The 50,400-nt window shown below is 72.1% G+C and carries 34 protein-coding genes, 1 pseudogene and 1 riboswitch; of the genes and pseudogenes, 19 read left to right on the plus strand and 16 right to left on the minus strand.

Annotated elements, in window-relative coordinates:
• Positions 1-169 precede the first annotated feature (169 nt).
• Positions 170-1,405: a glycosyltransferase family 4 protein gene (locus tag AB0O40_RS22065; RefSeq protein ID WP_365044200.1), complete on the minus strand. Its 1,236-nt coding sequence runs from the start codon at positions 1,403-1,405 to the stop codon at positions 170-172.
• A 143-nt stretch (positions 1,406-1,548) separates the two neighbouring features.
• Between AB0O40_RS22065 and AB0O40_RS22070 the strand changes: the two genes are divergently transcribed.
• Positions 1,549-2,037: an adenylyltransferase/cytidyltransferase family protein gene (locus AB0O40_RS22070; protein WP_365044203.1), complete on the plus strand. Its 489-nt coding sequence runs from the start codon at positions 1,549-1,551 to the stop codon at positions 2,035-2,037.
• Here AB0O40_RS22070 and AB0O40_RS22075 read toward each other — a convergent pair.
• From AB0O40_RS22075 to AB0O40_RS22090, 4 genes are all read right to left on the minus strand, one after another.
• The gene (locus tag AB0O40_RS22075; RefSeq protein ID WP_365044206.1) at positions 2,018-2,749 is read right to left on the minus strand and encodes a CDP-alcohol phosphatidyltransferase family protein; all 732 of its coding nucleotides are present in this window, start codon (positions 2,747-2,749) and stop codon (positions 2,018-2,020) included. The genes AB0O40_RS22070 and AB0O40_RS22075 overlap by 20 nt on opposite strands.
• Positions 2,750-2,895: 146 nt before the next feature.
• Positions 2,896-3,951 (minus strand): hypothetical protein, encoded by a 1,056-nt coding sequence (locus AB0O40_RS22080; RefSeq protein WP_365044209.1) that lies wholly within the window; start codon positions 3,949-3,951, stop codon positions 2,896-2,898.
• Between the two features lie 417 nt (positions 3,952-4,368).
• A complete protein-coding gene (locus AB0O40_RS22085; protein ID WP_365044212.1) occupies positions 4,369-6,177 on the minus strand; it encodes an ABC transporter ATP-binding protein in 1,809 nt (602 codons plus the stop codon).
• Positions 6,174-8,000 carry an ABC transporter ATP-binding protein gene (locus tag AB0O40_RS22090; RefSeq protein WP_365044215.1) on the minus strand — a complete coding sequence of 609 codons (1,827 nt, stop codon included), beginning with the start codon at positions 7,998-8,000 and terminating at the stop codon, positions 6,174-6,176. Before AB0O40_RS22090 ends, AB0O40_RS22085 begins: the two co-directional genes overlap by 4 nt.
• Before the next feature lie 69 nt (positions 8,001-8,069).
• On the opposite strand from AB0O40_RS22090, the gene AB0O40_RS22095 reads away from it, so the two are divergent.
• Positions 8,070-9,380 (plus strand): hypothetical protein, encoded by a 1,311-nt coding sequence (locus AB0O40_RS22095; protein WP_365044218.1) that lies wholly within the window; start codon positions 8,070-8,072, stop codon positions 9,378-9,380.
• Positions 9,381-9,419: 39 nt separating this feature from the next.
• On the opposite strand, the gene AB0O40_RS22100 is transcribed toward AB0O40_RS22095, so the two are convergent.
• Positions 9,420-10,406, minus strand: coding sequence for a helix-turn-helix transcriptional regulator (locus tag AB0O40_RS22100; RefSeq protein WP_365044221.1), 987 nt, complete (start codon positions 10,404-10,406; stop codon positions 9,420-9,422).
• A 299-nt stretch (positions 10,407-10,705) separates the two neighbouring features.
• Between AB0O40_RS22100 and AB0O40_RS22105 the strand changes: the two genes are divergently transcribed.
• The 5 genes from AB0O40_RS22105 to AB0O40_RS22125 all read left to right on the plus strand — a co-directional run bounded on the left by AB0O40_RS22105 (position 10,706) and on the right by AB0O40_RS22125 (position 15,790).
• Positions 10,706-10,909: a hypothetical protein gene (locus AB0O40_RS22105; protein ID WP_365044224.1), complete on the plus strand. Its 204-nt coding sequence runs from the start codon at positions 10,706-10,708 to the stop codon at positions 10,907-10,909.
• Positions 10,910-10,913: 4 nt separating this feature from the next.
• Complete coding sequence (locus AB0O40_RS22110) at positions 10,914-11,222, plus strand: hypothetical protein (RefSeq protein ID WP_365044227.1); 309 nt, start codon at positions 10,914-10,916, stop codon at positions 11,220-11,222.
• Between the two features lie 265 nt (positions 11,223-11,487).
• Positions 11,488-12,840 (plus strand): VCBS repeat-containing protein, encoded by a 1,353-nt coding sequence (locus AB0O40_RS22115; RefSeq protein WP_365044230.1) that lies wholly within the window; start codon positions 11,488-11,490, stop codon positions 12,838-12,840.
• 98 nt (positions 12,841-12,938) lie between these two features.
• A complete protein-coding gene (locus AB0O40_RS22120) occupies positions 12,939-14,132 on the plus strand; it encodes a transglycosylase family protein (protein WP_365044233.1) in 1,194 nt (397 codons plus the stop codon).
• A complete protein-coding gene (locus AB0O40_RS22125; protein WP_365044235.1) occupies positions 14,129-15,790 on the plus strand; it encodes an FG-GAP-like repeat-containing protein in 1,662 nt (553 codons plus the stop codon). The genes AB0O40_RS22120 and AB0O40_RS22125 overlap by 4 nt, the downstream gene beginning before the upstream one ends.
• Positions 15,791-15,882: 92 nt before the next feature.
• Here AB0O40_RS22125 and AB0O40_RS22130 read toward each other — a convergent pair whose 3' ends face one another.
• Entirely contained in the window at positions 15,883-16,275 is a 393-nt protein-coding gene (locus AB0O40_RS22130) for a nuclear transport factor 2 family protein (RefSeq protein ID WP_365044290.1), read from the minus strand.
• 123 nt (positions 16,276-16,398) lie between these two features.
• Entirely contained in the window at positions 16,399-18,603 is a 2,205-nt protein-coding gene (gene glgX / locus AB0O40_RS22135) for a glycogen debranching protein GlgX (RefSeq protein ID WP_365044292.1), read from the minus strand.
• A 340-nt stretch (positions 18,604-18,943) separates the two neighbouring features.
• Here glgX and AB0O40_RS22140 point away from each other — a divergent pair, with 340 nt between their 5' ends.
• The 9 genes from AB0O40_RS22140 (at position 18,944) to AB0O40_RS22180 (ending at position 27,385) form a co-directional block, all read left to right on the plus strand.
• A complete protein-coding gene (locus AB0O40_RS22140) occupies positions 18,944-20,140 on the plus strand; it encodes an Ig-like domain-containing protein (RefSeq protein WP_365044238.1) in 1,197 nt (398 codons plus the stop codon).
• Between the two features lie 111 nt (positions 20,141-20,251).
• Positions 20,252-20,812, plus strand: a complete 561-nt coding sequence (locus tag AB0O40_RS22145; RefSeq protein WP_365044241.1) for a prealbumin-like fold domain-containing protein — start codon at positions 20,252-20,254, stop codon at positions 20,810-20,812.
• A 122-nt stretch (positions 20,813-20,934) separates the two neighbouring features.
• The gene (locus AB0O40_RS22150; RefSeq protein WP_365044295.1) at positions 20,935-21,633 is read left to right on the plus strand and encodes a L,D-transpeptidase family protein; all 699 of its coding nucleotides are present in this window, start codon (positions 20,935-20,937) and stop codon (positions 21,631-21,633) included.
• Positions 21,634-21,754: 121 nt separating this feature from the next.
• Positions 21,755-23,011 (plus strand): Ig-like domain-containing protein, encoded by a 1,257-nt coding sequence (locus AB0O40_RS22155; RefSeq protein WP_365044244.1) that lies wholly within the window; start codon positions 21,755-21,757, stop codon positions 23,009-23,011.
• Between the two features lie 50 nt (positions 23,012-23,061).
• Positions 23,062-23,829, plus strand: coding sequence for an enoyl-CoA hydratase-related protein (locus AB0O40_RS22160; protein WP_365044247.1), 768 nt, complete (start codon positions 23,062-23,064; stop codon positions 23,827-23,829).
• A gap of 215 nt (positions 23,830-24,044) precedes the next feature.
• The gene (locus AB0O40_RS22165; RefSeq protein WP_365044249.1) at positions 24,045-24,629 is read left to right on the plus strand and encodes an ATP-binding protein; all 585 of its coding nucleotides are present in this window, start codon (positions 24,045-24,047) and stop codon (positions 24,627-24,629) included.
• 404 nt (positions 24,630-25,033) lie between these two features.
• Positions 25,034-25,846, plus strand: coding sequence for a polysaccharide deacetylase family protein (locus AB0O40_RS22170; protein ID WP_365044251.1), 813 nt, complete (start codon positions 25,034-25,036; stop codon positions 25,844-25,846).
• On the plus strand, positions 25,843-27,024 hold the full coding sequence (locus tag AB0O40_RS22175) for a YncE family protein (RefSeq protein ID WP_365044254.1): 1,182 nt from the start codon (positions 25,843-25,845) through the stop codon (positions 27,022-27,024). Before AB0O40_RS22170 ends, AB0O40_RS22175 begins: the two co-directional genes overlap by 4 nt.
• A 148-nt stretch (positions 27,025-27,172) precedes the next feature.
• The gene (locus AB0O40_RS22180) at positions 27,173-27,385 is read left to right on the plus strand and encodes an EF-hand domain-containing protein (RefSeq protein ID WP_365044257.1); all 213 of its coding nucleotides are present in this window, start codon (positions 27,173-27,175) and stop codon (positions 27,383-27,385) included.
• 63 nt (positions 27,386-27,448) lie between these two features.
• Here the strand turns inward: AB0O40_RS22180 and AB0O40_RS22185 are convergent, their stop codons facing one another.
• The 3 genes from AB0O40_RS22185 to AB0O40_RS22195 form a co-directional block, all read right to left on the minus strand.
• Positions 27,449-28,003: a PadR family transcriptional regulator gene (locus AB0O40_RS22185; protein WP_365044260.1), complete on the minus strand. Its 555-nt coding sequence runs from the start codon at positions 28,001-28,003 to the stop codon at positions 27,449-27,451.
• Between the two features lie 76 nt (positions 28,004-28,079).
• Positions 28,080-28,637, minus strand: coding sequence for a hypothetical protein (locus tag AB0O40_RS22190; protein ID WP_365044263.1), 558 nt, complete (start codon positions 28,635-28,637; stop codon positions 28,080-28,082).
• 159 nt (positions 28,638-28,796) lie between these two features.
• Positions 28,797-33,197 carry a LamG-like jellyroll fold domain-containing protein gene (locus tag AB0O40_RS22195; RefSeq protein ID WP_365044266.1) on the minus strand — a complete coding sequence of 1,467 codons (4,401 nt, stop codon included), beginning with the start codon at positions 33,195-33,197 and terminating at the stop codon, positions 28,797-28,799.
• Positions 33,198-33,626: 429 nt separating this feature from the next.
• Between AB0O40_RS22195 and AB0O40_RS22200 the strand changes: the two genes are divergently transcribed.
• Together AB0O40_RS22200 and AB0O40_RS22205 are read left to right on the plus strand one after the other, a co-directional pair.
• Positions 33,627-42,089, plus strand: coding sequence for a ricin-type beta-trefoil lectin domain protein (locus AB0O40_RS22200; RefSeq protein ID WP_365044269.1), 8,463 nt, complete (start codon positions 33,627-33,629; stop codon positions 42,087-42,089).
• Positions 42,090-42,092: 3 nt separating this feature from the next.
• Positions 42,093-42,458 (plus strand): hypothetical protein, encoded by a 366-nt coding sequence (locus tag AB0O40_RS22205; protein ID WP_365044272.1) that lies wholly within the window; start codon positions 42,093-42,095, stop codon positions 42,456-42,458.
• A gap of 103 nt (positions 42,459-42,561) precedes the next feature.
• Here the strand turns inward: AB0O40_RS22205 and AB0O40_RS22210 are convergent, their stop codons facing one another.
• The 5 genes from AB0O40_RS22210 to gcvT all read right to left on the minus strand — a co-directional run bounded on the left by AB0O40_RS22210 (position 42,562) and on the right by gcvT (position 48,775).
• Entirely contained in the window at positions 42,562-43,944 is a 1,383-nt protein-coding gene (locus AB0O40_RS22210; protein ID WP_365044275.1) for an L-serine ammonia-lyase, read from the minus strand.
• Positions 43,945-44,068: 124 nt separating this feature from the next.
• The gene (locus AB0O40_RS22215) at positions 44,069-45,730 is read right to left on the minus strand and encodes an APC family permease (protein WP_365044278.1); all 1,662 of its coding nucleotides are present in this window, start codon (positions 45,728-45,730) and stop codon (positions 44,069-44,071) included.
• Positions 45,731-45,910: 180 nt separating this feature from the next.
• Positions 45,911-47,167, minus strand: coding sequence for a serine hydroxymethyltransferase (glyA, locus tag AB0O40_RS22220; RefSeq protein ID WP_365044281.1), 1,257 nt, complete (start codon positions 47,165-47,167; stop codon positions 45,911-45,913).
• 23 nt (positions 47,168-47,190) lie between these two features.
• Positions 47,191-47,568, minus strand: a complete 378-nt coding sequence (gene gcvH, locus AB0O40_RS22225; RefSeq protein ID WP_365044284.1) for a glycine cleavage system protein GcvH — start codon at positions 47,566-47,568, stop codon at positions 47,191-47,193.
• Between the two features lie 91 nt (positions 47,569-47,659).
• Entirely contained in the window at positions 47,660-48,775 is a 1,116-nt protein-coding gene (gcvT, locus tag AB0O40_RS22230; protein ID WP_365044287.1) for a glycine cleavage system aminomethyltransferase GcvT, read from the minus strand.
• Positions 48,776-48,956: 181 nt separating this feature from the next.
• A riboswitch (glycine riboswitch) is annotated at positions 48,957-49,065 on the minus strand.
• Positions 49,066-49,289: 224 nt separating this feature from the next.
• Between gcvT and AB0O40_RS22235 the strand changes: the two are divergent.
• A pseudogene (locus AB0O40_RS22235) lies at positions 49,290-49,868 on the plus strand (AAA family ATPase); the annotation flags it as partial.
• Between the last annotated feature and the right edge of the window lie 532 nt (positions 49,869-50,400).

Consider the following 50,400-nt stretch of genomic DNA (forward strand, 5'->3'; position numbering starts at 1 on the left):
TCCGAACTCGCCACATACGTGTCCGCCGAGGTGATCCCCAGCCACGCACCACCCAGCAGCCCGACACCCACACCACCGGCCAGGATCCGCCGGTACCGGGTCAACTGCCGGAACTGATCCCGCAAGAGATCCGGCTCGTCCTCACCGGCCGCAGGCCGGTTGGTCTCCGTCACGGCAGGGGTCCCCCAAGTGCTTCGTCTATCAGTGCGTCGATCCGCGCCAGGCCCGCGTCCCGGCTGAGATGGGCCGTGACGTGGCGGGGTCCCGCCGCGCCCAGCGCATCGGCCGCGGCCGGGTCCTCCGCCAGCGACCGTACGGCCTTGAGCAGGGCGTGCGGGTCCTCCGGCGGCACGAGCACGCCGGCACCCGAGCGTTCGACCTCCTGGGCCGTGCCCCCCTCGGCCGCGACCGAGGCGACCACCGGGCGTCCGGCGGCGAAGTAGGAGGTCAGCTTCGAGGGCACGCTCATGTCCAGGACGGCCGCGTGCTGGGTGACGGCGAGTACGTCCGCCGCCGCGAGGATATCGGGGAACTTCCCGTCCTCGGCAGGGGGGATGATGTCCAGGTTCGGGACATCCGCGGACAGTTCGGCCAAAGCGGAACGCTGGCTTCCGTCCCCCATGAGGACGAACCGGACCTTCGGGTCCAGCCGGGCCGCGCCCACCAGGACCTCCAGGCCCTGCTTGAGGCCCATGTTTCCGGAGTGCAGCACCACCGTCTCGTCGGGCATCCAGCCCAGGTGGCGGCGGGTCTCGCCGCGCGGCTGGGTGGGGACGGCGACGTGGGACCAGTTGGGCACCAGGCGGATCCGCCCCGGGTCCACGCCCATCGCGACGACCTTGTCCACGAACGTCTCGTGGATCACACCGACCAGGGTGGCCCGCTTGAGCGCGTACGCCTCCGCCCGGCCGGCCAGCGCCGCGGCCTTGTCGCCGCCGCTGATCCCGCTCTGCGCGGCGGCGGCACCCATCAGGTCCTGGACGACCGGGACGTACGGGACCTTCCAACGCGCCGCGAGCCGGGCGGCCAGCACGCCGCCGGCCAGGCTGGGCATCTGCGCGAGGACCGCGTCCGGCCGGGGCATCCGGGGCGGGGCGACCGCGCCGTGCAGCAGGATCGATCCTTCGAACGCCGCCCGCTTGACGGCGGTCTGGCGGGCCGGGACGGTGTGCGCGCGCCGGTGCAGGGTCACTCCCGCGCGCTGTTCCGTGCGCCGGAGCGCCCCCTTGTACTCCGGTTCGAGCGACCACGAAGGGTAATGAGGCATGCCCGTGAAGACATGCGTGTCATGGCCGAGTTCTGCCCAATGCTCGGCGATCTGTGTCGCATATGGCCCGATTCCGGCATGTTCGGGCGCGTAATTCGTGGACACAAGAAGCAGAGTTCTGCGACCGGATCTGGACACTGAGCGTCCCCTTCCCCCCAGGATGGTGCGCTCGCCACCCTATTCGTTCACCCGCACGGCTCGGAACGTGCACGCTATCGTCTGATAATCCGCCGCACTGGGGAGTGCGGTCATTTGGGGGGTAATCGATGACGGAGCGAGACATGTCCGAGACCGGTGTGCCGGGCCGCAAGCCGTACCGAGTGGGCTACGCGCCCGGCGCCTACGACCTGTTCCACATCGGACATCTCAACATCCTCCGGCACGCCCGCAGCCAGTGCGACTACCTGGTCGCCGGGGTGGTCTCCGACGAGATGGCCGAGCTGGCCAAGGGCCGCCGCCCGATGATCCCGCTGGTGGAGCGGTTGGAGATCGTGCGCAGCGTCAAGTACGTGGACGCCGCCTTCGTCGAGACGGTTCCGGACAAGCTGGAGACCTGGAAGCAGGTCCGCTTCGACGTGATCTTCAAGGGCGACGACTGGCGGGGCACCCCCAAGGGCGACCGGCTCGAGGCGGACTTCGCGACCGTGGGCGTGGACGTCGTCTACTTCCCGTACACGGTGCACACGTCCAGTACCCAGCTGCGCCGGGCCCTGGACGCGCTCACCGAGCCGCTGCCCGCCGAGCCGCAGCTCACCGCCGAACGGCGCTGAGCTCCCGGAACCACTTGGCGAGGAAGGCGACCAGGAAGAGCACGGCCACCGCGCCGAGCCCCGCGTACGCCCAGCGGAACACGTCCTTGCCGCCCAGCAGCAGGAACACCAGGCAGAAGACGCCGTAGTCCACCGGCAGCAGCGCCACCGCCCGCAGGGTCGAGGGCGCCGCCGCCGGGCTGCCCGGCGCGGGCTTCGGCTTCAGCTTCTCGGTCAGCAGCCCGCCGAAGAAGGTCACGATCGCGGCGAACTGGAAGCCCAGCGGCACCAGCAGCCAGCGGTCGGCGTGCGGGCCCGAGATGCCGTACTCCGCGGGGAAGCGGTAGAAGGCGATCAGCACGCAGGTGTGCAGGGCGGTGAGCTTGGCGCAGTCCACGACGTGGTCCAGCCACTCGCCCGCCGCGCTGCCGCTGCCGCGCAACCGGGCCAGCTGGCCGTCGGCCGAGTCGAAGGCGAAGCCCACGGCCAGCGCCGCCCAGACCGCGATGCCCAGCCCCCAGGAGGGGGCGGTCAGCGCGACGGCGGCCACGGCCGCGAAACTGAAGGCCGCGCTCACCAGGGTGACCTGGTTCGGGCTCAGCCCCAGGGCGTAGGAGCCCGCCGCCAGGTAGCGGCCGGCCGGGCGGTTCACGAACCGCGAGTAGAGCGAGACGCCCTTCGCCGACTTCTGTGCCCCGCGCAGCTCGCGCAGCGCGGTCCCTGCTCTGCCCATCCGCAGCAGATCCCTTCATCGAACGCGGGTCCGTCGCCCGCCGTGCCGGACATCATCGCAGCACCCGTGCCACGACTTCGGGGCCGCGGGCGCCGATGGCCGGAAACGGGAGCCGGCGCGGCCTGGGGGACGCACGGCGGCGCGGGTCAGCGGACGGCTTCGACGGTGAAGAGCTGGCCCGCCTTGCCGGTGCAGTGGCCCATCACGGCCTCCGTCCCGGCCGCCCGGGAGTCGCCCCGGATGCCGACGCAGCCCTGGCCGTCCACCCGGAAGACGTACCGGCCCGCCGCCCGCGGGCCGGAGGGCTCGACGTGGAAGCTGCTGCCGCGGGTGCAGTCGTCCATCGGTTCGAGCAGGCCGACGCCCTCCCTGTCCTGTTCCGAGCGGGCCCGCAGGCAGCCCTTGCCGTAGTCGGGGTGGTGCCACTGGATCTGGTACAGGTCCCCGCCCAGCGGGGCGAGCAGGGTGTTCTGCGGACCGATCGAGGCGCACGGCCGCTGGACGGCCACCAGCGGGGTGTACCGGCCGTCGCGCACCCGGCCGTCGCTCAGGCACAGGCCGGGGGAGTCCGCCGGATGCACCTGCACCCAGCCGGTGGGCAGGGCGGGTCCGGCCGGCGGACCGGCCGACCGGTCGTCGTCGCCGGTGGAGCGGCCGGAACTGGCGAACATCCCGGCCAGCACCAGCGCGAGCGCGGTGACCGCCGCCGCCGCGCCGGTCCGCCAGGTCAGCCGCCAGGGCACCCGCGGCACCGGGGCCCCGACGGGCCCGGGCCGGCCGGCCCCCGCCGTCGCGGCCGGGGGCGTGCTCGTGACGCCCGGGCCCGTGACGCCCGTATTCGAGACGCCCGTACCCGCGGCCCCGTCGGCGGGCGGGGCCTCGGCCGCCCGTCGGGGCGTGGGCCGGGGGCCGTAGGCCGGTTCGCCGGCCAGGCGGGACCAGGCCGTCACCCACTCGGCCATCCGGGCCTCGTCGCCGCCGGCCCGGACGAAGGCGGCGAGGAGTTCCGGCCGCGGCAGGGTCCGGCCGCCGAGCACGCTCGCCAGCGTGGACCGGGGCAGCACCTCGCCGCGCTCGGCGGCCCGCTCCTCCAACTGCCGGTAGGTGTAGCCCGATCGGTCCTTGAGCGCCCGCATCAGGTCGACGAACTCCGCTGCGTCGCCCGCCTCCTGGGGCGCGGGCTGCCGGTGGACTGGCTCCATACGGGTCATCCTGCCCCAGCACCCCCCGCGGACAAGGGCAGTTCGAGCCGAGCACGGGCCCCAGGCGGCGGCGTCCGGCATATCGGGACAGGCGCTGAGCAGGCAGGACAGTTGTCCGGTGTCCGGGACGGCCGGAACCCGTCGTGAAACCGCCACGGCCGTGCCAATGTCTGTTCCGCGACGAAAGCCGGGTACGGCCGGCCCCCCGGCCCCCGGCTGGATCCCGCTCCCCCCACGCGCCCCGGGGTGCCCGCCACACACGGGCACCGCGGTCCGTGGGGGGCTCGCGGAGGTCGTCGCCACCGTCGTGGCACGGGGGTCCGCGGCGGTGGACGTCGGGAACGGCCGCCGGGCGCGCACACCCGCGCGGCGCCCGGCGCCGGCCCCCGCCCCGCCCGCCGCCACCGGGCGGCGGCCTCACACCAGGCTGTCCCGCCAGGCCCGGTGGAGGGCGGCGAACCGGCCCTCGCCGCCGATGAGTCCGGCCGGAGTGCCGTCCTCGACGATGCGGCCCGCCTCCATCACGAGCACCCGGTCCGCGATCTCGACCGTGGAGAGCCGGTGGGCGATCACCACGGCGGTACGGCCCTGGAGGACCGTCGCCATCGCCCGCTGCACCGCCCGCTCGCCCGGCACGTCCAGCGAGCTGGTCGCCTCGTCCAGGATCAGCACGGCCGGATCGGCCAGCAGCGCCCGGGCGAAGGCCACCAACTGCCGCTGTCCGGCGGAGATCCGGCCGCCGCGCTTGCGGACGTCCGTGTCGTACCCGTCGGGCAGGGCGCTGATGAAGTCGTGCGCCCCGATGGCCTTCGCGGCCTGCTCGATCTCGTGCCGGCTCGCCTCCGGCCGGCCGACGGCGATGTTCTCCGCGACCGTCCCCGAGAACAGGAACGCCTCCTGCGTCACCATCACCACCCCGCGCCGCAGTTCGGCCCCGGACAGCTCGCGCAGGTCCACCCCGTCCAGCAGCACCCGGCCGGCGGACGGGTCGTAGAACCGGGCCAGCAGCTTGGCCAGGGTGGACTTGCCGGCGCCGGTCGAGCCCACCACCGCGACGGTCTGGCCGGCCGGCAGCGTCAGGCCGAAGGCCGGCAGCACCTCGCCGCCGGTGCGGTAGCCGAAGCTCACGTCCTCGAAGACCACGTCCCGGCCGGGCAGCGCCCCGGTCCGGGCCGGCAGCTCGCGCGGGGCGGCCGGCTCCGGCACCGAGGGCACCTGCGCCAGCAGCCCGGCGATCTTCGCCATCGAGGCCACCGCCGACTGCCAGGAGTTGAGGAACATCGCCAGCTGGTCGATCGGCTCGTACAACCGCCGCAGGTACAGCACGGACGCGGCCAGCACGCCCAGCTCGAGCGAGCCCTGGGCCACCCGGTAGCCGCCCCACAGCACGATCGCCGCGACCGTGACGTTGGCGGTGGTCCGGGAGCCGACCACGTACCGCGCCATCTCGTGCAGCGCGTCGCCGTTGGTGCGCTCCAGGCGGGCGTTGAGCTGCGCGAACTGCGCGTCGTTGGCCGCCTCCCGACGGAAGACCCGGACCGGCCGGATGCCGTTCAGCGTCTCGGTGAACTTCACGATCACCGAGGCGGTGGCCGTGGAGCGCTCCGCGTACACCGCCCCGGACCGGCGCCGGTAGCCGCGCACCAGCAGCCACAGCGGGCCGAAGCTCGCCACCGCCAGCGCGCCCAGCCCCAGGTCCAGCCAGAGCAGCATGCCGCCGATGAAGACGAAGGAGAGCAGCACCGAGACGAGTTCCTGCAGGCCCTCGCCCAGCAGCTCGCGCAGCGACTCCACGTCCGTGGTCGACCGGGCGATCAGCCGGCCCGAGGTGTAGCGCTCGTGGAAGTCCAGGCTCAGCGCCTGGGCGTGCCGGAAGATCCGGCCGCGCAGGTCGAGCAGTACGTCCTGGTTGACCCGGGCCGCCGCGCGGATGTAGCCGTACTCGAACAGCCCGGCGGCCAGCGCGCACAGCACGTAGCCCACGCCCACCGCGATCAGCGGGCCGTGATCGCCGTCCCGGACCGCCGGCACGCCCCGGTCGATCGCGTACGCCACCAGCAGCGGTCCGGCCTGCCGGGCGGCGGCCTGCAGCAGGAGCAGCAGCCCGGCCACCGCGGCGGCCCGCCGGCGCCGGCCCAGCAGGCTGCCCAGCAGTGCCCCGGTCGCCCCCGGCGGTACCACCAGCTCGTCGCGGTCGAAGGCCTCGCCCCCGTCGCCCGCGCTCATCGCTCGTCCCCCTCCGCCCCGAAGGGGCCCGTACCCGACATCAGCCAGGCGTACTCGGCGCTGCTGTGCAGCAGTTCGTCATGGGTGCCGACGGCCGTGATGCGGCCGCCGGACAGCAGGGCCACCCGGTCGGCCAGCTGGACCGTCGACGGGCGGTGCGCCACCACCAGCGCGGTGGTGTCCGCCAGCACCTGCCGCAGCGCGGCCTCGACCAGCGCCTCGGTGTGCACGTCCAGGGCCGAGAGCGGGTCGTCCAGGACCAGGAAGCGCGGGGTGCCGGCCACCGCACGGGCCAGCGCCAGCCGCTGCCGCTGCCCGCCGGACAGGCTCAGGCCCTGCTCGCCGACCTGGGTACCGGTGCCCTCCGGCAGCTCGCGGGCGAAGCCGGCCTGCGCGGTCTCCAGCGCCCGGTCCAGTTCGGGCCCGCCCATGGTGACGTTCTCGGCGATGGTCGCGGAGAAGAGGGTCGGTTCCTCGAAGGCCACCGACACCAGGGAGCGCAGCCGCTCCCGGGGCATGGCCGTGATGTCCTCGCCGTCCAGGGTGATCCGGCCGGCGTCGGTGTCGTGCAGCCGGGGCACCAGCGCGGTGAGGGTGGTCTTGCCCGAGCCGGTGGCACCCACCAGCGCCATCGTCTCGCCGGGGCGTATGTGCAGGTCTATGCCGTCCAGTACGGGGACCGAGTCCGGCCCGGCGTCGGGATAGCGGAAGCGCACCCCGTCGAACCGCAGCCCGCCGTCGGCCGGGTCCGTGCCGGCCGGGTTCTTGCCGGCCGGGTCCGCGGACGCCGTGCCCGGGGCGGTCTCCCCGGCCCCCTCGCGGGGCTCGTCCAGTGCCTCGAAGAAGCGCTCGGTGGCCGTCGCCGCCTCCTGGCTCATCGCCAGCAGGTAGCCCACCGACTCCACCGGCCAGCGCAGCGCCAGCGCGGTGGCGAGGAAGGCGACCAGGGTGCCCGCCGACAGGTCCCCGTCCGCCACCTGTACGCAGCCCAGCACCAGCGCCGTACCGATGGCCAGCTCCGGCAGGGTGGTCACGTACGCCGAGATCCCGGCCAGCTGCCGCGCCTTGGTCAGCTCGGTGCCGCGCAGGCCGTCCGAGAGCTCCCGGAAGGCGCGGGCCTGGCTGCGGTGCCGGCCGAAGCCCTTGATGATCCGGATGCCGAGGACGCTCTCCTCGACCACCGTGGTCAGGTCGCCCACCTGGTCCTGGGCCCGCCGCGCCGCCACCGAGTACCGGGCCTCGAAGACCCGGCAGAGCACCGTCAGCGGCACCACCGGGACGAGCAGCACCAGCCCCAGCGTCCACTGCTGCACCAGCAGGATCACCGCCCCGGCCAGCAGGGTCACGGCGTTGACGACCAGGAAGGTCAGCGGGAAGGCCAGGAAGAGCCGGACCAGCATCAGGTCGGTGGTGGCCCGGGAGAGCAACTGCCCCGAGGCCCACCGGTCGTGGAAGGCCACCGGCACCCGCTGGAGGTGGGCGTACAGATCGGCCCGCATCGCGGACTCCACCCGGGACAGCGGCCGGGCCACCAGCCACCGCCGCAGCCCGAAGAGCAGGGCCTCGGCCAGGCCCAGCAGCAACAGGTACAGTGCGCCCCACCACACGCCCGCGGTGTCCCCGTCCGCCACCGGGCCGTCCACCAGCCACTTGAGGACCAGCGGGATCACCAGTCCCACACAGGACGCGGCGATCGCGACGAACACGGCCGTCAGCCAGCGGGCCTTGACCGGGCGGACGTACGGCCACAGGCGCAGCAGGGAGCGGACCGCGGAGCGTTGCGGGGCGGCCGGCGGGGCGGGGGAGTCAGGCAATGAGGACATCAGGCGCGAGCATACGATTCGCTCCTGACATCGCACAGTGATTAAAGCGACGTGCAGCCGGGGGGAAGCATGACCAGATCAGTGCGTTCCGGACATCCGGATACCGGTCGGAGCGGCCGGAGACGTCCGGAATCCGGACGTCCGGCCAGTCGGCCCCGCCGGGCCCCGCTGCGCGCCGCGGCGCTCGCCGCGCTGCCGGTGCTGCTGGCCGCGACCGGCTGCTCGGTCACCTTCGGCGACGGCGGCGGCCAGGGCTCCGGGGTGTTCGGCAAGCCGCTCTCGCAGCAGTTCGCCGCGGCCGTCGAGGCCACCAGGGCGGCCGGTTCGCTGCGCTTCACCGCCACCGTCGAGTACGCGGGCCTGACCGCCACCGCCCGGTACGTCACCGAGGGCCGGGCCGACTTCGAGGACCGCACCGCCGAGGCCACGCTGACCCGGGACGTCCCGGAGGGCTTCGCCGACGCGGCCGACCTGGACGAGGGCGCGGCGGCCTACCCCCAGCGGTACGCGGTGGCCGGCGCCGAGGTCCGGGCCCGCACCGCCGACGGCGGCTGGCTGGGCTACTCCCCGGCCGCCCGCAAGGCCCTCGACCCCCGGGGCGCGGCGCCCGTCACCGCGCACGCACCCGGCGCGGTACTGCCCTTCGGCGGCACCGCGGCCGAACTGCTGGCGGCGGCCAAGCCGCACGCGACCCCCGTCTCCCGGCCCGACGGGGTGCGCGAGTACCGCACCACCGTCCCGATCGGCGAGGCCCAGAAGCTGCTGCCCCAGAAGCTGGCCTTCACCACCACCGCCCCGGGGGTGATGACCGAACCGGTGCCGCTGATCGTGCGACTGGACTCCCGCGGCCGGCTGGTGGGCGCCGAGGCCGACCTCGCCCTGCTCCTGGAGCGGATCCAGCACGGCCCCGGCGCCGACCACCTCAAGGGCGTGACCCGGCTGACCGCCACCTTCCTGGCCAGCGGCTTCGGCACGGCGTCGGACCTCGCCCCGGCGCCGGCCGCCGACGCCCGCCGGGCCACCGCGGTCGCCTTCGGCCTGGCCCGCGGCACCTGCGCGGTACCCGCGGCCGGCCTGGCCGACGCCACCCGGGTCCGGCCCACCCCCTGCGGCTCCCGGCACACCATGCGCTTCTTCGCCGCGGCCGGCACGAAGCACGCCGGCCGGACCACCCCGGTCCAGTACGTCCAGCGGACCTGCGACGGCCCCTTCCGGGACCTGCCGCAGGAGTGGCGGACCGGCACCGAGCCGGAGTACAAGAACATCTTCAGCGTGCACGGCAGTTCGTTCAGCTACCGCTTCGACGCCACCGGCAAGGCCATCGGCCCGCCCCCCGAACTCGCCCTGGACGTCGCCTGCTTCCTGGCGACCAAGGCCTGACCGGGCCGGCCGGGCCTTCGAGGCCCGACCGGCCGGGCGTCAGAGCCAGCCGCGCTGCGCGGCCTTGAGGCCCGCCTCGAAGCGGCTGCCGGCCTCCAGTCGCTCCATGAGGGCGGCCATCTGGCGGCGGACGGTGCGCAGCGAGACGCCGAGCCGCTTGCCGGCCGCCTCGTCGGTCAGCCCGCCGGCGAGCAGCTTGAGGAGCTCCAGCTCGCCCGGGGTGGGGCCGTCGCCCGGCTGGTGGGTACGCGCGTCGGCGCCCAGCGGGACCGCGGCCCCCCAGGCCTGCTCGAAGAGGGCGACCAACGAGGCGACGATCCCGGGTGTGGTGGTGCACAGGGCGCCGAGCTTGCTGTCCGTCGGGTCGATGGGGACCAGGGCGGTGGTCCGGTCGAAGACCAGCATCCGGTGCGGTACGACCGGGCTGGTGCGGATCTCGCCGCCCAGCTCGGAGATCCACTTGGCGTAGGCGCGGGTGGTCGGGTCGTTGCGGGCGCTGTCCTGGTGCAGCACCCGGAGGCTGACGCCGCGGGCCAGGGCGTCCTCGTCGAGCGGGCGGGAGGCGTCCAGACTCGCCTGCGACTGGGCGCCGGGCTGGATGGCCAGGCATTCCTCACGCAGGTCCCGGGCGAGCAGTTCCAGTCGGCGCTGGATGCTGTCGAGGCCCACCAGCCGCTCGGCGCCGTCGGTCTCGACACCGCTGCGCAGACCGGAGAAGCTGGCCACGGCGCGGGCCACCGCCTCCTTGCCGGCCGCCAGTTCCTGCTGCCGGCGCAGCAGTTCGGTCTCCTGGCGCCGCAGCACCAGCTCCAGGCCCACGTCCGGTGCGAGGGCCCGGAGCTGACCCGGTACGTCCCGTGAGGGTTGCAGCAGCTCCATGTCGATGAGCTGGTCCAGACCGGCCCGTACCTCCGTCTCCGACAGCCCCGTGAGCGCGCCCAGCCCGGCGACGTCGGCCCCCGGCCGCTCCAACAGCCCGCGGTACACGGACTCCGCAGTGATCCCCAACCCCAGTACTTCCAGCATGTGTTCCCCCACCCCTGGAATGCGTGCCGGACCCGCGTTCGGCGGGTCCGGCGGTCCTGCATGTGCACTCTGAACAGGAGTCATCGTCTGTTGATCTTCTGTCTGGCGCAAGGCGGACGGCTTGGTGAGGCACCTCGCTGCCAGGCCGGTTGGTGCCACCCGGAATGCCTTCCGCAGGCCTCGCGGCCCGGACAACATGGTGATCACACCGAGCGGGAAGCGGGGCCGGAAACGGCGCCGGGAACCTCCCGCAGTCCAGTCCGGCCGGCCTCAACGGCCGTTCACCACAGGGGGATCCGATGATCAAGCGCACCTGCACCGCCGCCGCTGCTACTGTCCTGCTCGCCTCGGCGGGCCTGGGCCTGGCGGCCGGGGTGATCGGCTGGGACACGGCCAAGCCGGCCGCGGTCGTGGCCGCGGGTCCGGTCATCGGCTGGGACGCGGTGCCGGCCGGGACCGCCGCGGCCCACGGCGTCGACCGGCGCGTCATCGGGTGGGACTGATCGCATGCACATGATCTCGGCGCTGCTGTTCGGAGCGCCGGACGCGCACGGCAGCCGTCGGCGCGCCGATCTGGTCCAGGACCTGCTCTGGGCGCACAGCGACCCCGAAGACGCCGTCCAGCACATCCGGGTGCGGCCGCACCCGGTCGGCTTGGAGGCGGTGCTGCTCCTCGGCGGACGGGCCGACGGCGCAGCGACCGCGGTGGTCGCACTGCTCGGCCGGTCCGCCGCACCCCTCTCCAGACAGGGCTACACCGCACTGCCCCCCGGTGCTCCCGTCCAGCCCCCGGTTCCTTCGGGCCCCGGCGACTGACCGGCCCGGACCGCCCCGCGGCCCCCGGCCGCGGTCGGCGCCGCGGGCGCCGGACCCTCCGGTGTGCCGCATCCCCTCTGGTGCGGCACTCCTCCTCGACTTTCTCACCCCTGAGCGCGCGTTGCGCGCCTTCCTCCCCCTGAGCGCCGGCCCGTAGGGCGGTCGTGCCCGCCTGCGCACCTGCCCGGCGCGGTCTGCGCCGCTCGGGGGACACCACTTCACTTCACCTCGCCCGCGTGGCGGACCCCATCAGGAGATTTCTGTCATGACCATGCCCAAGTCCACCCGTCGTATCGCTTCCGCCACCGCCGTCGCCGCCTCGGTCGGCGCCCTGGTCCTCGGTGGTCTGAGCCCCGCCCAGGCCGCGGCACCGCACGCCGTCAAGGCTCCGGCCGCCGTGGCGGCGGCCACGGCGACCTCCGTCGTCGGCGGCTCGGTCACCCGTCAGGAAATGCTCCAGCGGGCGCAGTTCTGGGTCGACCGGGACGTCCCGTACAACCAGGGCGACACCTACCCCGACCCGCAGGGCCGCTCGTACCGGACCGACTGCTCGGGCCTGGTCTCCATGGCCTGGCACCTCAACGCCGGCATCGGTGCGACGACCTGGACGCTGCCGGACTACTCCACCAAGCTCTCCGGCTACGACCAGCTGCTCCCGGGCGACGCCCTCAACAACGTCTCGTCGCACGTCGTGCTCTTCGACAAGTGGACGGACTCCTCCCACACCGAGATGTGGATCTACGAGCACGCCCGTCCGGGCACCAACGCCCGCCACGTCACCGTGACGAAGAGCTACATGCAGAGCCAGGGCATGACGGGCTACCGCTACAACAAGGTCGCGGACTCCCCGGTCGAGGTGCCCGACAAGGGCATGACCGACGTGACCGCGGTCGGTGACATCACAGGTGACGGTATCGGCGACGTGGTCGCCGTCGAGTCGGCCTCCGGCGACCTGTACCGCTACACCGGTCCGTCGTTCGGCGGTGGCAGCCGCGTCAAGATCGGTACCAACTGGGACTCCATGAGCAACCTCGTCGGCGTCGGGGACGTGACCGGTGACGGCAAGGGCGACATCATCGCCACCGAGAACTCCACGGGCGACCTGTACCGCTACTCCGGCCCGACCTACGCCGGCGGCTCCCGCGTGAAGATCGGCACCAACTGGGACTCGATGCACGGCATCGCGTCGGTCGGCGACATCACCGGCGACGGCAAGGGCGACATCATCGCGGTCGAGAACTCCACGGGCGACCTGTACCGCTACTCCGGCCCGACCTACGCCGGCGGCTCCCGCGTGAAGATCGGCACCGGCTGGAACATCTACACCACCATCGTCGGCGTCGGGAACATCACCGGCGACGGCAAGGGCGACATCGTCGCGGTCGAGAACTCCACGGGCGACCTGTACCGCTACTCCGGGCCGAACTACAACGGCGGCACCCGGGTCAAGATCGGCACCAACTGGGACACCATGATCAACCTGACCGGCCCCGGCGACCTCAACAAGGACGGCGTCCCGGACCTGCTCGCCGTCAACGCCTCCACCGGCAACCTGTACCGCTACTCCGGCCCCGGCTTCGCCGGCGGCAGCGCGGTCCAGATCGGCACCAAGTGGTAGTCCGCGCCGCCTGATCCGCAGGGCCGAGCGCCCCCAGGACACCACTTCCCGCACGGCGGGGCCCAGCCCCGGCCCCGCCGTGCCCCCACCGGGTCGCGATGACGACCCGCTCCCGCCGCCCCGACCCCAGAGGTGCCTTCGAGATGTCCGTGCTCACCCGCAAGAAGTCCGCGCTGTTCGCCCTCGTGGCCGCGCCGATCGCCGCGCTCACCCTCCCCCTCGCGACCGCCGCCCCCGCCTCGGCCGCCTCCGTCGCCACCTGGGACAAGGTCGCCCAGTGCGAGTCCAGTGGCAACTGGTCCATCAACACGGGCAACGGCTACTACGGCGGCCTGCAGTTCGCCGCCTCCACCTGGGAGGCGTTCGGTGGCACGCGCTACGCCCCGTACGCCCACCAGGCCACCAAGAAGGAGCAGATCCTCGTCGGCGAGAAGGTCCTCGCCGAGCAGGGCGTGGGCGCCTGGGGGAACTGCGGCCCGGCGGCCGGACTCGGCTCCGACCACGCCGAGCCGTACCCGGCCGAACCCGAGCTGCCCCAGGCCAAGATGAACAACCTGACCGGCGTCGGCGACCTGACCGGCGACGGCAAGGGCGAACTCGTCGCCGTGGAGGCCGCCACCGGCGACCTGTACCGCTACTCCGGCCCCTCGTACGGCGGCGGCTCCCGCGTCAAGATCGGCTTCGGCTGGAACGCGTACTCCGACGTCGTCGGCGTCGGGGACGTCACCGGCGACGGCAAGGGCGACCTGATCGCGGTCGACAAGAACAACGGCGACCTCTTCCGCTACTCCGGCCCCACGTACAACGGTGGCTCCCGCGTCAAGATCGGCTCCAACTGGGACTCGATGACGAACATAGCCGCCGTCGGCGACCTCACCGGCGACGGCAAGGGCGACATCGTCGCCGTCGAGAAGGGCACCGGCGACCTCTACCGCTACTCCGGCCCGACCTACGCCGGCGGCTCCCGCGTCAAGATCGGCACCGGCTGGGACGTCTACTCCACCCTCGTCGGCGTCGACGACGTCACCGGGGACGACAAGGCCGACCTGGTCGCCGTCGAGAAGGGCACCGGCGACCTCTACCGCTACTCCGGCCCGAACTACAACGGCGGCACCCGCGTCAAGGTCGGCTCCAACTGGGACACCATGCGCGGCCTGGCCGGCGTCGGCGACGTGACCGGCGACGGCAAGGGCGACCTGCTGGCCGTCAACGCCGCCACCGGCAATCTCTACCGCTACTCCGGCCCGTCCTTCACCGGCGGCGGCGCGACCCAGATCGGAACGAACTGGTGAACCGTCGACTCCGCGCCCACTCGCTTCGCGCCTCCCTCGGTTCGGTCACCCTGGCGCTCGCCGCGGCGCTCGTGCCCGCCGGCGCCGCCCAGGCCGACACCGTCTCCGCGAGCACGGCGCCGCCGCTGCGCTTCGTCAGCTACAACATCTGCGGCAACATGTGCACCGGCGCCGGATACGACAACGCCAAGCGGATCGACACCATCGCCGCCCAGGCCTCGGTCGGCACCTGGAACGCCGACCAGATCTTCCTCCAGGAGGTCTGCCGGCCCCAGTACGACGAACTCCTCGCCCGTCTCGCGCCCCTCGGCTTCGCCGGCCACTACACGCCCACCATCACCGGCAAGTCCTCGGTGTGCGGCGGGGCCGACTACGGCAACGCCGTCCTCGTCAAGGGACCCGTGACCGCCACCGCCGACCTGGACCTCACCGTCGGCGGCGAGGCCGAACCGATCAAGATCCCCTGCGTCCGGAACTGGGTGCAGAGCCGGCTCAACTGGGCCTGCTCCGTGCACCTCTACTGGGACAGCGGCACCCTGGCGGTCCCCGAGGCGCAGAAGCTCGCCGCCCAGGCCAAGACCTGGCAGGACCAGGGCATACCCGTGGTGCTCGGCGGGGACTTCAACCACTCGCCCCGCACCGCCACCCTGAACGCCTTCTACGACAAGGGCATCGGCGACAGCGCCGAGGGCGGCTTCCTCGAGGCCGACGAGACCGACGCCGACGCCTTCGACCCGGCGGCCTGCACCACCGGGACGCAGACCCGCTGCCGCTCCGGCGAGACCACCCGCGAGGACAAGAAGCTCGACTACGCCTTCTTCAGCCGGGCCCACTTCAAGACCCCCAAGGGCGACGTCCTGCCCGTCGACCCCGCCGTCTCCGACCACCGGATGCTGCGCGGTGCGGCCTCCTGGTCCGACTGCGGGACCTTCGCCCCCGCCACCGGAGCACTCTTCCGCCGGGACTCCTCGGGCGCCGTCTTCCGCTACACCGGCAAGGGCGACGGCACCCTGGCCGGCGCCTGCAAGACCGGCACCGGCTGGAACGCGGTCCGCCAGGTGGTCCGGGCGCCCCGCGCCACCACCCTGGCCGCGGTCGACGCGAGCGGCGTCCTGTGGCACTACCCGGCCGACGCGTCCGGCTCCTACTCCGGCGCCACCCGGGTCCAGGCCGGCACCGGCTGGGGCGGGTACGACCGGATCATCGCCCCCGGGGACTACACCGGGGACGGCCGCGCCGACCTGATCACCAGGGACACGGCGGGTGCCTTGTGGCTGCACGCGGGCACCGGCGCGAACACGTACGCCGCGCCCACCCGGATCGGCACGGGCTGGGGAGGCTACGACACCCTGCTGAGCCCCGGCGACTTCACCGGCGACGGGGAGCCCGACCTGCTGGCCGGTGACGCGGCCGGCGACCTGTGGCTCTTCAAGGGCGACGGGAAGGGCGGCCAGGCGGCCCGGGTCCGGATCGGCACCAACTGGGACATCTACTCGGCGCTCGTCTCGCCCGGCGACCTGAACGGCGACGGCCGGGCCGACCTGCTCGGCCGCGACGCGGCCGGCGACCTGTACTTCTACAAGGGCGACGGGGCGGGCGGCTACGCGGCCCGGACCCGCATCGGCAGCGGCTACCCGGCCGGTGAACTGCTCTTCTGAGGACTGCCTTCGAAGGGATCGTCCTTCCGGGGACCGTGCGGCGCCTGCCCGGGCAGGCGCCGCACCGTCCTCTGCATACCGGGGCCGCCGGGTCAGTTGCCGGTGGCCTCCTGGGTGATGCGGTCGAACTGGGCGCCCATCGCCTCGGCCAGGGCGTTGGCCGCGGAGAGCGGGCGGACCATCACCGTCAGGCCGTCGATCAGGCCGGACTCGTCGAAGTGCAGGAAGTCGCAGCCCTGGATCCGCTTCCCGCCGACGGTGGCGTCGAAGACCAGGGCGTGGCCCCGGCCGTCGGTCTCGTCGAACTCCCGCTGGTAGGAGAAGTCCTCGAAGACGCGGGACGCCCCGCGCACGATCGCGGCCGTGATGGCCCGGCCCCGGTAGGGGGAGAAGGCCACCGGGCTGGTGAAGACCACGTCCTCGGCCAGCAGCGCTTCCAGCCCCGACAGATCGCCGGACTCCACCATCTTCCGGAAGGCGTGCACCCCGATCACCTCACCCGTCATGTGTCGTGAACCGCTCGTGGACGTGCCCACCGTGAAGTGGACACGCAGATCACGGGGAGCCTACGGGCTCGGCCCGCCCCGCGGGAGCCCCGCCCGGTGCCGTCAGTCCACCACCTTCAGCAGCAGCACCGCCCGCGCCGGCAGGGTGACCGTCTGCCCGCCGAGGTAGCGCACCCCCGGCGCGGCCGCCTGCTCCTCCCGCGTGGTGTCCACCACCAGCTCGTAGGTCCGCGCCCACGGCGCCCCCGGCAGCGTCCAGGCCACCGGCCGGTCCGCCGCGTGCAGCAGCGCCAGGAAGCTGTCGTCGGTGACCTTCCGGCCGCGCGCGTCCCGCCCCGGGATGTCCCGGCCGGAGAGGAACAACCCGACCGCGGGAGCCGGGGCGTACCAGTCCCGCTCCGTCATCTCCGTGCCCGCCGGGGTGAACCAGGCCAGGTCCCGCAGCCCGTCCGCCTCCTGCGGCCGGCCCGAGAAGAAGGCCCGGCGGCGCAGCACCGGATGATCCCGGCGCAGCCCGATCAGCCGCGCGGTCAGCGCGCACAGCTCCCGCCAGCCGGGCTCCTCCAGGAGCGACCAGTCCACCCAGCTCGTCTCGTTGTCCTGGCAGTAGGCGTTGTTGTTGCCCTGCTGGGTGCGGCCCATCTCGTCGCCGGCCACCAGCATGGGCACCCCCGTCGACAGCAGCAGCGTGGTGAGCAGGTTGCGCAGCTGGCGGCGGCGCAGCGCGGCGATCCGGGGCGCGGTGCCCTCGGCGGGCTCGCCCTCGGTCCCGCAGTTCCACGACCGGTTGTCGTTCGTGCCGTCCCGGCCCGCCTCGCCGTTGGCGTCGTTGTGCTTGCGCTCGTAACTGACCAGGTCCCGCAGGGTGAAACCGTCGTGCGCGGTCACGAAGTTCACCGAGGCGTACGGCCGCCGGCCGCCCCAGGCGTACAGGTCGCTGGAGCCGGACAGCCGGTAGCCCAGGTCCCGCACGTCCGGCAGCGCACCCCGCCAGAAGTCCCGGACCGCGTCCCGGTAGCGGTCGTTCCACTCCGTCCACAGGGGCGGGAAGGCACCGACCTGGTAACCGCCCGAGCCCACGTCCCAGGGCTCGGCGATCAGCTTGACCCGGCGCAGCACCGGGTCCTGGGCGATCACCGCCAGGAACGGCGAGAGCATGTCCACGTCGTGCATGGAGCGGGCCAGCGCCGCCGCCAGGTCGAAGCGGAAGCCGTCCACCCCCATCTCCGTCACCCAGTACCGCAGCGAGTCGGTGATCAGCCGCAGCACGTGCGGGCGGCCGGCGTTCAGGGTGTTGCCGCAGCCGGTGTAGTCGGCGTACCGGCGCTGGTCCGACTGGAGCCGGTAGTACGAGCGGTTGTCCACGCCCCGCAGTGAGAGCGTGGGGCCCAGCTCGCCCGCCTCCGCGGTGTGGTTGTAGACCACGTCGAGGATCACCTCGATGCCCGCCGCGTGCAGCGCCCGCACCATTTTCTTGAACTCGCCCACCTGCGCCCCGGCGGTGCCCGAGGCGGCGTAGCCGGCGTGCGGGGCGAAGTACCCGATGGAGTTGTAGCCCCAGTAGTTGCGCAGCCCCCGGCGCAGCAGGTGGTCCTCGTGGGCGAACTGGTGCACCGGCAGCAGCTCCACCGCCGTCACCCCCAGCCCGGTCAGGTGCGCGATCGCCGCCGGGTGCGCCAGCCCCGCGTACGTGCCGCGCAGCTCGGGCGGGACGTCCGGGTGCCGCATGGTGAACCCGCGCACGTGCAGCTCGTAGATGACCGAGTCGGCCCACGGCGTCTTGGGCCGGACGTCGTCCGCCCAGTCGTCGTCGTCATGGACCACCACGCCCTTGGGGACGTACGGCGCCGAGTCCCGGTCGTCCCGGACCGTGTCGGCGATGTACTGCTGGGGCCAGTCGCGGACGTGCCCGTACACCTCGGGCGGCAGCGCGAACTCGCCGTCCACGGCCCGGGCGTACGGGTCCAGCAGCAGCTTCGCCGGATTGAAGCGGGCGCCCGTCCACGGGTCCCAGCGGCCGTGCACCCGGAAGCCGTACCGCTGGCCCGGCCGCACCCCCGGCACGAAGCCGTGCCAGATCTCGTGGGTCAGCTCCGGCAGCGCGCACCGGGTCTCCGTCAGCTCCCCGCCCCGCTCGTCGAACAGGCACAGCTCCACCGCCTCCGCGCCGCCCGCCCACAGCGCGAAATTGGTGCCCGCCACGCCGTCCGGGCCCACCCGGTAGCGGGCCCCCAGGGGCGTGGGCGCCCCCGGCCACACCGGGGGGCCCGGCACCGCGGGGCGCCGGGCCACCGGCTCCGGGCGCACCTCGCTCCGGGCCGACCCGTTCGTCCGGGGGACCGGCGGGCTCTGCCCGCCGAGCCCCGCCACCGCCTGCTGATCCGCTGCGCTCGACACTCCCAGGCCTCCCGCGGCTCTCGGTACCGGCGGGGGCCGCGGGGCCGCGGCGTCCCGGCCGCGTCCCGCCCCCGTCTGGTCCTTCCCCCTGTCATGCCCCGTTTTAGGGCCGGGATCTCCCCTCAACTCCGTCCGGCGGAGTCCCGGGCCCGTCGAAAGCCCGTGACCGGCCGCCCGGCGACGTTTCCCCCGGGCCGCCGCGGTCGTTGGGACGGTCGTGAGAGATGCGAAGAGGCGGGCACGGGCTGGCTTGGCCGCCGTGGTGGTGTGGGGCGCGCTGACGGCCGTACTGGCCGGGTGCAGCGGGGCCGGCGGCGGGGGCGTCGAGGTGGCGCTGCCCGGCAAACCGCGGGCGCCCCAGGAGGCCATCCGGGTCACGCCCGCCGACGGCGCGAAGGCGGTGCCCGCCGAGGGGCCGCTGACGGTCAGCGTGCCCGAGGGGCGGCTCGAGCGGGTGGTGGTCACCAAGGTCGAGGACGCCCAGCAGGAGCCGGTGCCCGGCACCATCGCCGCGGACGGCCTGAGCTGGAGCCCCGACCCGGCCGCCGGCAAGCTCGCGCTGGCCGCCAAGTACACCGTGGACGCCGTGGCCCTCGACGGCCACGACCGCCGCCAGGCCCGGCACACCAGCTTCACGACGTACGTGCCCGAGGAGCGCTTCATCGGCTACTTCCGGCCCGAGCACCGCTCCACCGTCGGCGTCGGCATGATCGTCTCCTTCGCCTTCAACAAGGCCGTGGTCAACCGCGCCGACGTCGAGCGGGCCATCACCGTCACGGCCGATCCGCCGGTGGAGGTCACCGGCCACTGGTTCGGCGGCGAGCGGCTGGACTTCCGGCCCCGCAGCTACTGGAAGCCCGGCACCGAGGTCACCGTCCGGATGTCGCTGCGGGATGTCCAGGGCTCGCCCGGCTCGTACGGCATCCAGGACAAGACCATCCGCTTCACCATCGGCCGCTCGCAGGTCTCCACGGTCGACGCCGCCGCGCACACCATGGTCGTGCGCCGGGACGGCAAGGTCCTGTCCACCGTCCCGGTCAGCGCGGGCGCGCCCAAGACCACCACCTACAACGGCAAGATGGTGGTGATGGAGCTCTTCGACGTGACCCGGATGAACGGCCAGACCGTGGGCTTCGGCGGCGAGTACGACATCCCCGACGTGCCCCACGCCATGCGGCTGACCACCTCCGGCACCTTCCTGCACGGCAACTACTGGGCCTCCCCGGAGACCTTCGGCTCGGTCAACACCAGCCACGGCTGCGTGGGCCTGCGGGACGACAAGGGCGGCGGCTCGGACACCCCGGCCGGCTGGTTCTTCGACCGCACCCTGGTCGGGGACGTGATCGAGGTGGTCAACTCCGAGGACAAGACGGTCGCCCCGGACAACGGCCTGGGCGGCTGGAACCTCTCCTGGGCGGACTGGGCCGCTGGCTCCTCGCTCACGTAAGAGTGATGATCTGATCGGAATGCCGTAGTGGGGAGTGTCCTGACCCGGCCTCCCCCGCCCCTCCGGCCACCCTGGGCACCGCAAGAGCCCCAGGAGAACGGACGGAGAGTCATGACCCCAAGAATGTGGACCCTCGGCCTCGTGGTCGGCGCCGCACTGGCCGCCACGGTGCCGGTCCTGCCGGCCCAGGCGGCCCAGGCGGCCCAGGCGCCGCCGGGCGGCGCCGCGATCCAGCCCGACTACCGCGGCACCCTGCGCGTGGTGAAGACGGACGCCAAGAACGGGCACCGGCTGGCCGGCGCGGTCTTCGAGCTCTGGGTGGAGTACAACGGCCGGCCCGGCCTGCAGACCCGCGGCACGGACCGCGACATCGAGGCGCTGCCGCCCTGCGCCACCGACGAGCGCGGCACCTGCGAGTGGTCCGGCCTGACGGAGAACGAGTACTACCTGCGGGAGGTGGACACCCCCGAGGGCTACGTCCTCCCGAAGAAGCCGGTCACCGGGCCGATCGCCCTCGGCGTCGGCGGCAACCCGCCCCGGGTGGTCACCAAGTACCTCTCCAGCAAGCGCGGCGAGCCCGACAAGGGCGGCAAGGGCGGCGGCCGGGACGACCGGGACGAGGACCGCGGCGACGGCCGCGACGACGAGGACGGCATGGACGGCGAGGACTGACGGGCCCCGCCCCACGGGGCGCCGCCCCTTATGGAGTACCCGTCCCGGCGCCGGGGCGGGTCTCCCGTCGACACTGGGTGCGAAGGCCCGTTGTCCGCGAGGGGGACCTGGAGGTCGGCTTGATATCCCGGATACGCCTGGCGAGCGCGCTCGCCGTGACCGCCCTGACCGCACTGCCCGCGGTCCCCGCCGCCGCCGAGGCGGTCCCGGCGCCCCCCGCCCCGGCCCCCTGCACGGCGCGCACCGGCCCGTACCAGCGGCCCCTGGAGGAGTACCTCGGCCGTCCGGTCGACGGGAAGCAGTCCGCCGCCGACTGCCAGGCCATCAGGGCCTTCCAGCAGAAGCACGCCGTCAAGCCCGCCGAGGGCTACGCGAACCTCGTCACCTACCGCACCATGACGGCCGTCAAGGCCCGCAAGAACCCCAACGCGGCCGGCCGCTGCCCGGTCCGCGACTTCCGGGTCACCTGCGTGGACCTGGACCGCCAGCTCCTGTGGGTGCAGGACGGCCGGGACGTGGTCTTCGCGCCGGTGCCCGTCCGCACCGGCCGGGACGACCAGGAGACCAGGCTGGGCTGGCACGAGATCTACTGGCGGGACATCGACCACAAGTCCAGCCTCTACAACAACGCCCCCATGCCGTACTCGCAGTTCTTCGACGAGGGCCAGGCCATCCACGGCCGCCCCGACGACCTGTACGACGGCGGCGGCTCGGCCGGCTGCGTCAACCTGGCCCTGCCGGACGCCAAGGCGCTGTGGAACCTGCTCCGGGTGGAGGACCAGGTCTACATCTGGGGAGCCAAGCCCGGTACCGATGGCTGAATCGGTTGGGACGGAACGGTGACACTGCCGTGTCCGATCGTCGTCCTCCCATGTGATTTCCTGTCGCCAAGCGCGCGACTGCCCGCGCGCGGGGGCCAGGGGATCCGGGGAGTAGACGAAGTTGAACGTGCAGCCGATATCGGGGGAGTCGCGCACGCGACGCGGCCGCGCCCGCACCGCACTGTCCGCGCTCGCCCTGGGCGCGGTGCTCATGGTCGCCACGGCGTGCAGCGGCGGTACGCCCGCCCCGGCCGGGGATGACGCCAAGGGCGGCGGCAGCGGCAGTGCCAAGGGCGCCGCCGCCGGCAGCGAGGCCTCGCAGGCCGTACTCAGCATCACCCCGGCCGACGGGGCCAAGGAGGTCGCCACCAGCGGCGTCCTGAAGATCAGCGCCGCCAACGGCAAGCTGACCACGGTCACCGTCGCCGACACCAAGGGCAACGCGGTCGCCGGGAAGCTGGCCGCCGACGGCACGAGTTGGGAGCCCGAGCGCAATCTCGGCTCGGCGACCGAGTACAAGGTGCACGCGATCGCCAAGGACGGCGCCGGCCGGGAGTCCGCCAAGGACATCACCTTCACCACGCTCACCCCGAAGAACACCTTCGTCGGGCACTACACCCCGGAGAACGGCTCGGTGGTCGGCGTCGGCATGCCGGTCTCGATCAAGTTCAGCCGCGGCATCACCCACCCCGAGGCGGTCGAGAAGGCCGTCACCGTCACCGCCGACCCGGCGGTGCGCGTCGAGGGCCACTGGTTCGGCAACGACCGCCTCGACTTCCGCCCCGAGAAGTACTGGGCCCCGGGGACCAAGGTCACCCTCAAGCTCAACCTCGACGGCGTCGAGGGCCGGCCGGGGGTCTACGGCAAGCAGACCCGCACCGTGCGGTTCACCATCGGCCGCTCGCAGGTCTCCACCGTCGACGCCGCCACCCACCACATGACGGTCGTGCGCAACGGCGCGGTCCTCAAGAAGCTCCCGATCACCGCCGGCGGCCCGGCCACCACCACGTACAACGGCGAGATGGTGATCAGCGAGAAGTACGAGGTGACCCGGATGAACGGCGCCACCGTCGGCTTCGGCGGGGAGTACGACATCGAGGACGTCCCGCACGCCATGCGGCTGTCCGACTCCGGCACCTTCGTGCACGGCAACTACTGGGCGGCCTCGAGCACCTTCGGCTCCGAGAACGTCAGCCACGGCTGCGTGGGCCTGCGCGACGTGCGCGGCGCGTACGACAAGACCACCCCGGCCGCCTGGTTCTTCGACAGCTCGATCATCGGCGACGTGGTCGTGGTGAAGAACTCCAAGGACAAGCAGATCGCCCCGGAGAACGGCCTCAACGGCTGGAACATGCCGTGGTCGGAGTGGGTTTCCTGACACCCTCCGGGGGTTGCCGCCGACCGGTTAACGGGCACTAACCTGCCCGTATGACCATCTCTCTCGAAGTCTCCGAAGGCGTCGGCACGATCCTGCTGGACCGCCCTCCGATGAACGCCCTGGACATCGCCACGCAGGACGCCCTGCGCGTCCTGGCCGAAGAGGCCACCGCGCGCGCCGATGTCCGGGCCGTCGTCCTCTACGGCGGTGAGAAGGTGTTCGCGGCCGGCGCGGACATCAAGGAGATGCAGGTGATGGACCACGCGGCGATGGTCGCCCGGTCCCGCGCGCTGCAGGACTCCTTCACCGCCGTCGCGCGGATCCCCAAGCCGGTGGTCGCCGCGATCACCGGCTACGCCCTCGGCGGCGGCTGCGAGCTGGCGCTCTGCGCCGACTACCGGATCGCCGCGGACAACGCCAAGCTCGGACAGCCGGAGATCCTGCTCGGCCTGATCCCGGGCGCCGGCGGCACCCAGCGGCTGTCCCGGCTGATCGGCCCGTCCCGCGCCAAGGACCTCATCTTCACCGGCCGGATGGTCAAGGCCGACGAGGCGCTGGGCCTGGGCCTGGTCGACCGGGTCGTGCCGGCGGCCGAGGTGTACGAGCAGGCGCACGCCTGGGCGGCCAAGCTCGCCCAGGGTCCGGCCATCGCGCTGCGCGCGGCCAAGGAGTGCGTGGACGCCGGGCTGGAGGCCGACATCGACACCGGCCTGGCCATCGAGCGGAACTGGTTCGCCGGGCTGTTCGCCACCGAGGACCGCGAGCGGGGCATGAAGAGCTTCGTCGAAGAGGGCCCGGGCAAGGCGAAGTTCGTCTGAGCCGGACCGGCCGGGGAGCCGGCCGGGAGTCGTCCGGAGAGCCGCCCGGGGGCCCCGGTCCTCCCTGGGGGTGGATTAGCCGGGACTTAAAGGAACCTTAAGAACTTATGGAGATCCACTCTGGGTGATGGCCGCTGAACGGTGTGTCATCGCAGCTCAGAGTGGGTTCCGAAGTGTGAAGGTTGCCTTTGGCACATGCCGAACACCCCCTCGGAATGCTTCGTTCCGAGGGGGTGTTTTCGCGCGGAACGGCCCGCCGGGCGGGCCCGGCCCTCCATGATGGGTGCATGGCGGGCCTGGAGGGTGTGGAGCAGCCGCGGCAGCGCGAAGGCGCTTCCGGCGTACGGCCGATGGCGGCCCGGGAAGACGAACAGGGCCTGCAGGCAGTGGAGTTGCACGGCAACCCGGCCGAGACCGAGGTGATCCTGCCGTCGTTGCCGGAGTCGGCCCGCACGGCCCGGCGGCTCGCCCACTGCGTCGTGATCCGCCAGTGGGGCCTGTCGGTGCAGGTCGCCGAGCAGGCGGTGCTGCTCGTCTCCGAGCTCGTCGGCAACGCGGTCCGGCACACCGGAGCGCGTTCCTTCGGATTGCGGATGCACCGGCGGCGCGGCTGGATCCGGGTGGAGGTGCGCGACCCCTCCCGCGGGCTGCCCTGCCTGATGCCGGTGCACGAGCTCGACGAGAGCGGCCGGGGGCTCTTCCTGGTCGACAAGCTCTCCGACCGGTGGGGGGCCGACCTGTTACCGCGGGGCAAGCTCACCTGGTTCGAGATGCGGGTCGCCGACCGGCAGCCGCACTGACCCGCGGGCCCCGCGCCGGGCGGGTCCGGACACGCAGAAGCCCCCTGTCGCCGTGGTGGGGCGCGTCGGGGGCTTCGTGAGTGCGCCGAGGACCTAAGGGGGTGTGGTCCTCGGCGGCGGGCGACCTCGCTCGGGTCAACGGGAAGTCGTGTTTCCGACTATGGCAGACGAGGCCTCAGACACCAAAAGTCCCGAACCGGACATAAGTGTGAAAATAGTAAGAGTTTCCACCTAAAATCTAGGTGAGATGGGCCACTCGCCTCGTAATCTATGAATAAGTATAGCGCTGTGCGGGTGAATCGTTGATCACATAGTGGACGGGGCCTCCGAACGGGCAACTCCGACGAAGGTCCCTAATTGGGTCAATCGTTATCTTTCGGCCAGTCCGGGCCTTAAATAGGGGCGTGCTGCGTTCCGAGCGTCCTCAGGCTTCCCCCGACCGCCGGGCCGTGCTCCGGACCACCGCCGCCGCGCTCGCCGGCGGCCTCGCCGCCGGCTGCGGCGCGGACCGGGGCCCGGACGGCCCGGCCCGGCCCGCCGCGGCCCGGCCGCCCCGCGCCGCGGCCCCCGAGCCGCACCGCTCCCCGGCCCCGGCCCCGCGCGCCCTGCCCGGCCGGCCCGCCCAGATCGACCACGGCGACCGGGCCGGCTCCCGGGTGGCCCTCACCTTCCACGGCAACGGCGACCCCGCCACCGCCCGCGCGCTGCTCGGCGAGGCCGAGAAGGCCGGCGCCCACCTCACCGTCCTGGCCGTCGGCGGCTGGCTGGACGCGCACCCCGAGATGGCCCGCCGGATCCTGGACGGCGGCCACGACCTGGGCAACCACACCCAGCGCCACCTCGACGTCAACACCATGCCCGAGGCCGAGGCGTACGCCGAGATCACCGGCTGCGCGGACCGGCTGCGCCGTCTCACCGGATCCATCGGCACCTGGTTCCGCCCCTCCCGCGCGCAGTACGCGAGCCCGCTGGTCGAGCGGCTGGCCCGGCGCGCCGGCTACCCGCACGTCCTGTCGTACGACGTGGACTCCCTCGACTTCACCTCGCCCGGCGCCGCGGCCGTCATCCGCAACGTCACCGGGACGGTCCGACCGGGATCGGTGGTGAGCCTGCACTTCGGCTATGCGGACACGGTCGACGCACTGCCTGCCCTCCTCGAAGAACTCGCGCGCAGGCACCTGCGCCCGGTGACCACCACGGAGCTGCTGACCTCATGACCACCTGCCTCCCCAGGAAGACCGCCGCCCTGCTGGCGGGACTGGTCCTCGCCGCCCTCGCCGCCTGCGGCGCCCCCAAGGGCAAGCCCGAGGCGCTCGGCTCCCAGGGCGCGGCCCGCCCCGGGCGGGCGGTGCCCGCGATCCCGCCCGGACTGGCCGGGATGCCCCCGCTGCTCGCCCCCGACGACGTCTACGCCGCCGACCGGCCGAACAAGCTCTCGCCGGTGGTGAAGGACTTCCCCTCCCGGGTCTACGTCCCCAACACCACCTCCAACACGGTCTCCGTCATCGACCCCGCCACCTACGAGGTCATCGAGACCATCCCGGTCGGGGTGCAGCCCCAGCACGTCGTGCCCTCCTGGGACATGAAGACCCTGTGGGTGAACAACAACCGGGGCCACACCCTCACCCCCATCGACCCCGCCACCGGCAAGGCCGGCAAGCCGGTCGAGGTGCACGACCCCTACAACCTGTACTTCACCCCCAACGGCAAGTACGCGGTCGTGATGGCCTCCATGGACAAGGAGCTGGTCTTCCGGGACCCGCACACCATGGCGCGGGTCAAGACCGTGCCGGTCAGCTGCTTCGGCGTGAACCACGCCGACTTCTCCGCCGACGGCCGCTACTTCGTCGTCTCCTGCGAGTTCTCCGGCGAGCTGCTCAAGGTCGACACCGAGAAGATGGAGGTCATCGGCCAGCAGAAGCTGCCCTTCGAGGGGGCCATGCCGCAGGACGTCAAGATCTCCCCGGACGGCAAGACCTTCTACATCGCCGACATGATGGCCCACGGGATGTGGGTGCTCGACGGCGCCAAGTTCACCACCCCCAGTCTGCTGCCCACCGGCAAGGGCTGCCACGGCCTCTACGTCAGCCGGGACTCGAAGGAGATGTACATCTCCAACCGCGGCGAGGGCACGATCTCGGTCTTCGACTTCACGAAGAACGAGCTGACCAAGAAGTGGGTGCTGCCGGACGGCGGCAGCCCCGACATGGGCGGGGTCTCGGCCGACGGGAAGGTCCTGTGGCTCTCCGGCCGCTACAACGGCGAGGTCTACGCGATCGACACCGCGACCGGCAAGCAGCTGGCCCGGATCCCGGTCGGCGGCGGCCCGCACGGCCTCGCGGTCTACCCGCAGCCGGGCCGGTACTCCCTCGGCCACACGGGGATCTTCCGCTAGGGCCTGTCCGCCCCTGATCCGCCGGACAGACCCTAGGCGGGGCGCCGGGCGGGGTGTGACCAGGTCGTGCTTCCCCTGGGTGCCGGGGAGGGCCGGAAGGTCGCTAACCTTGCCCGGTCTAGCAAGCACCAAGAAGGGGTGGATCCCAGTGGCGGACATCGACAGCGCCAAGGCGACGTTCGGCCGGTTCGACGTGGACGGCGACGGCTTCGTGACGGCCGAGGAGTTCAAGCACGCCATGGCCGAGATGGGCGACCCGTTCGTCACCGGCCCGGTCGCGGACGCCGTGATCGCCGCGCGCGACACCGACCACGACGGTCGGATGAGCTTCGACGAGTTCTGGGCCGCCCTGAACAAGTGACGCCCGACACGGTGCCGGCCCGGGGCGTGTGCCCGGGGCCGGCTCCGGTGTTTTCCGGGGTGTCTAGGCGGCGGGGCCGTCGTCCAGGGCGGTGATCTCGGGGAGGGCTTCCTCGAGCCAGCGGAGCCAGAAGGTCTCCAGCTCGATGCCGCCGCGCAGGACCAGACGGCGGAGGCGGTCCTCGTCGGCTCCCGCCGCGCCCGGCGGGAAGTCGCGGGCCTCGATGGCCTCGTACAGCGCCAGCTGCCGGCGGTGCAGCTCCGTGTGGCGGTGCAGCTCCGCGGCCAGTCCGCCGGCCCCGACCACCGCCGCGGCCCGCAGCCGCAGGAAGAGCGGGTCCCGGATCGGCTTGGGGTCCTGGCTGCCGGCCACCCACCGGCTCAGCTCCGCGCGGCCCGCCGCCAGCACCTCGAACTCCTTCTTCTGCCCGCGCTGCGGCACCTCCGACGGCAGCGCCCGGATCAGCCCGGCCTCCTCGAGCTTGCCGAGCTCCCGGTAGATCTGCTGGTGGGTCGCGGACCAGAAGTAGCCGATGGACTTGTCGAAGCGCCGCGTCAGCTCCAGACCGGACGACGGCTTCTCCAGCAGGGCGGTGAGGATGGCGTGCGGCAGCGACATGCGGCCATCGTAGGAGAACCGCCGGGAGGGGCGTGGGCGGCTGCGACGCCCCGGTCCCGGCGGGAGCGACCCCTTCTCAGCAGGTCTTCGCGTGCTGGACGTCGACGACGAAGCGGTCCGGGTGGTGCAGCTTGGCGGTGCTGTACTTCGGAGAGGTGGTGAAGGCCAGGCCGAAGGTGACCACGCCCTCGAAGTCACCGGTCAGCGCGATGCCCTTGAGCTTCGGCAGGGTCAGCCGCTTCAGCTTGGGGCCCTTGTAGACGGAGTGGCCCGCCTCGTCGTGCCCGGCGGCCGGCGAGAGCTTGACCTCCAGGAAGTACCGGCCGGGCAGCGGGACCGGCTTGCCCGAGCCGTCGTAGACCAGCTTGGAGACGCGGCGGACCGTGGTCCCCGGGTAGAGCCCTCCGGCCAGGTCGATCACGACCCGGTCGTAGGTGCAGTGGGTGGCGTAGCGGGCGTTGACCACCTGGGCGTGGGTGACGCCCGGGACGGTGGCGGTGGCCGCGGGGGCCGGTGCGGCCGCGGCCGGCCCGGCGAGCGCGGTGCCGGCGGCCAGGACCAGGCCCGTGGCCAGGGCCACGCGACGGCGGCCGCGGACAGTGGTGAATGCGGACGGTGCGGGAATGGTCTTCATGGCGTCCCCCGGATCTCCTCGGCTCGGGGACAGTGCTGTCACCCGGGAAGACACCGCCGCGGCCGGTTCCGGTTGCACCGCACGGGGGAGAACGGGAGCGGCCCGGCCCCCGCCGCCACGGGGGCGGTGGGGACCGGGCCGCTCAGGGGCCGGAGCCGGTCAGTCGAGCTGGGAGATGCCGGGCAGCTCGCCCATGGTCGCGGCGGTCGCCGGGGACAGCGCGCTCGGGTAGATCCGGACGTCGCTCACCGAGCCGTTCGCGTACTCGCCGTACACGCCCTTCGTGATCTTGCGGCCGATCTGCACGCCGCCGTTCGCGTTCCACGAGGCGCCGGTGTACTCCCGGCTCGCCGAGAGCTTGCCGTCGACGTACAGCAGCATCTGGCTGGTGCCGGTGTCGTAGACGCCGACCAGGTGGGTCCACTTGCCCACCACCGCCGGGGACGTGGCGTACGCCGCGGACCAGACCGAGGTCGTGGGGTCGCCGTGCCGGGTGCCGAACGCCCACGTCTTCGAGCCCGAGGAGTAGTACATCTGGAACGCGCTCGCGTTGCCGTCCGTGTCCTGCTGGGAGACGAAGGTGGAGTTGGCGGTCGTCGAGCCCAGCTTGACCCAGGCCGAGACCGAGAAGCTGCCGGTGGTGTCCACCGCCGGACCCGCCGTGGCCGCGTACCCGGTGGTGGCGCCGAGCTGGAGCACCTTGCCGCGGGTGGCGTCGGTGGCCCAGGTGTACGCGCCGTTCAGGGTCGCGGGCTGGTTGCCGAGGGAGTCCGCGACGGAGGTGCCGGCGCCCTCGTCGATCCGCCAGGCGTGGGTGGCCGTGCTGCCGACCGAGCCCAGCGAGACGGGCGCGGCGAAGGCGGCGGTGGCGCCCTGGGAGGTGGTGCCCGGGTACTCCACGAGCTGGTTCGCGGTGTCCACGGCGTACAGCTCGGGGTTGCCGTCGGGGCCGCCGGCCGGGCTGTTCAGGTCACCGGGGGACATGACCGCCGGGTAGGCGTCCGCGGTCAGGACCGGGGTCAGCGCGGTCGGCGGGTTGGCGGTCCACCCCGCGGCGGCGCCACCGGTCCAGCCCTGCGCGTTGGTCTGGTTGCAGGTGTAGATGATCAGCTGGGTGCCGGGGGTCTGACTGGCGTTGGGGTCGTCCAGGCACTTGCCCGAGTTCGGGTTCATCAGGCCGCCGCCGGCGCTGAGCACCCACTTCTGGGAGCCGCCGCCGTTGCAGTTCCACAGCTGGACGATGGTCCCGTTGGCCGAGCCGTTGCCGTTGACGTCCAGGCAGCCGCCCATGGCACGGATCGAGCCGTCCGCCATCATGGTCCAGCTCTGCGCGTTGGTCTGGTTGCACCACCAGACCTGGACGCGGGTGCCGTTGGCCGGGTTGGCGTGGTCCACGTCGAGGCAGAGCTTCTGGCCGTCGGTGGTGGTCACGGTGGAGGTCAGCGCCGTGCGCACCGGGGCGTGCAGCAGCGAGGGCACGAGGGTGGTCGGCTCCACGGAGACCGGGAAGGACGTGACCGATCCGGAGATGTCGTCCCGGGCCCAGATGACGGCGGAGCCGCCGGTGACGCTGCCCTTGCCGTTGGCGTCCTTGGTGAGGGTGCCGCCGACGGTGCCGGGGCCCATCAGGGTGTAGCCGGACCAGTCGCCGTCACCGAGCAGCAGCGGGTGCTTGAAGTGGCCGCCGCCGTCGGTCTGGTAGATCCAGAGCTTCTTGTTCTCCACGGTGATCACCGCGGGGTAGTTGTTCGTGTTGCCGTAGAGGTTGCCCGGGGTGATCAGCTGATCGACGTTCCAGGTAGTGGCGTCGTAGCCGGCGGTGCGGCAGCGCGCGGCGTCCGCGACGCGGTTGGAGTCCTCGCAGGCGTCCTTCACGACCACGTCGAAGCGCTTGCCGGTGAAGCCGCCGTACGTGGAGTACGGAGCCGGCGGGGCCGGCCAGACGCTGCCCGAGTCGAGGTCGTTCTTGACGATGTAGAGCTGCTTGCTCGTCTTGTTGTAGGCGAACAGGTCGTCCACGTCGGCGCCGTGCGTGTTGCCGCGGTGGGCGATCAGGTAGTTGTTCCAGCCCGAGCCGTCCGGGGACTGCGCGGCCGTGGAGACCGTCACCGGGCCGGTGGCCGGGGTGGTGGTCTGGCTGGTCGGGGGCTGCACCGGGGCCACCGGCTGGGCGGCGTCGGTGTTGCCGGGCAGCAGGACGAGGTCGCCGGTGCGGGTGGTGGCCAGCAGGTCGGGGATGCCGTCGCCGCCGACGTCACCCGGAGTGATCTTGGTGTCCGGGTTCCACGGCACCGCGTACGTGTAACTGGCCGGGGACTTGGAGAGGTTGCCGGCCTTGTCCACGGCGGCCACGTACAGGGTGTGCACGCCCCACTGCGTCACCGGAACGGTGATCTTCCCGCCGGCCACGCCGTTGGCGTCGGTACCGGTCAGCGGTACCGAGGTGCCCGCCTGGGCGGTCGGCTGGGCGTCGAGGCGCCACACGAAGTGGTCCATGCCGCTGGCGAGGCAGGGGCCGGGGGTGCAGGTGGCCGCGGGGGCGTTCTCGGTCGAGCTGACGGTGAAGTCGGTGGTGCGGCCGGGGCCGGCGTACACGACCGGGCTGCCCGCCCCGCCGCCGACCGGCGGGAAGGAGGCGTTGTCCGCGATCTGCGGGACGTCCGGCGCGGTGAAGTCCGTCCGGAACCAGCAGTGGTCGCTCACGGGCGAGCTCAGGTGGGCGGCCGAGTTGGTCTTGGCGTACGCGTCCCAGCCGTACTCGTGGCCGTCCTTGAGGGCGATGCCGACCGGGACGGCGGCGTCGGTGCCAGAGGCCACGTAGGAGCTGGCCGGGCTGGCGACGGTGGTCGGATTGCCGTTGGTGAGCTGGGAGCGGTCCCAGAACTCGTACACGGCCTGCGCCAGTTCACCGGAGATCTCGGTGGTGACGGTGGAGTGCAGCTGCAGGTTGCTGCCCGCGGCGCCGTACGAGGTCGCGCCGACCCAGCCGGGGCCGGTGTCGGTGCAGTTGGCGGCCGCGCCGACGGCCGACGGGGTGGTGTACAGGTTGCCCGGGGGCTTCGGCGGGATGTCGAAGGTCGTGGTCATGTAGACCACGGTCGACACGCGCAGGTAGTTGTCGTTGCCGCTGGAGTTGGTCTCGTCGCCGAACAGGCCGACCGTCCAGACCTGGATGCCCGCGGCGGCGATCTTCTGCGCCTGGTTGGTCACCGTGAAGCTGGCGGTGTGGTTGCTGCAGCTGCTGTTGGAGTTCGCGGCGCTGGGGATGGTGGTCCGCACGGCCGGGTAGCCGAGGTTGTCGTTGGTGCCCGGCTGGTTGTTCCAGGTGGTGCCGGAGTTGATGGTCCCGGTGGTGTGCAGCGTGATGGGCTGGTCCTTGGAGCAGTCCCAGCTGGCCGCGTAGGTGGAGTTCACCGTGACCAGCGCGTTGGAGATCACCATCTGGGGGGAGAGCCCGCTGGTGTTGATCCCGTAGAAGGAGCGCTCCATGCCGGTGCCGCAGGCGCCGCCCCAGCGCTGGTAGCCGACGCCCTCGCCGTTGGACTGCGGCTTGTCGTACTGCGGGCTGTTCGAGCAGGAGGAGCTGGAGTAGACCTCGGTGTAGTGGCCCGAGGTGGAGGAGACCGGGTTGGTGTACGGGTCGATGTAGACCGGGTACACGGTGTCCGGGTCGCTGAGCACCGAGGTGTCCGGGCGCAGGGTCACCGCGGTCGGGGTGGTGGTCATCGGGACCTGGTCGACCTGGGCGCCGGGGCCGGGGCCCTCGGCCGAGGAGGCGGGGGCCTCGTCGGCGTTGTCGGCCAGGGAGGTCACGCGGACCGCGGTCGCGCCCGCGGCGACCGGGGCGGTGCCCGCCGGGCCGGCGCCCGGGGTGCCGGCCTCGGGGGCGGCGGAGTCCCACATCACCGGGCGGGGGGAGACGTAGTCGAGGGTGCCGTCGGCCGTCTTGGCCTCGAGGCCGCCGGCCGGGGTAGCGGTGAGCCGGAGGCCGTCGGTGGTGGCGCCGAGCCTGAGCTCCTTGATCCGCGGGTCGGCCGCGGCGGCCTTGTCGTGGACGATCAGGACGTCGCTGAAGCCGCCCTGCTCGGTGACCGACAGGGAGAGGTCGACGCCCGGGAGCACCGAGCGGTAGAGCGCGGTGTCGCCCGAGACCTCGGGGGTCGGCAGCGCGAACGGCATGGTGAGCGCGAGCTTGCTGCCGTCCTCGTGGGTGAGGCGGACCGCGGGGCCGGTGCCGCCGCCGGAGAGGGCCACGGCGTGCGGGGTGGCCTCGGGGGACCAGCTGCCGTCGGCGTTGCGGGTCAGGGTGGCGTCGACCGGGACCCAGCCGCCGTCCTTGCGCACCCGGACGGGCTGGAGGGCGGTGGTGGAGGTGAAGGAGCCGTCGGGGTTGGCCTTGACCGTCGTCGTCTGGGTGGTCAGGGCGTCCACGGGCACGGCGTGGTGCTCGGTGACCGCCTCCTGCTGGGCGCTGAACAGCGCGCCACCGGTGGCCGGTTCTCGATCCTGGGCGAGGGCGGGCAAAGCGGGCGCGGCGAGGGCCGCCGAGGAAAGTGCCACAAATATTTTTTGAGGCAGCGTCAGATGTCTGCGTCGTCTCGCAGGCTGGTTCGAACGGTCAAGCATGCGTCAAATTCCTCGCAAGATCGAGTAAGGCGGAGTGGATAATTCCGCCCAGCACCGGCGGCAGCGTTGCAGCGGTGCGGCACAACAGGGCCCGCAGTTTGTCCGATTGGCTGGATGTTCGTCCCGCATAAATAGGTGCAGTTCACACACGGGGATGGCCGGTTTCGTTCGAACGCGGTGTCGGATCACCGTATTGAGCAAACCTCGAGAACATCAATAGCCTCCGCCGGTCACACGTCTGGTGTGACCTGGAACGACGGCGGCCGCTGGCCGCCAGTAGGTGGGGGGCGCACGTTGACAGCGCGACAACGATGGTTCGCGAGCAGGAGATTCCGGATATGGGGCGGGGGGACCGTTCTGGGTGTGGCGCTCTTGGCCACGCTCGCCCTGCTCCTGCCGGTGACCGTCACTCAGGGGCTGGACCTGCGGGTACTGGCGGCCCTGGGCAAGGGCGGCGACGACTGGGAGGGCCGCGACGGCCAGGCGGGGGACTACCGCTTCCGCGGTGAGGTCTGGAAGCCGAAGAAGGTCTCTGAGGTCGCCGGAGTGGGCGGACACGCCCTGACCACCGGACCGGCCGGCCCCCGGCGGACCGACCGCGCCGGCTACAAGCCGGTCGAGCGCTACCGGCCCGGCCGGCAGTCCTGGCCGAAGGCCGGCTCGACGACGGTGAAGCTGACGGACGGCGCCCGCGGCCTCAAGGCGTCGAAGTCGCCCGCGAAGGCCGGCGCGCTGCCCGTGTGGGTGGCCCCGGCGAAGACGGGCAGGAACCCGGTCCCGGCCTCGGTGAAGGTCGAGGTCGGCTCGCACGACCAGGCTCTGAAGGCCGGCGCCAACGGCATGCTGGTCTCCCTGGCCCCGACCGCCCCGACCGCCCCGACCGCCGGCAAGGCCGCCGGCGCGGGCAAGGTCGAGGTCGTCATCGACTACGGCGCCATCGCCAAGGCCTACGGCGGCGGCTACGGCTCCCGCCTCAAGCTGGTCCAGCTCCCCGACTGCGCGCTCACCACGCCGCAGCTGGCGAAGTGCCGCACCCAGACCCCGGTGCCGTTCACGAACCGCGCCACCGCCGACCAGCTGACCGCCACGGTCAGCCTCGGCACCCCGGCGGTCACGGCCCCGAAGGGCGCCAAGGCCATGGCGGCCCAGGCCCAGACGACCGCCGGCACCACCCTCGGCGTCACCTCCGGCAGCGGCGGCTCCCAGGGCGACTACGCGGCCACCTCCCTGAACCCGTCCGGTTCCTGGCAGGCCTCCGGCACCGGCTCGTTCACGTACTCGTACCCGATCGACGTCCCGGCGGGCCTGGGCGGCAACGCCCCCAGCGTCGGCCTCGCGTACGACTCCCAGGCGGTCGACGGCGAGACCTCGGCCCGCAACTCCCAGTCCACGTGGATCGGCGACGGCTGGAGCTACGACCCTGGCTTCGTGGAGCGGACGTACCGCGGCTGCGGCACGCTCCGCGACGGCAGCGGCGACAAGGTCCTCAAGGGCTCCGGGGACGAGTGCTGGGGCGGCGCCAACGCGCAGGTCTCCTTCGGTCCGCACTCCGGCGTCCTGGTCCCCGACACCAAGGACGCATCCGTCCCTGGGCTCCTGCGCCAGTGGAAGCTGCGCGGTGACGACGGCACGATCGTCCAGGAGCTCTCCGGCGCGCAGAACGGCCTCCAGGACGGCACGTACTTCCGCGTCCTGACCACCGACGGCACCGCCGCCTACTTCGGCTCGAACCACGCCCCCGCGGGCGTCGGTACCGCCGCCGTCCCGCAGACCGGCACCCCGACCGACGACGCCACCGACGCCGCCTGGGGCCTGCCGGTCTTCCACCCGCAGTCCGGGGACCCCTGCTACGACTCGGCCAAGGGCAAGGCCTCCCGCTGCGCCAAGCCGGAGGGCTGGCGCTGGAACCTCGACTTCGTCGTCTCGCCGAACGGCCTGGTCCAGCGGTTCGACTACTCGACCCAGACCAACTACTACAGCCTCGGCGGCGGGCAGGCGCCCGACGGCAAGTTCGGCACCCTGACCCCGTACGTCCGGGGCGGCAACCTCGACTCCATCTCGTACGGCTACATGCTGGCCGACGCGCTGGCCAAGCGGACGCCCTCGGCACAGGTCGTGTTCGGCACCAAGCAGCGCTGCCAGACCGACGCGACGTTCACGGACTGCTCGGCCGGCAACCTGAAGGACTCGACCTCCCCGCACTGGCCGGACACCCCGTGGGACCAGCACTGCGACTCCACGGACAAGACGACGATCCCCGACGGGGCCACCACCGTCCCCGCGGACGTCTGCGTGATCGCCGGCCCGACCTTCTGGTCCACCACGCGCCTGGACTCGATCACCACCAAGGTGCACGTCAAGGACGCGAACACCGACAAGCTGGTGGACGTCGACTCCTACCAGCTCGGCCACGTCTTCTCGGCCGCGGGCGGTGCGGTCGACCCGGTCACCGGCACCTCGGTCGACCCGGCGCACTCGGGCTTCCTCCAGGCCGTGATGTGGCTCCAGACCATCCAGCACACCGGCAAGGACACCTACAACAACGGCAACAGTGACATCACCCTCAACAAGGTGGCGTTCACCGGAACCGAGATCGACAACCGCGTCAACGACGTCGAGCCGTCCGCGCCGCCGCTGTACCACCCGCGCATCTCGACGGTCCAGACCGAGACGGGCGAGTCGATCGCGGTCGACTACAACCTGAACCCCTGCGCGGGCAAGACCCTCACCTTCGCGACCGCGGACTCGAACACCAACTCCTGCTACCCGGTGTACTGGGCCGTGCCCGGTGCCTCCAAGCCGGTCGAGGACTGGTTCAACAAGATCACGGTCCGCCAGGTCACCACCTCGGACCTGACGGTGGCCGGGACCTACACGCCCGACGGCAAGGCCGCCCCGGCCGGCTCCGCCTCCCGGGTCGCCACGTACAGCTACGCGGGCGCCGCCTGGCACCGCGACGACTCGGCTCTCGGCGACGACCAGTACCGCACCTGGAGCCAGTTCCGCGGCTTCCGCACGGTGACGGTGCAGACCGGCCGGGCGCCCGAGCCCGTCACGCAGACGGTCTCCACGTACCTCCAGGGCATGGACGGCGACTACAAGGCCGACGGCACCCGCCGCTCGGTCACCGTCGACGCCAAGGCCGGCGGCCAGGTCGTCCAGACGGTCACCGACGCCGACCACCTGGCCGGCACCGAACTCCAGCAGGACGTCTACTCGGCCGCGGGCGGCTCGATCACGTCCACGACGATCACCGGACCCACGACCTCGACCCAGACGCTCAGCGTCCCGCAGACTGCGTGGAGCAACTGGGAGCAGACCGACCACCCCGGCGAGACCAAGCCGGCCCTGTCCACCCTGCCCCCGCTGACCGCCCGTCGGGTGCAGAGCTCCCAGAGCCACTCCTACGTCAAGCTCGCCGACGGCACCTGGCGGCACACCCAGACCGACACGGCGTACGACTCGCTGGGCCGGCCGGTCAGCACGGACGCGCACGGTGATGTGAGCGATCCGAGCCAGGAGAAGTGCAGCACCACCCAGTACGCGAGCGCGCCGGCCACCAACCCGCAGATGCTGTCCTACCCGTCCCAGGTCACCTCGGTCCTCGGCGCCTGCGGTACGGCCGTGAGCGCCGGCACGCTCCTTGCCGACCGGCGGATCTACTACAAGGGTGACGGCACCTTGACCGGGCTCGGCACCCTGGGCCAGGTCTCGGCCACGGCCGCTGCCACGGGCGCGGAGATCAGCACCGGCTTCACCGGCACCACGGAGAACTGGCAGCCCACCGCCGCCATGAAGTACGACGGCGCCGGCCGCGTCACGGACGCCCTGGACGCCACCGGACAGAACACGCACACCGACTTCACCCCGGCGTGGAGCGCCTCCGGAAACAACACCGCCCCGACCACGATCAAGACGACCAACAGCAAGAACTGGGTGGTCACCTCCACGCACTCGCCGCTGCGGGGGCTGGAGACCCAGCACACCGACGCGAACGGCCGCAAGACCGACATCACGTACGACGCGCTCGGCCGCCGCACCGCGGTGTGGCTGCCGGGTCGTGACAAGGCCGCAGGCCAGAGCGCCGACCGCACCTTCGCGTACTCCGTCAACCCGGGCGCCGTCGCGGCCCCCGGTGACACGGTCACCCAGCCCGGCGCCCCGACCTCGGTCACGTCCAAGACCCTGCGCGAGGACGGCACGTACTCCGTCTCCGTCGCCATCTACGACGGCATGCTCCAGCCGCGCCAGACGCAGAGCACCCCGCAGGGCGACAGCGACACCGGCCGGATCATCGCGGACTCCTTCTACGACTCGCACGGCTGGCCCATCACCTCGTACGCCCCGTACTACGAGCCGACGGCGGCGCCGTCCGGCACGGTCTTCGCGGCGAACGAGAACCAGATCCCCGCGGCGAGCACCACCGCCTACGACGGTCAGGGCCGGTCGGTCAAGTCGACCCTGTGGCACCAGGCCGTCGAGCAGTGGCACACGTCCACCAGCTACCCGGGTGCGGACGAGACCGACAGCACCCCGTCCGCGGGCGGCCGGTCCACGGCCACCTTCACCAACGGACTGGGCCAGACCGTCCGGAGCGTCGTCAAGAACACCGGCGGCACGGTGACCCTCCGGGGCAACGACGTCATCCCCTCGGGCACGTCACTGGCCTCCAACACCATCCGCCTGACCATGCAGTCCGACGGCAACCTGGTGCTGACCGGGCTCGCCACCGGAAAACAGATCTGGGCGAGCGGCACAGCCGGAAACCCGGGCGCCTTCGCCAAGTTCGGCACCGACGGCAACCTCGTGATCTACACGCCGTCCGGCGTGTCGAAGTGGACCACGGGCCTCGCGGCCACGACCGGCTCCACCCTCCGGGTGCGCGCCGACGCCACGCTGGTCGTGGTCACGAGCGACGGCACCACCCAGCTGTGGAAGCAGGGCACCGTCAACGGGGTCCCGCCGGCCAACTCCACCACGAGCTACACCTACACGCCTGCCGGCCAGCTGGCCACGGTCAAGGACAACGCGGGCAACACCTGGTCCAACACGTACAACTTCCTGGGCCAGAAGCTCTCCCAGACGGACCCCAACGCGGGCACCGGGACGTACGACAAGTACGACCTCGCCGGCAACCTGCTCCAGTCCACCGACCCGCGCGGTGAGGTGTCGTCCTTCACCTACGACTGGAACAACCGTCGCACCGGCTCGTACAGCGGTCCGTGGCAGACCGTGCCTGACCCGTCCAAGCTCCAGGCCGCGTGGGTGTACGACACCCTGGCCAAGGGCTACCCGACGTCCTCGACCCGGTACGTGGGCGGCGCTTCCGGCAAGGCGTACACGAAGGCGGTCACCGGCTACAACACGGCCTACCAGGCGCTGGGCGACAGCATGACGATCCCCGCCGCGGAGGGGTTCGCCGCCGCCGGGCAGGCGACCGCGCCCGCCGGCGGGACCGTCACGTACACGATGTCCGCGGACTACACGCCCACCGCGGGCCGGTTGTCCACGACGCACTACCAGGCCGACGGCAACCTGCCGGCCGAGGACGTGGACTACGGGTACACCCAGCAGGGCGCGCTCTCGGGGTTCGGCGGCTACATCAACGCCTCGAACACCCCCGCCTACCTGTCCGTGGCCGTCCATGACGCCTTCGGACGCGTGCAGCAGGCCAACTACGGCGCCGCCGGCAAGCAGCTGGCGAACTTCGCCCAGTTCGACGCGACGACCGGCCGGTCCATCCAGACCAGCTCGATGACGCAGACCTCTGCCACCGCGCTGGACGTCGTCAACTACCGCTACAACCAGGTCGGCGAAGTCACCGCGATCGACGACCTGCAGAACAACACCACGCACGACACCCAGTGCTTCACCTACGACTCCTTCCAGCGCCTGACGGCGGCCTGGACGGACACCGCCGGGATCACCTCGCCCACGGCGGCGCCGGTGGGCGGTGTCGGCGGCTGCACCAGCACCGGGGTGAAGACCACCAGCTCCGGCCAGATCAAGACCACCACGGTCGGCGGTCCGGCTCCGTACTGGCAGACGTACACCTTCGACCAGCTCGGTGACCGCACCGGCATGGTCAACCACGACCCGTCCGGCAACGCCCTCGCGGACACCACCCAGTCCATCGCCTACACCGGCACCGACGGCACCGTCGCGGCCACCCTGCCCAACCAGGCGGGCGCCGAGGTCAGCGTCAATCCGGGGACCGGCTCGGCGACCTGGACGAACGGCTACGCCGACCCGGCGTACGCCAACAAGAACAGCGGCAACACCGTCAGCCGAAAGGTGTCCACCACCGGTCCGCTGAGCACCGGCTTCACCCTCTCCGGAGGCGGCAAGCTCTGCATCGAGACGGCGGGCGGTGCCGCCACCGCCGGGACCAAGGTCCAGGTCGGCACCTGCAACGGCACCAGCACGGCGCAGAAGTGGACCATCGGCACGGACGGCACCGTCAAGGTGCTCGGCATGTGCCTGGACACCGTCGCCAACGCGACCACCGCGGGCACGCTCGTGGTGATCGACACCTGCACCACCGACGCCACCCAGAAGTGGAAGGCGACCACCACCGGCACCCTGGTCAACGCGGCCAACAGCGCGGTCTGCCTGACCGACCCCGCCGCCAACGCCACCGCCGGCACGCAGCTCACGCTCGCCACCTGCGGCAGCGCCGGCCAGACGTGGACGACTGCCGACACCGGCGCCGTACCGGCCGGCCAGACCCAGATCCTCACCTACAACCTCGAGGGCCAGACGGCCACGGTCACGACAGGGACCGGTTCCAGCAGCACCACGAGCAAGTACCTGTACGACGCCGACGGTGGCCTGCTCATCCAGACGGGCGCGGTCGCAGGCACCGACAAGACGCGAGTCCTCTACCTGTTCGGCGGCGCCGAGCAGATCACGTTGAACGTCGCGGCCAAGACCTGGACCGGTCTGCGCCACTACGGTGGCCCGGACGGCACGGACATCACGCGCAGCAGCACCGGAGGCGTGACCTACCAGCTCCGCAACACCCAGGGCACGTCCACGACGGCCGTGGACGCGGGCAGCCTGCTGGCCACCCGGCGCTCGTACGACCCGTACGGCAACGCGCGCGGTCCGAAGCCCACGTCATGGGTCTCTCCGGACGAGAACCGCGGCTTCCTCAGCCAGCCGATGGACACCGCAACCGGCCTCAACCTGCTGGGCGCGCGCAACTACGACGCCACGAGCGGCCGCTTCCTCACCCCGGACCCGGTCTTCCAAGCCGGTGATCCGAACCAGATGGGCGGCTACAGCTACGCGGCCGACAACCCCGCCAGCGGCAGCGACGCCAGCGGGCTCGACAACTGGTACACCGACCCGACGATGAACTACTGCGTCATCGACTGCGGTCCCGGCGACACCCCGCCGCCCACCAAGACGACGACGTACGTCACCACGACCAAGACCTCGTCCGGCGGTCATGGCGGCGGTGGCTGCCACGGCTTCTGGAACTGTGCCGGCCACTACATCGAGAAGGCCGCGCCCTACGTCGTGGTCACGCTCGTAGCAGTCGTGATCCTGGCGGCAGCCTACGTCTGCGTCACGGGCACGGGCGGCATCGCATCGCCCGTCTGCGCGGAAGCCGCGGCCGGTGCGTTCGTCGCCACATGCGGTGCGCTGCTCGGCGACTGCGGTCCCGGGCCGGGTGGCGAAGGCGTCTCCGAAGTAGCCAGGGAGGACTCGAGCGCGGGGAGCAAGGCGGGCAAGGCCTCCGGTGAGGCGCACGCGGAGGGCCCCCCGGGCGCGGCCACGGCCGGCGGCGCGGCGAAGGAGGCCGCGCACGACGCGTCCGGTGGCAACGCGGGGGCCCCGAAGGAGAGTGCCACCCCGCAGGCCGCGGCAGAGGCCGCAACGGCTTCGGCGAGCCACGCCGATGAGCCGAACACCGGCACTCCGGGCACGACGTGCAGCTTCTCGCCCGACACGCCGGTCCTCATGGACGGCGGCACGGCGAAGCCGATCGCCGAGATCACCGCGGGCGACAAGGTGGAGGCGGCCGACCCGGACACCGGCGAGGACGCGGGTGCCCGCACGGTCGAGGCCACTTGGGCGCACGACGACGACGACCTGGTCGACCTCACGGTCGAGGTCGCCCCGGGCGACACCGAAACCCTCCACACCACCTCGAAGCACCCGTTCTGGGACGCGACCACCCTCACCTGGGTCCCGGCCGCATCCCTGACCCCGGGGCACGCCCTCACCACCCCTGACGGCCACGCGGTCCACGTGCGCAGGGTCCACCGGACCCCGGGCACTGCCACCCGGTACAACCTCACCGTCGGTCGGCTGCACACGTTCTACGTGCTGGCCGGTTGGACTCCGGTCCTGGTGCACAACACGTGCGGGGAGGCGGATCCGCCGCTCACGCTCGGCATCCACGGCCCCTCGGAGAGCCTGGCCCTGGATCACAAGGAGAGCGGCGCGTACACGTGGAACGACCCCTCTCTGCAAACGGTGATCGGGGAGCTCCCCGGTGGCGTTCCGTACGCCCAGTGGATGGCCAACGTCGACACCGATCTGAAGGCGAACGTCCGTGTCAATATTGCCGTGGACGGGTTCAAGGGAATGAGTGAAGGTACCGCTGCCGAGGTGCAGAACGCCTTCGTCCAGGCCTACCAGGCGGGTGCGGGTTCCGGCTGGTTCTCCACCCAGTGGGAGATGTACCGCGTCGGTTACCACGCCCGCGTGGGCAACTTGGAATGGAGCAGGATTCATTGGTACTTCAAGGGCAAACGCATCGAGGGTGTCCAGGAACCCAACTGGAACCTCGATCCGTCGAAGGTGGGGTACTAGCAGGTGACTGAGCTGTTCGCATCCGACCGCATGTTCAAGCTGTGGGCCTACACGGTCAGCCACCGCCGCCTCCTGCTGCGCAGTACGTCCGAGGGCGGTGTCGCGGAGTCGCGCATCGACGTCTGCTTCGGGGGAGTGGCCCGCATGTCGGTGGAGCCCTTCTATGACGGGCTGACCGTGACGGAGGTGCCCCAGGACGAATGGGCGGCGTACAGCGGCCGCATCGGAGAGGTCCCGTCCGGCTTCAGGCTCTACGCGCTCGGGGCCGGACAGCAGGGGGGCCTGGTGATCGCCGGAGTCGTCCAGTGGCACGAAGACACGCGGGGTTTTGACGATCCTTCGTACTTCGGCCATTTCCCCGGAGCGTGATCCCGGGCGACGCGGTGCTTGACCGCGGCGACACATGAGCGAAGGGGCGGTGCCCGGATTTCTCCGGGCGCCGCCCCTTCGGCGTTCAGCAGACGTCAGTGCGTCAGCACTCGATGACGTTGACCGCGAGGCCGCCGCGGGCGGTCTCCTTGTACTTGATCTTCATGTCGGCGCCGGTCTCCTTCATGGTCTTGATGACCTTGTCCAGGGAGACCTTGTGGCTGCCGTCGCCGCGCATGGCCATCTTGGCCGCGGTGACGGCCTTGACCGCCGCCATGCCGTTGCGCTCGATGCACGGGATCTGGACCAGGCCGCCGACCGGGTCGCAGGTCAGGCCGAGGTTGTGCTCCATGCCGATCTCGGCGGCGTTCTCCACCTGCTCCGGGGTGCCGCCCAGCACCTCGGCCAGCGCGCCGGCCGCCATCGAGCAGGCCGAGCCGACCTCGCCCTGGCAGCCGACCTCGGCGCCGGAGATGGAGGCGTTCTCCTTGAAGAGCATGCCGATCGCGCCCGCGGCCAGCAGGAAGCGCACCACGCCGTCCTCGTCCGCGCCCGGGACGAAGTTCATGTAGTAGTGCAGGACGGCCGGCAGCACGCCCGCGGCGCCGTTGGTGGGGGCCGTCACGACCCGGCCGCCGGCGGCGTTCTCCTCGTTGACCGCCATGGCGTAGATGGTGGTCCACTCCGAGCGGTGCATCATCGGGTCGCCCTCGGTGCGCAGCTGGCGCGCCGTGGAGGCGGCCCGGCGCTTGACCCGCAGGCCGCCGGGGAGGATGCCCTCGCGGGACATGCCCCGGTTGACGCAGGACTGCATGACCCGCCAGATCTCCAGCAGACCGGCCCGGATCTCGTCCTCGGTGCGCCAGGCCTTCTCGTTCTCCAGCATCAGCGAGGAGATCGACAGGCCGGTCTCCTTGGCCAGCCGCAGCATCTCGTCACCGGAGCGGAAGGGGTACTTCAGCACGGTGTCGTCGAGCTTGATCCGGTCCTCGCCGACCGCGTCCTCGTCGACGACGAAGCCGCCGCCGACCGAGTAGTAGGTCTTCTCCAGCAGCGGGGCCCCGGCCTCGTCGTAGGCGAAGAGGGTCATGCCGTTGGCGTGGTACGGCAGCGAGCGGCGGCGGTGCAGGATCAGCTGGTTCGGCTCGTCGAAGGCGATCTCGTGGACGTCCCCTATCTCGGCGCCCAGCAGGCGCAGCCTGCCGCTCTGCCGGATCCGCTCGACCTCGTCGTCCGCGGACTCGACGTCGACGGTGCGCGGGGAGTGGCCCTCCAGGCCCAGCAGGACGGCCTTGGGGGTGCCGTGGCCGTGCCCGGTCGCGCCGAGGGAGCCGTAGAGCTCGGCCCGCACGGACGCGGTCTGGGCGAGCACGCCGTCCTTCTTCAGCCGGTTCACGAACATGCGTGCGGCGCGCATCGGGCCCACCGTGTGGGAGGAGGACGGACCGATGCCGATGGAGAAGAGGTCGAACACGGAGATGGCCACGGAGTCGGACTCCTTTGTCTGCTCGTGGAGGGGCAGGAGATGGGGATGTGTGCGGATTTTGTCCGACAGACGAGCCTAACCCGCTCAGGTGAACGGTTCGCCTGCCGGACCGGTACTTATGGGGTCATGCGTGGGACAGCTCACGTTCCCGGTCGGCAGTCTGGGCCTCCGTGGTGGAGTCCGCCTCGCCGTCGAGTACGGGGTCCGGGCCCGGGAGCCCGGCGAGGTGGGCCTTGACTCCGGCCCGGACGGCCCAGTGGTAGACACCGAGCGCCATGGCCGCGACCAGGGCGATGTCCAGGCCGCCCGGGATGCGGCCGGTGCCGCCGAAGTCGGTGCCGCCCAGCCAGGAGAGCAGGGACAGCGCGCCGAGGAAGCAGACGATCCACCAGGCCGGGGCGAACTGCCCGGCCAGGTCCCGCTCCCCCTTGCGGCGCAGGACCAGGGCGGCCACCGGCGCCGCCACCAGGGTCAGGGCCGTGACGATGCCGGTGTTGGGCCACTTCGACCAGTACAGCGCACAGGCGGCGAAGACGAAGGTCAGCGGGCACAGCACGGAGGCCATCGGCAGCCGGAACGGCCGGGGCAGGTCCGGCTTGGTGCGGCGGAAGACGCCCACCGCGACCGGGCCGATCAGGTACGAGATGACCATGGCGGCCGAGATGATCGGCGCCAGGGTCTTCCAGCTGTGGCCCACGGTGACCAGCAGCAGCACCGAGAAGCCGAGGTTCAGCCACATCGCCGGGCGGGCGGTGCCGTAGACCGGGTGGGTCTGCTGGAGCTTCTTGGGGAAGAAGCCGGTCTCGGCGAGGTTCTGGACCATGTACGCGGCCGAGGCCACGTTGGCGATGTTGGAGCCGGCGGGCGAGATGAAGGCGCCGAACTGGAGCATCACCACCACCCAGTGGATCATCAGGAGCTGGGCCAGCTCGGCGAACGGCGAGTTGAAGTTGATCCCGCTCCAGCCGCCGGCCTGGGCCAGCTGCTCCGGCGGGACGGCGCCCAGGAAGGCGGTCTGCAGCGCCAGGTAGATCACCAGGCCCAGGGAGAGCGCGCCGACCAGGGCGATCGGGATGGCCCGGCCGGGGTTCTTGGCGGCGCCGCCCAGGTTGACCACGGCCTGGAAGCCGTTGAACGCGAAGACCACGCCCGAGGTGGTGACGGCGGTCAGGACGGCGGTCCAGCCGTTGGGCGCGAAGCCGCCGTGGGCGGAGAAGTTCTCGGTGTGGAAGCCGGAGGCGATCAGGGCGGCCACCGCGAGGACCGGGATGGCGAACTTGACCAGGGTCAGCAGCGAGTTGATCTTGGCCAGGAGCTGTACCGACCAGTAGCACGAGAGCCACAGCAGCACGGTCAGCACCAGCGCCACGGCCATGCCGAAGGCGGTCAGCTGGTGGCTGCCCGCGTCCACCAGGCCCTTCGCCCAGCCGAAGCTCCACGAGGACATGTACTGCGTCGCCGCGATCGACTCGATCGGGATCAGCGAGGCCACCGCGATCCAGACGGCCCAGCCGGTGATGAAGCCGAGCACCGGACCGTGCGAGATCGAGCCGTACCGGGCCATGCCGCCCGGGATCGGGTAGGCCGCGCCCACCTCCGCGTAGGACATGGCGATCATGCCGATGAAGACCGCGCCGATCACCCAGGCGGCCAGCGCCGCCGGGCCGGCCACCTGGGCCGCGGTGCCGGCGCCGAAGAGCCAGCCGGAGCCGAAGATGGAACCGATGCCGATCATGACCAGCGCGAAGAGACTGAGTCCCTTCCGGTTCGCCGCACTCATGTCCATGAGGGTGCCTGCCTGTCGTCCTTGACGGGGGGATGCCTTATGTCGAGCCTATTTACGAATATTTGGCGCAATCAGAGGCATCAGGGCCCACCGCCTGGGACGTTGGTCATGAGAAAGGCCCGGCCTGTGGGAACCGCAGGCCGGGCCCTGCTCGTACGCCGTACGGAGCGGCGGACCGCCTTACAGCGAGGGGTACAGCGGGTGCTTCGCGGCCAGCGCGGAGACCCGGCCCTTGAGGGCGTCGCTGTCGTACGCGGGCTTCAGCGCCTCGGCGATGATGTCCGCGACCTCGGTGAAGTCCTCGGCCTGGAAACCGCGGGTGGCCAGGGCCGGGGTACCGATCCGCAGGCCCGAGGTCACCATCGGCGGCCGCGGGTCGTTCGGGATGGCGTTCCGGTTGACCGTGATGCCGATCTCGTGGAGCCGGTCCTCGGCCTGCTGGCCGTCCAGCTCGGAGTTGCGCAGGTCCACCAGGACCAGGTGCACGTCGGTGCCGCCGGACAGCACGTCCACGCCCACGGCCTTGACGTCGTCCTGCACCAGGCGCTCGGCGATGGCCTTCGCGCCGGCCAGGGTGCGCTCCTGGCGCTCCTTGAACTCGGGCGAGGCGGCGACCTTGAAGGAGACCGCCTTGGCCGCGATCACGTGCTCCAGCGGGCCGCCCTGCTGACCGGGGAAGACCGCGGAGTTGATCTTCTTGGCCAGTTCCTGCGTCGACAGGATGACACCGCCGCGCGGACCGCCGAGGGTCTTGTGCGTGGTGGTGGTGACGACGTGGGCGTGCGGCACCGGGTTGGGGTGCAGGCCCGCGGCGACCAGGCCGGCGAAGTGCGCCATGTCGACCATCAGGTACGCGCCGACCTCGTCCGCGATGCGGCGGAAGGCGGCGAAGTCCAGCTGGCGCGGGTAGGCGGACCAGCCGGCGACGATCAGCTGCGGCTTGGACTCCTTGGCGAGGCGCTCGACCTCGGCCATGTCGACCTGGCCCGACTCGTCGACGTGGTACGGGACCACGTTGTAGAGCTTGCCGGAGAAGTTGATCTTCATGCCGTGGGTCAGGTGACCGCCGTGGGCCAGGTTCAGGCCCATGATCGTGTCGCCCGGCTTGAGCAGCGCGAACATCGCGGCGGCGTTGGCCTGCGCGCCCGAGTGGGGCTGCACGTTGGCGGCCTCGGCGCCGAAGAGCGCCTTGATGCGGTCGATCGCGATCTGCTCGACCACGTCGACGTGCTCGCAGCCGCCGTAGTAACGGCGGCCCGGGTAGCCCTCGGCGTACTTGTTGGTGAGGACCGAGCCCTGGGCCTCCATGACCGCGACCGGAGCGAAGTTCTCCGAGGCGATCATCTCGAGGGTGGACTGCTGACGGTGGAGCTCGGCGTCGACGGCGGCGGCGACGTCCGGGTCCAGCTCGTGAAGGGGAGTGTTCAGAAGCGACATCGGGATCCCTCGGTGTGGTCCGGTCAGCCCTTGGTGAGGGCGGCGTACTCGTCGGCGGTCAGCAGGTCGGCCTCGCCCGTGATCTTCACCTTGAAGAGCCAGCCGCCCTCGAAGGGGGCGGTGTTGACCAGGGCCGGGTCGTCCACGACGTCCTGGTTGGCCTCGACGACCTCGCCGTCGACGGGGGCGAACAGGTCGCTGACCGACTTGGTCGACTCCAGCTCGCCACAGGACTCGCCCGCGGTGATGGTGGCCCCGACCTCGGGCAGCTGGGCGTAGACGACGTCACCGAGCGCGTTGGCCGCGAACTCGGTGATGCCGACGGTGGCGACGCCGTCCGCGTCGACCTCCGAGACCCACTCGTGTTCCTTGGTGTAGCGAAGCTGCTGGGGGTTGCTCATGGCCTGATTCTCCTGGATGCGGGGGAGTGCTGATGAACGGGTGTCTTGGAGGGTGAGACGAAGGAGGTGGCGGGATCCCGGTGCGGGATCGTCACTTCTGCCGCTTGTAGAACGGCAGGGCCACGACCTCGTACGCCTCATGCGTACCGCGGATGTCGACGCCGACACCGGAGGTGCCGGGCGCGGCGTGCGCCGCGTCGACGTACGCCATGGCGATCGGCTTGCCCAGCGTCGGGGACGGGGCACCCGAGGTGACCTCGCCGATGACCTGGCCGTCGGCGACCACCGGGAAGCCGGCGCGCGGGACCCGGCGGCCCTCCGCGATCAGGCCGACCAGCTTGCGCGGCGGGTTGCCGGCGGCGCGCTCGGCGGCGGCCTCGAGGGCGGCGCGGCCCACGAAGTCGCCCTCCTTCTCGAACTTCACGACCCGGCCCAGACCCGCGTCGAAGGGCGTCAGGGCGGTGGTCAGCTCGTGGCCGTACAGCGGCATGCCGGCCTCCAGGCGCAGCGTGTCGCGGCAGGACAGGCCGGCCGGGACCAGGCCGGCGCCCTCGCCGGCCTTGGTCAGCGCCTCCCACAGCTCCACCGCGTGCTCGGGCTTCACGAAGAGCTCGAAGCCGTCCTCGCCCGTGTAGCCGGTACGGGCGATCAGGGCCGGGACGCCCGCGACGGTGCCGGGCAGGCCCGCGTAGTACTTGAGGTTGTCCAGGTCGGCGTCCGTCAGGGACTTCACGATCGCGGGGGACTCGGGGCCCTGCACCGCGATCAGCGCGTAGGCGTCCCGGTCGTCGCGAACCTCGGCGTCGAAGCCGGCCGCGCGCTCGGTGAGGGCGTCCAGCACGACCTGGGCGTTGGAGGCGTTGGCGACGACCATGTACTCGGTCTCGCCGAGGCGGTAGACGATCAGGTCGTCGAGGATGCCGCCGTCCTCCTGGCAGATGTGCGTGTAGCGGGCGCGGCCGACGCCGACGGTGGAGATGTTGCCGACCAGCGCGTAGTCGAGGAGCTTGACGGCCTCGGCGCCGGTGACGGTGATCTCGCCCATGTGGGAGAGGTCGAACAGGCCGGCCTTCGTGCGGACGGCGGTGTGCTCGTCCCGCTCGCTGGCGTAGCGCAGCGGCATGTCCCAGCCCGCGAAGTCGGTCATCGTGGCACCGAGGGCACGGTGCACGGCGTCGAGGGCGGTCAGACGGGGGGTGTTCGACATAGGGGTGGCTCCCAGGGCAGGCCGCGTCAAAAGATGAGGACGGTTCCTCCCCATCTGTCATCGGAACCTGAGAGGTTCGTCACGACCGCAGGCGCGTACGAAGCTACGCGTCGCGGGGGTGACTTGCACCTTGGGTGGGGTCCGGTGGGCGATGCCGGTCGGACCCGCTTTTCAGATGTGCCTCGCCCGCGCGGTAACTGGGCCTGAGAGATTCAAGGGAGGGTCTTGCTCCTTCGGCGCCCGGTGCGGCCTGCCGGTGGCAGGGCCCGGAACTCTCCCGCGCGGATTCAAGCGGCCTGTATGGAGTTGGCGCGCACATCATTGCACGCGTCCGGCGGGAACGGGGGGCCGGGCCCCGGGGCAAATCTCCGGGTGGGGGCGGGGGACGGGGCGGGGCGGCAGCCGGCTCCGCGGGAACCGTACCCCTCGCATTACCGTCTCTTTACACTTAGTGGGCATGGGTCCGGTTGACCCTTCCCCCAGCTGCCGCTGGGAGGGGCCCTCAGGGGAGGCGATCGCTGTGCGGATCTTCGGAGCGGTGACGGTGCCGGACGGGGCGGCCCTGGCCGTGCCGGTCCAGCCGGACCGGCGCAGCGCGGCGCCGGCCGCGGCGGCCCCGGCCGGCCGGGTGCGGGACCTGCGGGGGCTGGGCGCCGCCGGGCCCCGGCGGCTGGAGTTCGCGGCCGGGGACCTCGTGGTGGTCTCCGGGCTGCCGGGCAGCGGCAAGAGCACCCTGATGAAGCGGGCCGTGACCGGCCCGGCCATCGACTCCCAGGACGTCCGCGAGCGGTGGGAGGCCCGGCTGCCGGGGCGGCTGCCGTACGGCCTGTACCGGCCGGCGGTCCGGGTGGCGCACTACGCCGGCCTGTGGGCGGCACTGCGGTCGGGGCGCAGCGTGGTGGTCCACGACTGCGGTACCCAGGCCTGGGTGCGCCGGCTGCTCGGACGGGCCGCGCGGCGGCGGGGGCGGTCGCTGCACCTGCTGCTGCTGGACGCGAGTGCGGGGGAGGCGCTGTCGGGCCAGGCGGCGCGGGGCCGCGGCGTGAGCGCCTACGCCTTCACCCGCCACCGGCGCGCCGTCGCCGCCCTGCTGGCGGCCGCGGAATCCGCCGCCCCGCCCGCGCCTGAGTCGGCTCGCCCGCTTGCCGCCGAGTCGGCTCGCCCGTCTGCGACGGGGTCCGCCCGCTTGCCTGCGGCGGAGTCCGCTCGCCCGCGTGCGGCGGGGTCCGTCCGCCTGCCTGCCGCCGAGTCCGCCCGCTCGCTGGCTGCGGGGTCCGCCCGCCCGCTTGCCTGCGCCACCGTCACCCTGCTCGACCGCCCCGCCGCCGCCCGCCTGACCTCCATCACCTTCCTACCGCCGCCTGACCGACCCGCGACCCATTGACGATGCCTCGCCTACCAGCCGTGCTGGGGGCTCCGCCCGGCGGTAGCTGGGGGAGTTTGAGGCGGCGGCCGCGGAGCGGCGGTACGGGCCTACCAGCCTCGCTGGGGGCACCTCCCAGCGGTAGCTGGGGGAGTTTGAGGCGCGGGCTCCAGCAACGCGCGCACGCCCGGGCCAACGGCGAGCAGGCACAGGATCGGCAACTCCAGGCCGCCGCCCGGGCCGACGTCGCCACCGACCCGAG

Source organism: Streptomyces sp. NPDC089919, from assembly GCF_040684615.1.
Lineage (GTDB): Bacteria > Actinomycetota > Actinomycetes > Streptomycetales > Streptomycetaceae > Streptomyces.

Coding starts and splice junctions, on each gene's coding strand:
- AB0O40_RS22070 (WP_365044203.1), top strand. CDS start 1,549: ATGTCCGAGACCGGTGTGCCGGGCCGCAAGCCGTACCGAGTGGGCTAC.
- AB0O40_RS22075 (WP_365044206.1), bottom strand. CDS start 2,749: ATGGGCAGAGCAGGGACCGCGCTGCGCGAGCTGCGCGGGGCACAGAAG.
- AB0O40_RS22080 (WP_365044209.1), bottom strand. CDS start 3,951: ATGGAGCCAGTCCACCGGCAGCCCGCGCCCCAGGAGGCGGGCGACGCA.
- AB0O40_RS22085 (WP_365044212.1), bottom strand. CDS start 6,177: ATGAGCGCGGGCGACGGGGGCGAGGCCTTCGACCGCGACGAGCTGGTG.
- AB0O40_RS22090 (WP_365044215.1), bottom strand. CDS start 8,000: ATGTCCTCATTGCCTGACTCCCCCGCCCCGCCGGCCGCCCCGCAACGC.
- AB0O40_RS22095 (WP_365044218.1), top strand. CDS start 8,070: ATGACCAGATCAGTGCGTTCCGGACATCCGGATACCGGTCGGAGCGGC.
- AB0O40_RS22100 (WP_365044221.1), bottom strand. CDS start 10,406: ATGCTGGAAGTACTGGGGTTGGGGATCACTGCGGAGTCCGTGTACCGC.
- AB0O40_RS22105 (WP_365044224.1), top strand. CDS start 10,706: ATGATCAAGCGCACCTGCACCGCCGCCGCTGCTACTGTCCTGCTCGCC.
- AB0O40_RS22110 (WP_365044227.1), top strand. CDS start 10,914: ATGCACATGATCTCGGCGCTGCTGTTCGGAGCGCCGGACGCGCACGGC.
- AB0O40_RS22115 (WP_365044230.1), top strand. CDS start 11,488: ATGACCATGCCCAAGTCCACCCGTCGTATCGCTTCCGCCACCGCCGTC.
- AB0O40_RS22120 (WP_365044233.1), top strand. CDS start 12,939: ATGACGACCCGCTCCCGCCGCCCCGACCCCAGAGGTGCCTTCGAGATG.
- AB0O40_RS22145 (WP_365044241.1), top strand. CDS start 20,252: ATGACCCCAAGAATGTGGACCCTCGGCCTCGTGGTCGGCGCCGCACTG.
- AB0O40_RS22160 (WP_365044247.1), top strand. CDS start 23,062: ATGACCATCTCTCTCGAAGTCTCCGAAGGCGTCGGCACGATCCTGCTG.
- AB0O40_RS22165 (WP_365044249.1), top strand. CDS start 24,045: ATGCTTCGTTCCGAGGGGGTGTTTTCGCGCGGAACGGCCCGCCGGGCG.
- AB0O40_RS22175 (WP_365044254.1), top strand. CDS start 25,843: ATGACCACCTGCCTCCCCAGGAAGACCGCCGCCCTGCTGGCGGGACTG.
- AB0O40_RS22185 (WP_365044260.1), bottom strand. CDS start 28,003: ATGTCGCTGCCGCACGCCATCCTCACCGCCCTGCTGGAGAAGCCGTCG.
- AB0O40_RS22190 (WP_365044263.1), bottom strand. CDS start 28,637: ATGAAGACCATTCCCGCACCGTCCGCATTCACCACTGTCCGCGGCCGC.
- AB0O40_RS22215 (WP_365044278.1), bottom strand. CDS start 45,730: ATGGACATGAGTGCGGCGAACCGGAAGGGACTCAGTCTCTTCGCGCTG.
- glyA (WP_365044281.1), bottom strand. CDS start 47,167: ATGTCGCTTCTGAACACTCCCCTTCACGAGCTGGACCCGGACGTCGCC.
- gcvH (WP_365044284.1), bottom strand. CDS start 47,568: ATGAGCAACCCCCAGCAGCTTCGCTACACCAAGGAACACGAGTGGGTC.
- gcvT (WP_365044287.1), bottom strand. CDS start 48,775: ATGTCGAACACCCCCCGTCTGACCGCCCTCGACGCCGTGCACCGTGCC.